This is a genomic window from Runella limosa DSM 17973 (assembly GCF_000482465.1).
GTDB classification, from domain to species: Bacteria; Bacteroidota; Bacteroidia; order Cytophagales; family Spirosomataceae; genus Runella; species Runella limosa.
Map to the genome: position 1 here is coordinate 115,343 of NZ_KI519422.1, position 57,262 is coordinate 172,604.

At 45.0% G+C, this 57,262-nt stretch carries 54 protein-coding genes (2 of these 54 cut by a window edge); 22 read left to right on the forward strand and 32 right to left on the reverse strand.

Going from position 1 to position 57,262, the window contains the following annotated elements; all coding sequences use genetic code 11:
• A protein-coding gene (locus K339_RS34100) for a phosphatase PAP2 family protein (protein ID WP_037301067.1) crosses the window boundary here: on the reverse strand, positions 1–194 show its start. The gene continues 403 nt to the left of window position 1, outside the view; only the first 194 of its 597 coding nucleotides appear in the window; its start codon is at positions 192–194; its stop codon lies off the left edge, out of view.
• 166 nt (positions 195–360) lie between these two features.
• Positions 361–1,230: a DUF58 domain-containing protein gene (locus K339_RS0118415; RefSeq protein ID WP_211243816.1), complete on the reverse strand. Its 870-nt coding sequence runs from the start codon at positions 1,228–1,230 to the stop codon at positions 361–363.
• Between the two features lie 45 nt (positions 1,231–1,275).
• Here K339_RS0118415 and K339_RS34105 point away from each other — a divergent pair, with 45 nt between their 5' ends.
• Positions 1,276–1,635, forward strand: coding sequence for a DUF4296 domain-containing protein (locus tag K339_RS34105; protein ID WP_037301070.1), 360 nt, complete (start codon positions 1,276–1,278; stop codon positions 1,633–1,635).
• Positions 1,636–1,723: 88 nt separating this feature from the next.
• Entirely contained in the window at positions 1,724–2,272 is a 549-nt protein-coding gene (locus K339_RS0118425; RefSeq protein WP_028524918.1) for a hypothetical protein, read from the forward strand.
• Between the two features lie 18 nt (positions 2,273–2,290).
• On the opposite strand, the gene K339_RS0118430 is transcribed toward K339_RS0118425, so the two are convergent.
• The gene (locus tag K339_RS0118430) at positions 2,291–2,683 is read right to left on the reverse strand and encodes an ExbD/TolR family protein (protein ID WP_028524919.1); all 393 of its coding nucleotides are present in this window, start codon (positions 2,681–2,683) and stop codon (positions 2,291–2,293) included.
• A gap of 22 nt (positions 2,684–2,705) precedes the next feature.
• Positions 2,706–3,386 (reverse strand): MotA/TolQ/ExbB proton channel family protein, encoded by a 681-nt coding sequence (locus K339_RS0118435; RefSeq protein WP_028524920.1) that lies wholly within the window; start codon positions 3,384–3,386, stop codon positions 2,706–2,708.
• 211 nt (positions 3,387–3,597) lie between these two features.
• On the opposite strand from K339_RS0118435, the gene K339_RS0118440 reads away from it, so the two are divergent.
• Positions 3,598–4,359 (forward strand): NUDIX hydrolase, encoded by a 762-nt coding sequence (locus tag K339_RS0118440; RefSeq protein WP_051398099.1) that lies wholly within the window; start codon positions 3,598–3,600, stop codon positions 4,357–4,359.
• 47 nt (positions 4,360–4,406) lie between these two features.
• On the opposite strand, the gene K339_RS0118445 is transcribed toward K339_RS0118440, so the two are convergent.
• Complete coding sequence (locus tag K339_RS0118445; RefSeq protein ID WP_051398100.1) at positions 4,407–4,889, reverse strand: hypothetical protein; 483 nt, start codon at positions 4,887–4,889, stop codon at positions 4,407–4,409.
• 217 nt (positions 4,890–5,106) lie between these two features.
• Between K339_RS0118445 and ggt the strand changes: the two genes are divergently transcribed.
• Together ggt and K339_RS0118455 are read left to right on the forward strand one after the other, a co-directional pair.
• Positions 5,107–6,864 (forward strand): gamma-glutamyltransferase, encoded by a 1,758-nt coding sequence (gene ggt / locus K339_RS0118450; protein ID WP_028524923.1) that lies wholly within the window; start codon positions 5,107–5,109, stop codon positions 6,862–6,864.
• Between the two features lie 64 nt (positions 6,865–6,928).
• Complete coding sequence (locus K339_RS0118455; RefSeq protein ID WP_051398101.1) at positions 6,929–7,651, forward strand: alpha/beta fold hydrolase; 723 nt, start codon at positions 6,929–6,931, stop codon at positions 7,649–7,651.
• Between the two features lie 34 nt (positions 7,652–7,685).
• Here K339_RS0118455 and K339_RS0118460 read toward each other — a convergent pair whose 3' ends face one another.
• From K339_RS0118460 to K339_RS0118480, 5 genes are read right to left on the reverse strand one after another with little or no spacing between them, the layout of a single operon-like run.
• Complete coding sequence (locus K339_RS0118460) at positions 7,686–8,258, reverse strand: hypothetical protein (protein WP_028524925.1); 573 nt, start codon at positions 8,256–8,258, stop codon at positions 7,686–7,688.
• Between the two features lie 48 nt (positions 8,259–8,306).
• Positions 8,307–8,975 (reverse strand): TVP38/TMEM64 family protein, encoded by a 669-nt coding sequence (locus tag K339_RS0118465; RefSeq protein ID WP_028524926.1) that lies wholly within the window; start codon positions 8,973–8,975, stop codon positions 8,307–8,309.
• Positions 8,976–8,978: 3 nt separating this feature from the next.
• A complete protein-coding gene (gene dnaN, locus K339_RS0118470; RefSeq protein WP_028524927.1) occupies positions 8,979–10,103 on the reverse strand; it encodes a DNA polymerase III subunit beta in 1,125 nt (374 codons plus the stop codon).
• 51 nt (positions 10,104–10,154) lie between these two features.
• Positions 10,155–11,240, reverse strand: coding sequence for a chorismate synthase (gene aroC, locus K339_RS0118475; RefSeq protein WP_028524928.1), 1,086 nt, complete (start codon positions 11,238–11,240; stop codon positions 10,155–10,157).
• On the reverse strand, positions 11,240–12,472 hold the full coding sequence (locus K339_RS0118480) for a BatD family protein (protein ID WP_510186792.1): 1,233 nt from the start codon (positions 12,470–12,472) through the stop codon (positions 11,240–11,242). Before K339_RS0118480 ends, aroC begins: the two co-directional genes overlap by 1 nt.
• Before the next feature lie 297 nt (positions 12,473–12,769).
• On the opposite strand from K339_RS0118480, the gene K339_RS0118485 reads away from it, so the two are divergent.
• Positions 12,770–12,979: a hypothetical protein gene (locus K339_RS0118485; protein WP_028524930.1), complete on the forward strand. Its 210-nt coding sequence runs from the start codon at positions 12,770–12,772 to the stop codon at positions 12,977–12,979.
• A 37-nt stretch (positions 12,980–13,016) separates the two neighbouring features.
• Here the strand turns inward: K339_RS0118485 and K339_RS0118490 are convergent, their stop codons facing one another.
• The 3 genes from K339_RS0118490 to K339_RS0118500 form a co-directional block, all read right to left on the reverse strand.
• Positions 13,017–15,125: a M3 family metallopeptidase gene (locus K339_RS0118490; RefSeq protein WP_028524931.1), complete on the reverse strand. Its 2,109-nt coding sequence runs from the start codon at positions 15,123–15,125 to the stop codon at positions 13,017–13,019.
• 94 nt (positions 15,126–15,219) lie between these two features.
• Entirely contained in the window at positions 15,220–15,921 is a 702-nt protein-coding gene (locus K339_RS0118495) for a response regulator transcription factor (RefSeq protein WP_028524932.1), read from the reverse strand.
• 53 nt (positions 15,922–15,974) lie between these two features.
• On the reverse strand, positions 15,975–16,583 hold the full coding sequence (locus K339_RS0118500; protein ID WP_028524933.1) for a Uma2 family endonuclease: 609 nt from the start codon (positions 16,581–16,583) through the stop codon (positions 15,975–15,977).
• A 112-nt stretch (positions 16,584–16,695) separates the two neighbouring features.
• Between K339_RS0118500 and K339_RS0118505 the strand changes: the two genes are divergently transcribed.
• Positions 16,696–17,541 carry an MBL fold metallo-hydrolase gene (locus tag K339_RS0118505; protein WP_037301074.1) on the forward strand — a complete coding sequence of 282 codons (846 nt, stop codon included), beginning with the start codon at positions 16,696–16,698 and terminating at the stop codon, positions 17,539–17,541.
• Positions 17,542–17,695: 154 nt separating this feature from the next.
• Here the strand turns inward: K339_RS0118505 and K339_RS0118510 are convergent, their stop codons facing one another.
• Complete coding sequence (locus tag K339_RS0118510) at positions 17,696–18,265, reverse strand: YceI family protein (protein ID WP_028524935.1); 570 nt, start codon at positions 18,263–18,265, stop codon at positions 17,696–17,698.
• A 332-nt stretch (positions 18,266–18,597) separates the two neighbouring features.
• Here K339_RS0118510 and K339_RS0118515 point away from each other — a divergent pair, with 332 nt between their 5' ends.
• Together K339_RS0118515 and K339_RS0118520 are read left to right on the forward strand one after the other, a co-directional pair.
• The gene (locus tag K339_RS0118515) at positions 18,598–19,641 is read left to right on the forward strand and encodes a sensor histidine kinase (protein ID WP_028524936.1); all 1,044 of its coding nucleotides are present in this window, start codon (positions 18,598–18,600) and stop codon (positions 19,639–19,641) included.
• Entirely contained in the window at positions 19,638–20,378 is a 741-nt protein-coding gene (locus tag K339_RS0118520; protein WP_028524937.1) for a LytR/AlgR family response regulator transcription factor, read from the forward strand. The genes K339_RS0118515 and K339_RS0118520 overlap by 4 nt, the downstream gene beginning before the upstream one ends.
• Here the strand turns inward: K339_RS0118520 and hisF are convergent.
• The 3 genes from hisF to K339_RS0118535 all read right to left on the reverse strand — a co-directional run bounded on the left by hisF (position 20,375) and on the right by K339_RS0118535 (position 22,423).
• Positions 20,375–21,196 (reverse strand): imidazole glycerol phosphate synthase subunit HisF, encoded by an 822-nt coding sequence (gene hisF, locus K339_RS0118525; RefSeq protein ID WP_028524938.1) that lies wholly within the window; start codon positions 21,194–21,196, stop codon positions 20,375–20,377. The two genes, K339_RS0118520 and hisF, sit on opposite strands and share 4 nt — an antisense overlap.
• 15 nt (positions 21,197–21,211) lie before the next feature.
• Positions 21,212–21,670: a GNAT family N-acetyltransferase gene (locus K339_RS0118530; RefSeq protein WP_051398102.1), complete on the reverse strand. Its 459-nt coding sequence runs from the start codon at positions 21,668–21,670 to the stop codon at positions 21,212–21,214.
• A 78-nt stretch (positions 21,671–21,748) separates the two neighbouring features.
• Positions 21,749–22,423 (reverse strand): CAP domain-containing protein, encoded by a 675-nt coding sequence (locus K339_RS0118535; RefSeq protein ID WP_028524940.1) that lies wholly within the window; start codon positions 22,421–22,423, stop codon positions 21,749–21,751.
• 185 nt (positions 22,424–22,608) lie between these two features.
• Between K339_RS0118535 and gltX the strand changes: the two genes are divergently transcribed.
• From gltX to K339_RS0118550, 3 genes are read left to right on the forward strand one after another with little or no spacing between them, the layout of a single operon-like run.
• Positions 22,609–24,117, forward strand: coding sequence for a glutamate--tRNA ligase (gene gltX, locus K339_RS0118540; RefSeq protein WP_028524941.1), 1,509 nt, complete (start codon positions 22,609–22,611; stop codon positions 24,115–24,117).
• Position 24,118: 1 nt separating this feature from the next.
• Complete coding sequence (locus K339_RS0118545) at positions 24,119–24,946, forward strand: histidinol-phosphatase (protein WP_028524942.1); 828 nt, start codon at positions 24,119–24,121, stop codon at positions 24,944–24,946.
• Between the two features lie 60 nt (positions 24,947–25,006).
• Complete coding sequence (locus K339_RS0118550; protein WP_028524943.1) at positions 25,007–25,984, forward strand: NAD(P)H-dependent flavin oxidoreductase; 978 nt, start codon at positions 25,007–25,009, stop codon at positions 25,982–25,984.
• 76 nt (positions 25,985–26,060) lie between these two features.
• On the opposite strand, the gene K339_RS0118555 is transcribed toward K339_RS0118550, so the two are convergent.
• Both K339_RS0118555 and K339_RS0118560 read right to left on the reverse strand, forming a co-directional pair.
• Positions 26,061–27,983, reverse strand: coding sequence for a histidinol-phosphatase (locus K339_RS0118555; protein WP_051398103.1), 1,923 nt, complete (start codon positions 27,981–27,983; stop codon positions 26,061–26,063).
• 61 nt (positions 27,984–28,044) lie between these two features.
• The gene (locus K339_RS0118560) at positions 28,045–28,527 is read right to left on the reverse strand and encodes a RidA family protein (protein WP_037301077.1); all 483 of its coding nucleotides are present in this window, start codon (positions 28,525–28,527) and stop codon (positions 28,045–28,047) included.
• A gap of 168 nt (positions 28,528–28,695) precedes the next feature.
• Between K339_RS0118560 and K339_RS0118565 the strand changes: the two genes are divergently transcribed.
• Positions 28,696–29,826 (forward strand): FAD-dependent oxidoreductase, encoded by a 1,131-nt coding sequence (locus K339_RS0118565; protein ID WP_229598770.1) that lies wholly within the window; start codon positions 28,696–28,698, stop codon positions 29,824–29,826.
• Here K339_RS0118565 and K339_RS0118570 read toward each other — a convergent pair.
• The 3 genes from K339_RS0118570 to K339_RS0118580 all read right to left on the reverse strand — a co-directional run bounded on the left by K339_RS0118570 (position 29,823) and on the right by K339_RS0118580 (position 32,490).
• Positions 29,823–30,227, reverse strand: a complete 405-nt coding sequence (locus K339_RS0118570; RefSeq protein ID WP_051398133.1) for a GNAT family N-acetyltransferase — start codon at positions 30,225–30,227, stop codon at positions 29,823–29,825. The genes K339_RS0118565 and K339_RS0118570 overlap by 4 nt on opposite strands.
• 46 nt (positions 30,228–30,273) lie before the next feature.
• Positions 30,274–31,050 carry a tetratricopeptide repeat protein gene (locus K339_RS0118575; protein WP_028524948.1) on the reverse strand — a complete coding sequence of 259 codons (777 nt, stop codon included), beginning with the start codon at positions 31,048–31,050 and terminating at the stop codon, positions 30,274–30,276.
• Positions 31,051–31,113: 63 nt separating this feature from the next.
• Entirely contained in the window at positions 31,114–32,490 is a 1,377-nt protein-coding gene (locus tag K339_RS0118580; protein WP_051398105.1) for a DEAD/DEAH box helicase, read from the reverse strand.
• Between the two features lie 99 nt (positions 32,491–32,589).
• Here K339_RS0118580 and purQ point away from each other — a divergent pair, with 99 nt between their 5' ends.
• Positions 32,590–33,276, forward strand: a complete 687-nt coding sequence (gene purQ / locus K339_RS0118585) for a phosphoribosylformylglycinamidine synthase subunit PurQ (protein WP_028524950.1) — start codon at positions 32,590–32,592, stop codon at positions 33,274–33,276.
• Between the two features lie 56 nt (positions 33,277–33,332).
• Here purQ and K339_RS0118590 read toward each other — a convergent pair whose 3' ends face one another.
• The 5 genes from K339_RS0118590 to K339_RS0118610 form a co-directional block, all read right to left on the reverse strand.
• Positions 33,333–34,238, reverse strand: a complete 906-nt coding sequence (locus K339_RS0118590) for an SdiA-regulated domain-containing protein (protein WP_051398106.1) — start codon at positions 34,236–34,238, stop codon at positions 33,333–33,335.
• A 105-nt stretch (positions 34,239–34,343) separates the two neighbouring features.
• Positions 34,344–35,336 carry a c-type cytochrome gene (locus tag K339_RS0118595; protein WP_028524952.1) on the reverse strand — a complete coding sequence of 331 codons (993 nt, stop codon included), beginning with the start codon at positions 35,334–35,336 and terminating at the stop codon, positions 34,344–34,346.
• Between the two features lie 147 nt (positions 35,337–35,483).
• A complete protein-coding gene (fcl, locus tag K339_RS0118600; RefSeq protein ID WP_028524953.1) occupies positions 35,484–36,425 on the reverse strand; it encodes a GDP-L-fucose synthase in 942 nt (313 codons plus the stop codon).
• Positions 36,426–36,493: 68 nt separating this feature from the next.
• Positions 36,494–37,264: a LytR/AlgR family response regulator transcription factor gene (locus K339_RS0118605; RefSeq protein ID WP_028524954.1), complete on the reverse strand. Its 771-nt coding sequence runs from the start codon at positions 37,262–37,264 to the stop codon at positions 36,494–36,496.
• Between the two features lie 72 nt (positions 37,265–37,336).
• The gene (locus K339_RS0118610) at positions 37,337–38,368 is read right to left on the reverse strand and encodes a sensor histidine kinase (protein WP_028524955.1); all 1,032 of its coding nucleotides are present in this window, start codon (positions 38,366–38,368) and stop codon (positions 37,337–37,339) included.
• Positions 38,369–38,548: 180 nt separating this feature from the next.
• On the opposite strand from K339_RS0118610, the gene K339_RS0118615 reads away from it, so the two are divergent.
• Entirely contained in the window at positions 38,549–39,076 is a 528-nt protein-coding gene (locus K339_RS0118615) for a gamma carbonic anhydrase family protein (protein ID WP_028524956.1), read from the forward strand.
• A 76-nt stretch (positions 39,077–39,152) separates the two neighbouring features.
• Positions 39,153–43,793, forward strand: a complete 4,641-nt coding sequence (locus tag K339_RS34110) for a WD40/YVTN/BNR-like repeat-containing protein (protein WP_037301083.1) — start codon at positions 39,153–39,155, stop codon at positions 43,791–43,793.
• Positions 43,794–43,797: 4 nt separating this feature from the next.
• On the opposite strand, the gene K339_RS0118625 is transcribed toward K339_RS34110, so the two are convergent.
• Positions 43,798–44,379 (reverse strand): Uma2 family endonuclease, encoded by a 582-nt coding sequence (locus K339_RS0118625; protein WP_028524957.1) that lies wholly within the window; start codon positions 44,377–44,379, stop codon positions 43,798–43,800.
• A gap of 86 nt (positions 44,380–44,465) precedes the next feature.
• Between K339_RS0118625 and K339_RS34115 the strand changes: the two genes are divergently transcribed.
• Positions 44,466–46,532 (forward strand): S9 family peptidase, encoded by a 2,067-nt coding sequence (locus K339_RS34115; protein WP_037301086.1) that lies wholly within the window; start codon positions 44,466–44,468, stop codon positions 46,530–46,532.
• A gap of 120 nt (positions 46,533–46,652) precedes the next feature.
• Here K339_RS34115 and recQ read toward each other — a convergent pair whose 3' ends face one another.
• Positions 46,653–48,809, reverse strand: a complete 2,157-nt coding sequence (gene recQ / locus K339_RS0118640; RefSeq protein WP_028524958.1) for a DNA helicase RecQ — start codon at positions 48,807–48,809, stop codon at positions 46,653–46,655.
• Between the two features lie 135 nt (positions 48,810–48,944).
• Between recQ and K339_RS0118645 the strand changes: the two genes are divergently transcribed.
• The 3 genes from K339_RS0118645 to K339_RS0118655 all read left to right on the forward strand — a co-directional run bounded on the left by K339_RS0118645 (position 48,945) and on the right by K339_RS0118655 (position 52,563).
• Positions 48,945–49,379 (forward strand): DUF5990 family protein, encoded by a 435-nt coding sequence (locus K339_RS0118645; RefSeq protein ID WP_028524959.1) that lies wholly within the window; start codon positions 48,945–48,947, stop codon positions 49,377–49,379.
• A 134-nt stretch (positions 49,380–49,513) separates the two neighbouring features.
• Positions 49,514–49,852 carry a PadR family transcriptional regulator gene (locus K339_RS0118650; protein WP_028524960.1) on the forward strand — a complete coding sequence of 113 codons (339 nt, stop codon included), beginning with the start codon at positions 49,514–49,516 and terminating at the stop codon, positions 49,850–49,852.
• 35 nt (positions 49,853–49,887) lie between these two features.
• Positions 49,888–52,563 (forward strand): ABC transporter permease, encoded by a 2,676-nt coding sequence (locus K339_RS0118655; RefSeq protein ID WP_084332256.1) that lies wholly within the window; start codon positions 49,888–49,890, stop codon positions 52,561–52,563.
• Positions 52,564–52,597: 34 nt separating this feature from the next.
• Here K339_RS0118655 and K339_RS0118660 read toward each other — a convergent pair whose 3' ends face one another.
• The 3 genes from K339_RS0118660 to K339_RS0118670 form a co-directional block, all read right to left on the reverse strand.
• Positions 52,598–52,852: a hypothetical protein gene (locus K339_RS0118660; protein ID WP_028524962.1), complete on the reverse strand. Its 255-nt coding sequence runs from the start codon at positions 52,850–52,852 to the stop codon at positions 52,598–52,600.
• Entirely contained in the window at positions 52,849–53,385 is a 537-nt protein-coding gene (locus K339_RS0118665; RefSeq protein WP_028524963.1) for a hypothetical protein, read from the reverse strand. The genes K339_RS0118660 and K339_RS0118665 overlap by 4 nt, the downstream gene beginning before the upstream one ends.
• A gap of 258 nt (positions 53,386–53,643) precedes the next feature.
• The gene (locus K339_RS0118670) at positions 53,644–56,181 is read right to left on the reverse strand and encodes a glycosyl hydrolase (protein WP_028524964.1); all 2,538 of its coding nucleotides are present in this window, start codon (positions 56,179–56,181) and stop codon (positions 53,644–53,646) included.
• A 229-nt stretch (positions 56,182–56,410) separates the two neighbouring features.
• Here K339_RS0118670 and K339_RS0118675 point away from each other — a divergent pair, with 229 nt between their 5' ends.
• Both K339_RS0118675 and K339_RS0118680 read left to right on the forward strand, forming a co-directional pair.
• Positions 56,411–56,956, forward strand: a complete 546-nt coding sequence (locus tag K339_RS0118675) for a ferritin (RefSeq protein ID WP_028524965.1) — start codon at positions 56,411–56,413, stop codon at positions 56,954–56,956.
• Between the two features lie 179 nt (positions 56,957–57,135).
• A protein-coding gene (locus tag K339_RS0118680; RefSeq protein ID WP_028524966.1) for a hypothetical protein crosses the window boundary here: on the forward strand, positions 57,136–57,262 show its 5' portion. The gene runs 374 nt beyond the window's last position; 127 of the gene's 501 nt are visible here — the first part of the coding sequence; it begins with the start codon at positions 57,136–57,138; its stop codon lies off the right edge, out of view.

A 57,262-nucleotide genomic window follows, 5' to 3' on the forward strand; every position in this document is an offset into this window, starting at 1 on the left:
GTGGCAAAACCAGAGGCTAAATAAACCACAGGAAGGCCGAGCCCGATGGGCGTAGTGGTAGAAGAAATAAATTTTTCAAACCGAACGTCGGTAGGTTGTGGCGAACCGTAAACTTGTTCCAAAAGGCGAGAATCAAGCGTTTGGGCGTTGAGCTGGGAGGCAATTAGCCAACAAAATAAAAAGAGCTTTTTCAACTAATGTGGTGTTTAGAGAGACTTTCCAAGTTTAGATTATCGTTGAATTAGAAACTTGGAAAGTCTTGTTTTGTGATTAGGATAGACTTTCCAAGTTTGGATTATCGTTGAATTAGAAACTTGGAAAGTCTTGTTTTGCGATTAGGAGAGACTTTCCAAGTTTAGATTATCGTTGTCGTCGAACTTTAAAGAGCTTTACCAGCGGCCCAACGTAGTCTGCTTTGGAGTCGATACCGACGTAATTAATGTCGTTTTGCCGAGAAAACTGTTCCATTTTTTGCCCCAATTGCGAAAATTCATGGCGTATCCGTTTCCGAAACCAAGGCGAAGAGGTGTTTACCCAAGTGGTTTTATTGGTTTCGGGGTCACGCATCGGGATAATACCCAAAGGGGGCAAATTAGTTTCGCGTTGGTCGCGGAGGTGAATCATCACCAAATCGTGTTTACGAGCAAGGGCACGCAAGTTGTGTTCGTAGTTGGTGTCAATAAAGTCGGAGATAAAGATGACAACACTTCGGCGTTTGAGCACGTTGAGCGTAAATAAAATGCCGTCGGCAAGGTTAGTTTTGGTCGATTGGGGCTTCAGTTTGTAAAGTTCTGTGATGAACTGATAACCATGTTTCATGCCGTTGGAGGGTCGAATATATTTTTCTTTTTGATCAGAAAAACACAACAATCCCACATGACTGGCTTCCTGAATCGCCGATAAGGCCAATACACCGCAAATCTCTTTGGCCGTATTGAGTTTTGACTGGGAGGCGTCGCCTACTTGCTGAGAGCCACTGACGTCGAGCAGGAAAAACACTGTTTGTTCTTTCTCTTCGCGAAAGATTTTTACAAACGTTCCGTGGCCTTTGGCCGACACGTTCCAGTCAATCGTCCGAACGTCGTCACCGTATTGGTATTCGCGAAGGTCAGTAAATTCCAGACCAGACCCCTTAAAAACCGAACGGAAACTGCCTCGCATATCGGCATTGACCGCTTTGCGAATCCGAATTTCGTACTGGCGAATCTTCGTTATAAATTGCTCAATCATTCGTAATTTTGTCGCTGTAACTGTTCAAAAATACAAAAATCGGCCATGATACCTCGCCTTTTATTTTCTTTTTTGCTGCTTGGAGCTTTGCTTTCTGGGTGCAAAGACGAACCTCAAGTTCCCGAAGGGACGCTTTCGGAAGAGAAAATGTCACAAATCTTGACCGATATTCACTTGTTGGAAGCAAGAATTGGGCGGCTTAATATGCCTTCGCTCGATTCCTCGACGGTAATTACTGAGTATTTGAAAGGCAAAATTTTTAAGAAATACGGAACAGATTCCGTGGCGTATAACCGCAGTTATAAATTCTATTCTACCAATCCAGCCTTTATGGAGCGTATCTACGGCGATATTGTCAAAGAATTAGAAAAACGTCAGAAGAAGAAAGATTACAAAGGAATATAGCTTCAGAAATGAACTTCCCGAAAGTTGGAAACTTTCGGGAAATTTTCATTCTATAAAACGAATAATAACAGTTCAAGAGAGTTAGCAGATGGCGCTGGAAGACGAATTGAAGAGGGCTATTGTAGCCATGCCCCAAAAAGAAAAAGACAAACTCTTGTTGCGCTTAGTGGCAAAAGACGATATGCTGGTCAAACGTTTGGAGTTTGAATTGATAGAACAAGGAGATACCGTTCAGGAGCGTCGGGATGACATCAAACGACGGATTCTAAAAGTAGCCAAAATGACCCACGATAGTCCAGGCTGGATGATGATGGACATGCGGACTTTTAGCGGGGATATAAGTCAGCATATTAAGATTACGAAAGACAAATACGGGGAAATTGAACTGACGATTTATTTGTTGCTCACGTTCTTTGAGTATCAGTCCGAGATGTTACGCGTTCACAACAGTAAAAGCGATTCGTGTGCGGAGTACATTGCGAAGAAAGCCGACGGTTTGATGAAAAAACTGGCGAAATTTGACACGGATTATTACGTGGACTTTGAAAGAGATGTGCAGCAGCTACTTGATTATATACACAGCCACTGCCCCAGAAACTACGCGCGAACGCTAGATATTCCGAAGCAGTGGCCGTAAAATTTAATAATCCTGTACTTATTTTTTAACCGCCATCACCATTTTGATGTCGAGCTTGGCACCTATAGCCAATACATCTACGAGGTCTTGTACCGAGACCGTTTGATCTACTTGTAGAATCACCGTTTTATCTTCTACACCGTTAAAAATAGCGGCGAGTTGTGTCTCTAGTTGGTCTTTAGCAACGGGCTCACGGTCGATAAAATAGTTTTTCTCAGAATCGACCGCCACGGTGGTTTGTTTTTTCTGCATTTGTTGGGCCGCCGACGCCTTGGGCAACATGAGCTTAATGACGTTGGGGTTGACCATGGTCGAAATAATGAGGAAGAACAACATCAAGAAAAACATGATGTCGTTCAAAGAATGGGTAAATACCTCGGGGGCAAATTTACTTTTACGGCGTATTTTCATGATAACAATGCGTTTGACAAAATTAGCGAGTGATTGGCTTTTGCAACACATCCAAGAAATCGAACGCGCCTGATTGCAATTTAAGGGCAATACGGTCGATTTTCATGCTCAACAAGTGGTAGCCCATGTAGGCAATCAAACCCACAATCAAACCTGCTCCCGACGTTACCATTTTTTCGTACATACCGCTTGCTACGGTGCTGATATTGAAGTCGTTTGATTGAGAAATGCTGTAGAAAATATTGATGATCCCCGAAATCGTTCCGACGAAGCCTAACATGGGAGCAATACCTGCCACAACCCCCAAATACGAAAGGTTTCCTTCAAGGCGAGACAATTCGATTTGGCTGGCGTTTTCGATGGTGCTTTCGATGTCTTTGATCGTATAACCGATGCGGCCAATGGCTCTTTCAAAGATACGACCCGCTGCCGAACGTTGATTACGACAAAGCGATTCGGCCGATTTGATGTTTCCCTGTTGAATAAAATCCTTTAAATTATCAATAAAGCTTTCGTCGAGCTTGCCGTTGGCGTTGATGGCGAGCCAGCGTTCAATGATCAAAAACAACGTCAGGAAAAACATGATGAGGAGGGGAATCATTACCCAACCACCTTTCATTACTAAATCAAATAGAGAAATTCCTTGTGCGGAGGCTGCGGTAGCTACGGAGTCAACGGCGGTTTGCGCTTGAAGTAGGATCATTACTGTTGGTTTTTTGCTGTGTCAAAAACGGAATGGAATAGGAGAATATTGTTTAGTGGCATCAAATATACGAATTTCTAGCAGATGTGGCTTTTCCTGTACCGAAAGCCAATAAATAGCAGCCGTTAGGCGCAGTGATTACTATGAAAAATACGGTATTTTTAAATTCATTGTAGCTTTTTAGGTCATCAACCTATTTGTACTCGGTTCCATGCTCGATTCGTTCCCCGCTCGTTCTGCCTCTTCGGCTATTGCACAATTCCGTGATGCCTCTGCTAGTCCTCATTACCACCAAGGGGAGGTTGGTTTACTCAATTCGGTCGATTGCGTTATTTTTGGGTTTTACGGCACTGAGCTGCACGTGCTGTTGCACCGCTTTCTTTATGACCCTTTTAAGGGCTATTGGGCGTTATTGGGTGGGTTTGTGCATCCTGAAGAAAACATTGATGACGCCGCGCGCAATACCGTAGAGCGTCTTACGGGGCTTGATAATGTATATATGGAGCAGGTATATACGTTTGGGGCGGTGTACCGTGTGCCTACCGAGCGCGTAATAACGACCTGCTACTATGCCCTCATCGAAGTAGAACCGACCTTGTCGAAGTTGTCTCACGAGTATGGCGCTACTTGGCATCCTATTTCCCAAATATCGCAACTTGACTTGGTCTATGACCACCTCCAGATGTTTCAAAAAGCCCTCGAACAGCTCCGCCGCAAGGTGCGTTACCAGCCGATTGGCTTTGAGCTTTTGCCCGATAAATTTACCATGCTTGAGCTGCGAAATCTCTACGAGTCGATTTTGGGGCGCGCGTTAGATAAACGAAACTTTAGTAAGAAAATTCTGAATATGAACCTGTTACAGAAACTAAAAGAGAAGCAAAAGGGGACGTCGCGGAGAGGAGCCTATTATTTTCGTTTTGATGAAAAGCGTTATCAAGAATTAGCCGCTAAAGGTTTTTTATTTGAGATTTAGCCGCTAATTTTTGATAACACATTGTGCTTGTATCGGGCTGTTTGTTTTTAGCAAAACAGTTGGCCCCAGTTGTCTTGAATGTCGTTGGCCTTGTCAAACGAGGCAACCCATTGAATAAAAAGCAATCGAAAATCTTCGATGGCTTCGCGCAATACTTCAAGGTAATGTACTTCCTTGAAATCCATCATTTCAAGGCCATAGGTGTGAGCTTCTAAGCTCCGTGCGTGAATCTTTACAAGAACGGCATTTTCCATGCGTAGGCTATACAAATCAGCCCCTTCCGCTGCTGCAATTTTTGCGCGAATGAGGGCTGCATCCTGAAAAATAGTCTCGCGGTAGTGATCCATAAAACAGCCGTCGTCTTCAATAAGAGACATAAGCGAATCTACAATTTTGTAGATTTCACGGGCTTGTTTCATAATGGGAAGGCTTTCTACGCGACTTCTTTCTTGTTCATAGTTGTGTTTAGCTTCTTCAGGATCGAAATTCTCTTCAAAACTGAAGTTTTCATCATCGTTAAAATTAGACATGCTTATGTTCTTTGAGTAGGGTTTTAAACTTGCAAATTGTAAAACTTTTCGTTTTGAAACAAAATAGATATAGATTAAGACAGATTAAAATTCACTGCTAGAAGGGTAAATTTACTAAAAGCTATTGAGGGGATATTTTTCGGAACGGGAAAGCCTACTATCAGTAATAAAATACTTTTTGTAACTTGAAACCCGAAATATTCACCTTAACACTTCTATGAACAAACTTTCTTACTTTTTGTTAGCTACATTTTTTAGTTCACTTTCTTTGGCACAAGATGTGAAAGAAAGTAAAGGGTTTTACCAGTTCCTGACCGAAGACCCAACTCAAAAGCCTTTTTATTCTGATCGTCAAGGAGTTATTGCCTCCAATGGCATGGTGGCATCGGCGCATCCAGAAGCCTCTAGGGTAGGGGTTGAAATTTTGAAAATGGGAGGAAATGCTGCCGATGCAGCCGTTGCGGTTCAGTTTGCCTTGGCAGTGGTTCATCCTTCGGCTGGAAACATCGGCGGTGGTGGCTTTTTTGTGTATCGTACCAAAAAAGGCAAAAACTATACCCTCGATTTTCGGGAAAAAGCCCCGCTCAAAGGCCATAAAGACATGTACCTCGATGCCGAAGGGAATGTTATCCAAGGACTAAGTTTGTCGGGACACTTGGCAAGTGGCGTACCTGGGTCGGTAGATGGAATGGTGGAAGTCCACAAAAAGTTTGGGAAACTTGCGTGGGCTACGTTGCTCCAACCTGCCATTGATTTGGCCGAAAAGGGTGTTGTGCTGACCGTAAAAGAGGCTACGGGACTTAACCGCATCAAAAATGACCTTAAAAAACTAAATACCGACACGACTTATTTCCGTCGTCCCGATGGTAAAGATTGGGTAGAAGGAGATTTGTTAGTGCAAAAAGACCTTGGACAAACCCTGCGCCGTATTCAACAAAAAGGGCGTGCAGGATTTTACGAAGGCGAAACGGCGGCTTTACTCGTGGCCGAAATGGAGCGAGGCAAAGGTATTATTTCGTCCGAAGACCTTCTTCAATACCACGCTACGTGGCGTGAACCTTTGGTGGGGAAATTCAAAGAGTATAAGTTGATTACGATGCCACCCGTATCGAGTGGGGGAGTGGCGTTGTTGCAATTGATGAAGTTTGTGCAGCCCTATCCACTCAAGCGTTGGGGCTGGCATTCTGATTCTACGATTCAGGTAATGATTGAAGCCGAACGTCGCGTCTATGCCGACCGAGCCAAGTTTTTGGGCGACCCTGATTTTGTGAAAGTTCCTATCAAAGAACTTACCTCGGACGAATACCTGAAAAATCGCTGGAAGGATTTTACGTTTAATAAAGCCACCAACAGCAAAGAAATTGACGGTGGGCTTATTCCAGGTTATGAAAGCTTAGAAACAACGCACTTTTCGATTGTGGACAAGGAAGGAAATGCGGTCTCCATCACGACAACCCTCAACGGAGGTTATGGAAGTCGGGTTATAGTGAAAGGAGGCGGCTTTTTGATGAACAACGAAATGGATGACTTTAGCATCAAACCTGGTGTTCCAAATATGTTTGGTCTGATTGGCAACGAAGCCAATGCCATTGCGCCCAGCAAACGAATGCTTTCATCAATGACGCCGACGATTTTGGAGAAAAATAAAAAGCTTTACATGGTGGTAGGAACCCCAGGTGGTTCAACGATTATTACCTCGGTGTTTCAGACGATTTTGAATGTCATTGAACACGGTATGACGATGCAACAGGCCGTCAACGCCTACAAGTTTCACCACCAATGGCTGCCCGATAAAACCACCTTTGAGAATGGCGCGTTTACGGAGTCGGTCGTCAAACGTTTGCAAGGGAAAGGATATATACTTGAAATGCAACGAAATACAATTGGTCGGATGGACTGTATTTTAATCCGTCCCGACGGGACATTGGAAGGTGGTTCTGACCCGCGTGGCGATGATACAAGCATCGGATACTAATCATTCTAAACCTTATAGGTTTCAAAAACCTATAAGGTTTGTCTACGGACACGGCCCCAAACTCATGCTGGCTTTCCACGGCATTGGCCAAGACCACCGCTGCTTTTTGCCCTTGGTCGAAGTCTTAAAAGAACAATACACTTTTTACCTATTTGACTTACCTTTTCACGGTCAAAGCCCCGCACTGACGGACGAAAAACTGTCGATGGAAGCGTGGAAAGCGTACATCGAGGACGTATTGTCGGAACAAGGTATTGAGCGATTTTCGGTGATGGGCTTTAGCATGGGTGGAAAGTTTGCTTTGGCGACACTTCAATTATTAGCTCCTCAGATAGAATCTTGTTGGTTACTAGCTCCCGACGGCATCACCGAAAGCCCGTGGTACCGTTTGGCCACGCGTTTTTGGTTGACAAAAAAGCTGTTCTCTTTTTTTGTTCATAACCTCTCTTCCTTCAAAAAGTTGGCAGATGCCTTGATAAAAGTGGGCTTAGTAAACAAAAGTGCGGTTAAGTTTGCTGAATCGACACTCGCAACTCCCGCCCAACGTGAGCGAGTATATCGTTCGTGGATTGGTTTTAGTACCATTCGTCCCAATTGTGCGCTGATTGCTGAATTGGTGAAAAAATATGAAGTAGAAGTACGGATTTTCTTGGGAAAATACGATGCACTTTTGCCACAAAAATACATTTTGCCACTCACCAAACGCCTCCCTTCTGTCCCCGTGGTCATATTATCCACAGGCCACCACCGACTTGTGGATAAAGTAGCGGAATGGTGGAAAAGTTAGACTTTCCAAGTTGTCAACACTTGGGAAGTCTCGTCTAGTTGACCTTTTTGAAGTTATTTTTTACCTTCCAGTGATAATTAATCCCCAATTTAAGATAAGGAGTCTGGTTGATAGGAAGGGTTTCAATTCGGCCTTTGAGAAGGGGACGAACATAACAAAAATCAAGGGAAACCGATGAGCCTACAAAATGCGTGAGCCCAAGGGTAAATGAGCTTCCTAGATTCCACTGGCCACTTTTATCTTTTAAAGCAACTGCTGTTGACGTGAACCGATACATATCGAATGCGCCTTGCAAGAAAAATTGCCATTTGGCATCGTCAAATAGATAGCGCCTAACAAAGGGGGAAACGATTCCTTTGTTTTGAACAAATTCATCGGGAGATAGAAACGTATTGAGAAGTGTTTGACTTTTGTAGGAAGGTGGAAGAGAAGCGCCTATCAGCCATTTTTGACGTAAAAAATATCCCACTTGGGGGCTAAGACGGAATGAAATCCCGTTTTTAGAGGCATGAATACTTTCGTGATAGCCCAGTAAAATTCCTTTTTTACTTTGGGCAAAGAGATAGCTATTGATTAGAAAAAGGGTACAAATAATCATTGTTTTCATTGGCAAAGAGGTTTGCTCTTTAACGCTCAATGGGTTGCTAGTAGTATCTTATTGATTTTTAGGAGCAACGACTCGAAGCAATCCAACGACGGAAAGAATGACCAAGCCAATGATGATAACCCTACTTTCAAGCCCTTGGTTGGGATTTTGGAGAAGCTGTTTGATTTGTTGGGCTTCCATGCCAACCCACACCGCAAGCGCCGTGCGGGGAATCATGCCTAAAAATCCTCCCCAAATGATGTTCCGAAAGCGTAGCCCCATTAAGGCAAACATGAGGTTAGTCAGGGCAAAAGGCAGAACTGGGGATAGTTTCGTGAAAAAGACAAACCGAATTTCATCCCCGTGGATGCGTTGGAGAAAACGAGCTACCTTGGGAAACTGAGACAGATAACGCAACAAACTGTCGCGGTTGAGGCGTTGTACGAAGGCGTACACCAGCGCGATAGCGGCGAGGTTTAGCAAGATCAATGGTAACAACGCAATCCAACCTAGAAAATACCCAAAAACAAAGGCCAGAAGGGTAGGAGGCGTGAGGGCCAAGGCACAAGCTAACGCGCATACCAACGACGCAATAAACCACTCGGTCGCGCTAAAACTCCGAATGTAACCCTCGTTCTGAACGAGCCACCAACCTACCGCCGAACTGGTAATAAAAGGCAGTACGGTCAAAAAAAATGCCGAGAGACTCGGCATTAGTAATTCTTTTGATGATTTCATGCCCTAAGCGTAGGTATTGAGCATCACTGGCATCACAAGCATCAAAATCTCTTCGTCGTCTTCTTTTTCGAGTGGAACAACGATACCTGCACGGTTAGGCGCTGATAATTCAAACGACAAGGAGTTTGAGTTAACGTTGTTGAGCATCTCAATCAAAAACTTCGCGTTGAATCCAATTTCCATTTCGTCGCCATTGTACTCACAAAGCAAACGTTCGTTGGCTTCGTTTGAGTAGTCCAAGTCTTCGGCCGAAATGACCAATTCGTTAGGAGGAGTCAATTTAAGGCGGATTTGGTGCGTCGTGCGGTTTGAATAAATCGAAATACGACGGAGCGAGTTTAAGATTTCGCCACGACTGATGGTCAGCACGTTCGGGTTATTGGTTGGGATAGCGTTTTCGTAATCAGGGAAACGCTCGTCAATCAACCGACAAATCATTTTGATATTGGCAAAGCTAAAAAACGCGTTCGATTGGCTAAACTCTGCTTTGACAGGAACGTTGTCAGGCAACGACGACTTGAGCAAGTTGAGCGCTTTGCGCGGAATAATCATGGTTGTATCCACGGCCGATTTGACATCGAAGCGGCGGTAGCGAATCAAACGGTGGCCGTCGGTTGCGACAAACGTTGCGTGGTTGGCGCCTAGTTGCAAAAATACCCCCGTCATCGCAGGACGAAGCTCGTCGGTGCTAGTAGCAAAAATGGTATTTACAATGGCACTCATGAGAGATGTGGAAGACAGCTCTACCGAAAATGCGCGGTTGACCGATGGAATCTTAGGGAAATCAATCGGATTTTCGCCTGAGAGTTTATAGCGACCGTTTTCAGACACGATTTCAATCCCAAACGTATCACTATCTACTTTGATGGCGATGGGCTGTTCTGGAAGACCGCGTAAAGTATCTAAAAGTAATTTAGCAGGTATGGCAATCGCTCCTTTGTCCGATGACTCTACTTGGATTTCGGTAATCATTACGGTCTGTAAATCAGAGGCCGTAACGGTAAGCGAACCACCGTCGAGTTGGAATAAAAAATTCTCAAGAATCGGTACGATAGGGTTGGTTGAAACGACGCCGTTGATTGCGGCAAGTTGCTTTAGCAATACTGACGACGATACGGTAAATTTCATAGCAAAATGTACGTTTAATAAACAACAAATTTACGATAAAGTAGCATACTATCAAAAATTATGCCTAACGCTTTTATCGCGCAGATAGAAGTCCACCAGCACCAGTGCGGCCATAGCTTCGACAATCGGTACGGCGCGCGGTAAAACGCACGGATCGTGCCGACCTTTGCCCTGAACCGTGATGGATTCGCCGTTTTGGTCCACACTTTCTTGGTCTTGCATAATGGTAGCCACGGGCTTAAACGCCACGCGGAAGAAAATGTCTTCGCCGTTTGAAATACCGCCTTGGATTCCCCCTGAATGATTGGTACGGGTACGAACACGGCCCGTTTCGTCAGTATAAAAAGCATCGTTGTGGGCCGAGCCTTGAAGCTCAACTCCTTCAAAACCACTGCCGTACTCAAAGCCTTTGACGGCGTTGATGCTCAACATCGCTTTGCCCAATTCTGCATGAAGTTTATCAAAAACAGGTTCTCCCCAACCCACGGGCGTGCCTGTTACTACGCAACTTACTACGCCACCAATCGAATCACCTTGTTTGCGAATGTCGTCGATGTAATCAAACATTGTTTGCGCCATTTCGGGGTCGGGGCAGCGAACAGCGTTGGTATCGGTAAGCGATAGGTCGAGTTCGTGGTATTCTTTGTCGAGTTTGAGTTTCCCTACTTGCGACACGTACGCTTGTACGTCCACGCCGAGGTCTTTCAGTACCAATTTGGCCAAAGCACCTGCGGCTACACGGGCAGCGGTTTCGCGGGCCGAACTGCGCCCACCACCGCGATAATCGCGAACGCCATATTTGGTTTGGTAGGTAAAATCGGCGTGAGAAGGACGAAACTGCTGTGCAATGTGCGAGTAGTCCTTGCTACGTTGGTCTTCGTTCCAAATCATCATGGCAATCGGCGTGCCTGTTGTTTTGTCTTCAAAAACGCCCGACAATACCTGTACGGTATCGGCTTCGCGGCGCTGGGTAGTGATGCGCGACTGGCCTGGTTTGCGGCGGTCGAGTTCTTGCTGAATAAAAGCCAAGTCGAAAGGAACACCCGCTGGGCAGCCTTCAACAACTACGCCGATGGCGGCGCCGTGTGATTCGCCAAAAGTGGCTATTTTGAAAAGTTTTCCGTAGGTACTACTCATTATTTCCGAAAGATAAGAAACATACTTATTAACATGAGGACGACCAAAACGTTGGCAACGTTGCGAATGATTTTTTGGTAGTCAAACACAAACTTGGTGGTGTCCCAGTGTTCAATGCCGTTATAAATCGACTCCACTGTTTCACCTGCTAGTTGGGTATTTTGAATATTTTTTCCCGTAATGACCAGCTTTAAGGTCGAATGCAACGTGTCGTATTTTTGCTTTTGAGGATTAAAAAATACCCAAAAAACGCTGTTGCTCAGGTCAAACTGGCCGTTTTGTTTGGGGATGATTTGGTAACGAAATGTTTTTTCGCCCGCAATTTGCCCCTTTTTTCGCAAAATATTATCCTCTACATCGGGCGGATAAACATCAAACAGGGCTTTGTTGGTAAACGTAGGCTCTTGAATCGACTTGATATTACCGTCGCCAATGATTTTAAAATCGTAGCGGTAGCTTTTGCCCGTTTCGAGTTGAGTCGTGCTTATTTTTTCTTCAAGGCGAAAATTTCCTACCAACACCTGATTGCGAAGGGGGTGAGTAGGCAGGGTTTGAACTTGGATTGACACGGGGCGAGACGAGAAACTCAGAAAGGAAGACGTTTTTTCTTCCGACGGATTTTTAGCCATTACGCGCATTGTCAGCGTCACGGCTGGAATCCGAATGGCTTGGTTATTAAGGGGGAAAAACGATGCTTGATAAATGCGGTATTCGGTAAAGGCTTTGCCGCCAATCAGGATTGGAATGGCGGGAATCTCTTGGATGCCAAAATTTTCTTCCCAACAGTTGGCGGGTTTGAGGGCTTTAAGAATTTTTTCGAGTTGTTTTTCTACCTCAAAAAAATCCATTTCAGTAGCGTTACTTTCCGAAACAAGCAGCGAAAGCCGCAGGTTGAACCCTTCTTCGACATATACTTTGCGTTTATCTACCCGTACCGACAAGAACGCGCCCGTCGTCGCTTCTTGGGCAAGTTCGGAATCTATGGCCTCTATTTCGTCGGCTGATTCTTCCAAATTGGCGGTTTTTCCTACTACCACCGATGTCCCTTCCGAACGTAATACTTGTTTGTTGACCAAAATTTCGAGTGGCCCCGTGAAGAATGTTCCCGTTTTGATGGGGTAGTAGTTTTGGGAAATGGTGTAGGTGACAACGGTTTTCCCTCCGACTTTACTCGTGAAGCTCGACCGTGAACTTTCTCGCTTTTGAAAGTTTTTGATATTATCAGGAAACAAAATAAGCGGGATTGGGTCAATATCCGTGATTTTTACTGAGATGACAAAAGGTTCGTTAATACCTATCTCAGTCCCGCTAAATTCAACGGAAAAGGGGTTTTCGCCATTTTGCGCCCACGATGAAGATATAGTGCAAAAAAAAATTAAAAAAAGTATATATAAATTCCCCTGTTTCATCGTTATCTTTAATGCAAAATTAACATACTGGGCGTATAAAACCCCTAACCTTTGACGTTAATTTTGTGAAAGTACTTATTCCATCATTCTCTTAGCGTTCGTTAAAATCCTGTTATGATTATGGCAACTATGTTAGAGTTCATCAAAACCGTGCTTGTGAAAGTGAGTTTTGACAAGAAACTGTTTGAAAAAGAGTTACGTAAGGCATTAAAGGTGCTTTTGCCGGAAGATGTTAAGCAATTACGTGCTTGGTGCTATGAACGTTTTAGTGACAAGTACACCTTCATCCTTAATCAGTATTTTAGGAGGCGACGTTTGTCGCTTAACTAGCAAAAGAGCCGCTCTCGATCAGAGCGGCTCTTTTGTTTTATAAAGCTAATCCATCTCGCTTCAGCATCGCGTTGGGTTTAGGCTCACGCCCTCTGAAACGCTTGTACAATACCATTGGCTTTTCGGTGCCTCCTTTTGAAAGTATATTGTCACGGAATGACTTCGCTACCTCTTGGTTGAAAACGCCTTTTTCTTTGAAAGCTTCAAACGCATCAGCATCCAATACCGACGACCACATGTACGAGTAATAACCCGCTGAGTAGCCCCCCGCAAAAATGTGCGAGAACGATGGACTCACCGCTGTACCAGGAACAATCGGGTAAAGGTCGGTTTGCTCGGCTACTTTTTTCTCTACTTCAGCTACTGACGCGCCCGTAGGTTCGCCGTTGTGCCACGCCATATCGGTCAAACCAAGGTTGATTTGGCGCGCCATGCCTAGGCCCGAAAGGAAGTTAGACGAAGCTTTGATTTTCTCAATCAACTCGTTTGGAATCACTTCGCCCGTTTGGTAGTGTTTGGCAAAAAGTTTCAACACTTCAGGTTCAGTGCAGAAGTTTTCCATAAACTGGCTTGGAAGCTCCACAAAATCCCACGATACGCTGGTACCGCTTACGGTTTCGTATTTCACGTGCGACATCATGCTGTGAAGCGCGTGACCAAACTCATGGAAAAGCGTTTGAACCTCGCGGAAAGTCAACAACGACGGTTGAGAATCAGTTGGGCGCGTAAAATTACAAACGTTTACCACGTGCGGACGAACATCTTTGGTGCCTTCAAAATGCTGCGAAAGCGTGGTGTTGTTCCAAGCACCTGCGCGTTTTCCTGCGCGTGGGAAGTAGTCGCCGTACCATACCGAAAGTAGTTGGCCTTTTTCGTCAAAAATTTCGTAGGCTTTTACTTCGGGATGCCATACTGGAATGTTTTTGTTTTCCTTGAAAGTAAGTCCGTACAGTTTGTTGGTCAGTGTAAATAAGCCATCAAGTACGTTTTCGAGTTTGAAGTAAGGCTTCAACAACTCGTCGTTGATGCTGTATTTTTCTTTTTTGAGTTTTTCGGCATAATAACTCGCATCCCAACGCTGCAACACATCTTCCGAGAAGCCGTTTTTCTTGGCGTAGTCGGTCAATTCTTTTAGCTCACGCTGGGCGGCAGGTTTGGCGTAGCTGAGGATTTCGGTTTCAAAGGCCAATACTTTTTCGGGCGTTTCGGCCATGCGCTCTTCCAAAATGTAATTTGCCCAAGTTTTGTACCCTAGCAACTTCGCTTTTTCGTGGCGGAGTTTTACTACTTTTTGAATAATGGCTTGGTTGTCGTTTTTGTCGCCGTTGAAGCCGCGTTTGTTGTAAGCCAACCAAAGTTTTTTACGAAGCTCGCGGTTGTCGGCATATTGCATAAACGGCCCGTAGCTAGGCGCTTGAAGTGTAAAGACCCAACCTTCTTTGTTGAGGCGTTTAGCGGTGGCTTTGGCGCCGTCTTTTACAAACGCGGAGAGGCCAGCCAATTCTTTTTCGTCGGTAATTTGGAGCGCGTATTCGTTGGTTTCGGTCAAGTTATGCTCACTAAACTCAATCGAAAGTTGCGAAAGTTCTTTGTTCATACCACGAAGCTTTTCTTTGTCAGCGGCGTTTAGGTTGGCTCCGTTACGCGAGAACGACTTGTAGCTTTTTTCGAGCAGCATGGCTTCCTCAGTACCAAGCTTGAGTTTGTCGCGTTGGTCCCAAACGGCTTTTACCCGAGCAAAAAGCTTCTCATTGAGCGAAATATCGTTGCCGTATTCAGTGAGAAGGGGGCTGGCTTCGCGAATGGCTTTTTGAAGGTCGGGCGTAGTTTCGGCGCCATTCAAATGGAACATAATGGGCGTAACGCGGCTCAATAGGTCCCCTGCGCGCTCAAGCGCCACGATGGTGTTGTCGAAAGTAGGCTTGGCAGGATTGTTGACGATGACATCGATTTCCTTGCGGCCTTCTACCATGGCTTCTTTGATGGCGGGCAAAAAGTGGTCAACTTTGATTTTGTCGTAAGGTGGTGTCTGGTGCAGCGTCGGAAACGGCTGCAAAAGTGGGTTATCACTCATGGTTGGCGGATTAGTTTGCGCAACGGCCATACTACTGACGAGCAGACCCGCGAGTAAACAGTTTGTTTTCATGGAACAAATAAAGTGGTTAGTTGAAAAAGTGCAGCAATTTAGGGCAGATTCTGTACAAATTTATCACCCAAAGTGAGGGATTAGTCCTTGAAAACTAGGCATCTTCTTTCAAGACATAGCCCATTCCTGACTTGGTATGAATAAGTTTGGTTTCAAAATCACGGTCAATTTTCTTGCGGAGAAAATTAATATATACCTCAACGACGTTGGTACCGCTGTCGAAATTCATGTCCCATACCTTTTCGGCGATATCGGCTTTTGACACAATACGGCCTTTGTTGCGCACCAAGTATTCGAGCAGAGCCAGTTCTTTGGGGGTGAGGTCAACGGTCTGGCCTGAGCGAGTAACGGCTTTGGTATCGACATTGATTTCGAGGTCGGCAACGCGGAGGGTGTTGCCGCCTGCGGGTTCGGTATCCGAATGCGAGCGTTTGAGAAATACGTTGACCCGCGCCAGTAATTCCCGAAAGTCGAATGGTTTGACAATGTAGTCATCCGCCCCGACGTTGAATCCCTCGATTTTGTCATCGGCTTCACCCAGCGCCGTCAGCATCAGTACAGGGACGTTAGGGTTGCGTTGACGGATGTGTTTACAAACTTCGTAGCCGTTCATCGACGGGAGGTTGATGTCGAGGATAATTAAATCAAAATGATTAGCCGACGCGATTTTGCTACCAATCAGCCCGTCGTAGGCGACTTCGGTATCAAAACCCTTTTCGCGTAGCCCTTTGCTGATGTTTTGGGCAATGCGAGAGTCGTCTTCGACGATGAGTATTTTCTTTAAATCTGTATTCATTCAGTTAATTGAAGTAGGCTAGGCAAAATGCAAATGGGCAATGTAATCAACTCTTAACGCAAAAGACGTAGCGGAAATTCAAAATCGGGAAGTACCTCTTCGCCTGACAGGCTTTGGTCAAAAGTAGTTACTTTGCTAATGGTACCATCAGCCCGATAAATAAAAACGGTTTCGGAGCTGGGTTGAATCAACCAACCTAGTCGAACGCCATTTTCGATGTATTCGAGCATTTTTTCTTGCGCCTTTTTGAGTTGGTCACTGGCCGACATGAGTTCAACAACGAAATCGGGAGCAATCGGAGGAAAACGTTCTTGTTCCTCATCATTCAATTGATTCCAACGCTCATCGCTTACCCAAGCGGCATCAGGCGACCGAGTGGCGAAGTTGGGGAGTTTAAAGGCCGTTGACGAATCAAATACTTTTCCATCGTGGGATTCAGACCACATGTCTAGGCGAGAAACAATCTTTGTGTTTCTAATTCCCGTTTTTCCCCCAGTGTTTGGCATAATTAAGATGGTTCCGTCTGGATTGCGTTCAAAGCGAAGGTGGTCGTTGCGGCGGCAAAACCGATAGAACGCCACATCGTCCATGTCGTCTTCTAACTCCAAGGTAAAAGCCTCAGTTTGTCCAGTCGCAAAGTCATTTACAAGTACCGCTGTCATCAGGAAGTAATTTTTATACGGTAAATATAACGAGTTTTGGGAGAATTTAGTTGTTTTGGGCTAATTACACCTTCACAAACTCATCCATCACTCTTATCCTTATTTTACACCCATGAATTTACACGTGATTGACGCAGGACATTTTAAACTCGACGGCGGGGCTATGTTTGGCGTAGTGCCCAAAACCATTTGGAATCGGTTGGTTCCTGCCGACGAAAATAACCTTTGCAGTTGGGACATGCGCTGCTTACTGGTCGAAGATGGCAACCGACTCATGCTCATAGATACGGGAATGGGCGATAAACAAGATCCCAAATGGCAAGCCTTTTATTATCGCCACGGGGAAGGAGAACTGGTGAAATCTATCGAAAAAGCGGGTTTTGGCGCACACGAGGTGACGGACGTGATTTTCTCGCATTTGCACTTCGACCACTGTGGTGGGGGTGTGAAATGGAATCGCGACCGAACAGGTTATGAACTTACTTTTCCCAAGGCCAAGTATTGGACGCATTCGGATCATTGGCAAACGGCGACTCAGCCAAACGCCCGCGAGAAAGCGACGTTTTTTAAGGAAAACATTTTGCCAATTCAGGAAGCGGGACAATTGTTTTTTTCGGATAAAATTGAAAATCCGTTTGGCCCCAACGTGCAGCCTGTCTATGTAGATGGGCATACCGAAAAAATGACGATGTTGAAAATTGAGTACAGAGACCAAACGGTGGTGTTTATGGCCGATACGATTCCGTCGCACGCGCACATTCCGCTGCCGTACGTGATGGGCTACGATGTGCGCCCGCTCGAAACGATGCAAGAAAAAGAAACCTTGCTGAAAGAAGCCTTGGATAAAAAGTATATTTTATTTTTTGACCACGATCCACTGCACGATTGCTGTACTGTAGAAATGACTGAAAAAGGCATTCGAGTCCAGAACAAAGGAGGGCTTGGGGAGTTTTTGTAAAAACTTGTGTTGAGGGTTGCTCACAACCCGATGGGGTAGCGAACAGGTATGAGGGTTGCTCTCAACCCGACTGTTAGGGAATAAAACGCAAAAAAGCGTCGGACAGCTAGGCCATCCGACGCTTTGAGTCAAGACTTTGGTAAGTGAAAATGGGTTATTGTTGGTTAAATTCGCCCAGGGCTCTTAGTTCAACTTCTTCACTAACAACTGCCGATGGCATACCGCCTACGCCAAAATCGGTGCGCTTGATAGTACCTACTGCTTTAAAACCTACTTTGGGTTTTTGAGTACGGCCATCTTTGCCAACTCCTGTCAATGTAAGGTCAAGCGAGACAGGTTTTGTTACGCCTTTGATAGTAAGATTTCCGTTCAATTTGTATTTTTTGTCAGCTACTTTTGAGATAGACGTGCTTTTGAAAGTCAATGTTGGGTGGTTAGCAACATCAAACATATCCGCTCTTTTTAAGTGCGCATCGCGGCCTTCGTTGTCGGTATTGGCAGTGGCTAAATCGGCCGTCAATTCGAAAGACGCATCGCTAAAATCTTCTTTAGATGAAGTGATTGTGGCATCAAATGTTTTGAAGTTTCCGTCCACTTCCGACATTAAAAGGTGGGTTACTGTAAACCCTAACTTTGCGTGAGCTTTGTCAACTTTCCAAGTGTTTTGGGCAAAAGTGGCAAACGATACCAACAAGGCTGAGGCTACTAAAGTGATTCTTTTCATTGTGATTGAAATTGATTTGTGAGTCGAAACGAATTTTTGGTTCGAGGCAAAACAAGAAGAAAGAATTGACATCAAAGGCTAGATTTCGACGGTTATCCGAAAATTATCGGCTGTTCGGTTAGCGGGGCGGCAAGTCGGAGATGTAGAAAATTTGGGATAAATGGTCGATTGAAAAAGAAAGAGAGTAGAAAACTTAGCACAGCGAAAAGGGTAACTAAAAATAGTCGCTTATTTTTCGGACTTTTAGCCGTAATTTTACTTTTCAATTCACACGCAATCTGTGTTCCTCCTTTTAATTAGATGATAAGTGTTACGCACTTTACCCTGCTCTGATGCAACCGTTCATTAAACGCTACCGAATCTTACTGCTACACCTTTCATTTTGGTGCGTTTATTTTTCATTTTTCTTTTACCAAATTCGTTTTCCGATTCGGGGGCAAGAAGTGACCTTTTGGGATGCCTTTAAAAACACCTCGTTTGAAGTGTTGTTTATGATGTTGGTGGTGTATCTCAATTACTTCTTTTTCTTATCCCGTTATCTCAAGCACAAAAGCCTGCTTCGGTATATCTTGGAGTTTTCGGTGCCGTTTGCGGTGCTGGTGCGGGCTTTTATTTTGTTAAAACGCCATTTAATCGACGGTAATACCCACAAAATCTGCTATTTCTACGAGGATAAGTTTACGGTAAACGTCGTACTGACAACGCTCTTTATCGTGATTTTTGTCGGAATGCTCAAATTTGCAGAAGGCTGGCTTGAACTCGAAGCCAAAAAGAAAGAAATTGAAAATGAGAAGCTTACGTCTGAGCTTCGGTTTTTGAAGGCACAGATAAACCCGCATTTTTTGTTTAATACCCTCAACAACCTCTATTATTTGGCCTTTACCAATTCTCCCAATACGACCGAAGTAATTGCGAAATTGTCGCAGATGATGCGTTACATGATTTACGACTCCAACCACGCCAAAGTGCCGTTGGTTAAAGAGATTGAGTACATGGAAAACTACATTAGTCTCGAAAAACTACGCCTCAACGAGCCGATTCCAATTCTTTTTGAGGTCAAAGGCAACATTGATGGCGTGCTGATTGCGCCGTTGATTCTGATTAGTTTTTTGGAAAATGCGTTCAAACACGGCGTGAGCAACAACTTTTCGGGGTCGTGGATTAAAGCTGATTTGGTGATAGAAGGTATGGCGTGTGTCTATACGGTGGCCAATAGCAAATTGCCTATCAATGCGACTCACTCCGACGAATCGTCGGGAATAGGGCTACAAAATGTAAAACGGCGTTTGGAATTAAGTTATCCCGATAACTTTGAATTAGAGGTCGAAGACACTACCGAGGAGTACTGTGTACGCCTAAAACTGAACTTAGTATGACCCTTACCTGCGTGGTGGTAGAAGATGAGCCTTTGGCGCGAAACCTCCTGGAACAATACATCCTAAAATTGCCTCATTTGAAGCTTGTAAAGTCATTTTCAAATCCGTTGGCAGCGTTTGATTTTTTGCGGACAAATACGGTTGATGTCTTGTTCTCAGACATTCAAATGCCTGAAATTACGGGGATTTCGTTGTTGAAAATTCTTCCCAAAAAACCACTCGTCATTCTGACAACGGCTTATTCGGAATATGCGCTTGAAGGCTACGAACTGGATGTGGTCGATTATCTTTTGAAGCCAATTACGCTAGAGCGTTTTTTGAAGGCGGTCGAAAAAGTAACGCAGCGGCTAGGTGCTTCGGTTTCACAAATGCCTGCGACGCTGCCCGAAACTACGCCAACGGCTGTTGAAACCCCTATTTTACCCTCAATTTTTGTCAAAGACGGAACCAAGCTGGTGAAGATTCGCCTGTGCGATGTGCTGTACATCGAGGGGCTCAAAGATTACGTCGCGATTTATACCAAAGAAAAGAAAATCGTTACGCTTCAAACCCTCAAATCGCTCGAAGTACAGCTCAGTGCGCATCAGTTTATTCGGGTACACCACTCGTACATTGTCTCTTTTGACGCCATCGAGGCGATTGACAAAGAGAAAATCCAGATTGGTAAAAATTGGATTCCAATCAGTGATACGTACCGTAAAAGCTTCAAAGAATTTCTGGACAAACACCAATCTTAGCGCGACATCCGCATCGGTACGCCACGCTCGTGGAGGTACTGTTTCAAGGCAGGAATTTCGATTTCTTTAAAGTGAAAAATACTCGCTGCGAGCCCAGCGTCGGCATAACCTTCCGTAAAAACATCGTAAAAATGCTCCATGGTGCCCGCTCCTCCCGACGCAATAACGGGAATATTGGCATTTTTGGAAATAGCCGCCGTCAGCTCTAAGGCAAATCCAGCTTTGGTACCATCGGTATCCATGGAGGTAAGCAAAATTTCCCCCGCTCCCCGTTCTTCCACTTCTTTGGCCCATTCGAGCGTGAGAAGCTCAGTGGGTTTGCGCCCGCCGTGGGTGTGGACTAACCCCACCCCTAGCCCCTCCCCTCTAAGGGAGGGGGAAATAGAGTCCCTCCCTACAGGGGAGGGATTTAGGGAGGGGTTTCTTGTATCAATCGCCACCACAATACACTGACTCCCAAACTCCAACGCAAGTTCATTGATTAAGCCAGGGTTGCGGACGGCGGCGGAGTTGATAGAAACTTTGTCGGCACCCGCATTGAGTAAGGCCGATACGTCGGCTTTGGACGAAATTCCGCCCCCTACTGTAAATGGAATATTGATGGTATGTGCCACGCGGCGAACCAGCTCAATGAGCGTTCCGCGTCCTTCTACCGTGGCCGTAATATCGAGGAAAACCAATTCGTCGGCGCCTTGTTCGGCATAAACGGCGGCCAATTCAACGGCGTCACCTGCGTCACGAAGATTAACAAAGTTGACTCCCTTTACGGTACGTCCATCTTTGACGTCGAGGCAGGGAATGATGCGTTTGGTAAGCATATTTGCTTTTTTGAATTAATATTTCGTAAAGTTAACTTTTTCCATCATGCGCTCAGGGCGGGCGAGGCTCGTAAAGCCGTATTGCTCGTACAAACCGTGGGCATCGGCTGTTGCCAACGTCCAGCGTCGGAAGCCTTGTAGTTCAGGAATTTGATTAAAAATGCAATCCATCAGCCACTTAGAAAGCCCTTGGCCGCGATAGTCTGCCAAAATGAATACATCGCCCAAATACCCATACGTAGCAAAATCGGTAATGACGCGGGCAAAACCGATTTGGGTTTGGTGGTGATAGACCCCAAAAGTAAATGAGTTCTGAATGGAGCGCTCGATGATGTCGAGTGGAATGTTTTCAGCCCAGTACGACTGGGTGGACAAAAAAGGAAGAATCACCGAAGTATCAAGCTTTGATTTGTCCGTTGAAATCAAAAAATCTTCTTTTTGAAATTCATAAACGAGGGTGTCGAGCAGCGCCATGGCGTATGGAGGGTCATTGAGGCTGCAAATAACCGAAAAAATGACGGTTTTTGTGCGGTTTTGCTGGAGTAAGGTACCTTAATTCGCTTTTATTTGGCCAAAATTTTGAACAAACCGTCCAAAAGGAGCGCGACATTCCTGGTAGGGATTTTTAGAAAGTCGGGCGGCACATCCCAAATGGGTGTACGTAGAGTCGAGCACATTATGACGGTGCGAAGGCGAATTCATCCATTCATCGACGGCATACTGGGCAAAATCGAGGTAGTTAAATACGTTCAGCAAATGCTTATTGTCACAGTTGAAATACTCAAAACTTCCGTCGCGCTTTCGGCGGCAACAATACTCGGGCGGGCTATCAATCAATTGGTACTGACCAATGTTTTCGGCCATTCGGCGATAATCACGTGTGAAGGTTTCAACCCGCTGAGAGAGCTTGGCAAAAGAAGGACTGTAGAGGTGGACATGGTTGTAAAATCCCATTTGAATCATGTCGGAGGCAAATTGCTGAGCCGCTTGCTGCAATCCTGTGGCGTGCTGAAGCGGAGGGAGACCGTGCTTACGACGGGCGATGTTGGTAGTATGAAATATAGCGGCATCGAGCAAGGCGTAGTTGGGATGCTTGGCATTAACAACCTGATTGGCTTCGGGGAGTTTTAAAAAATCATCGGAAGACAACGCATAGTAATTGACCGACCCTGTCTGGAAGCTAACCAACAAACCAAAAAGAAATAAAAAGTAAATGGCTCGATTCATGGTAGCTGTCAGAAGTAGTTCGATACTGAAAATAACAACTTCTTTACGAAGTTGTCAAGTAGTGCCCGCAAGAAATGGGGTTTTTGTGGTAACTTTGCGGCCTCAAAAGAGTTAGCTGTTGTTTGTAATGGATACATATCATTGTCAGAACAGCAACGATTAACGGATAACCATTAACGACTAACATGTCAGTAAGAGTTCGCTTTGCACCTAGTCCTACGGGGCCGCTTCACATTGGAGGGGTTCGTACGGCATTGTATAATTATTTGTTTGCCCGTAAAAATGGAGGAAAAATGCTCCTTCGTATTGAGGATACCGACCAAAATCGGTACGTACCTGGGGCGGAAGACTATATTTTGGAGGCGTTGAAATGGGTAGGGATTGAGATTGACGAAGGACAAGGTGTCGGTGGGCCACACGCGCCTTATCGCCAATCGGAACGTAAAGAAATGTACCGCCAGTACGCCGAACAGTTGATTAACTCGGGAAAAGCGTACTATGCGTTTGATACGGCCGAAGAAATTGAGGCCATGCGGAAGCGTTTGGAAGAAGCAGGGGCCGATGCCGCTCAGTACAACGCCATCACGCGTTTGCAAATGACCAACTCGCTGACGTTGTCGGCCGAAGAAGTGGCCAGTCGGATAGCCAATGGCGACCCGTACGTGGTGCGTATTAAAATTGACCCCAAACAAGACATTCGTTTCAAAGACATCATTCGCGAGTGGGTGGTTGTTCACGCATCTACGCTTGATGATAAAGTATTGTTGAAGTCGGACGGAATGCCAACCTATCACTTGGCCAACATTGTGGACGACCATTTGATGGGCATTACGCACGTGATTCGCGGAGAAGAATGGTTGCCGTCGGCACCGTTGCACGTGTTGTTGTACCAATATTTTGGCTGGACAGCCCCGCAGTTTGCGCACTTGCCGTTGTTGCTAAAACCCGAAGGAAACGGTAAACTTTCAAAACGTGACGCTGATTTGGGTGGCTTCCCGATTTTCCCATTGCAGTGGACAGACCCTAGCACGGGTACGGTGGCACGCGGTTTCCGTGAAGATGGGTATTTGAAAGATGCGGTGGTGAACTTTTTGGCGTTTTTGGGCTGGAACCCAGGCACTGAGCAAGAAATGTTTACCATGGACGAATTGATTCAAGCGTTTTCGTTGGAGCGTATTCATAAAGCAGGAGCGCGTTTCGATATTACCAAAGCAAAATGGTTTAATCAGCAATATATCAAGCAACTGAGTGACGAAGAGTTGGCAAAGAGCTTGCAGTTAGGAGACACTACAAAGTCGCTCGACCTGTTGAAAATCGTCCATTTGATGAAAGACCGCGTGACGTTCCCCCAAGAAATTTTGAGTGAAGCGTCTTTCTTATTTGAAATGCCTACGGAATACGAAGAAGCCGTAGTAGCCAGCAAATGGAATGCCGATGCGATTAAGGCGATTGCGGCTTATGTAGAAGATTTGAACGTGTATGAAGGGGAGTTTTTGGCAGATACAGCCAAGGCAATCTGGGCTGCTGCGGCAGAACGAGTAGGTGTGAAAATGGGGAAAGTGATGCAGGCACTTCGCTTGGCTGCTACTGGCGCAGGTCACGGCCCTGATTTGATGCTTGCCATGGAGATTTTAGGCAAAGAAGAAGTCATTGCTCGTTTGGAGAAGGCATTGGCGATATTACCAAAACCTTAATATGCTCACAAATTACCACAGCCACAGCCACTATTGTGATGGCAAAGGCTCGTTAGAAGAACAAGTACAAGGCGCGATAGCTCAAGGGCTTCGCGCCTTTGGATTTTCATCCCATTGTCCCGTTTCGTTTGCAAACCAATGGAGCATGAAAGCCGAGCGTCTTGCGGATTACCTTAGGGAAACCGCGACTCTCAAAGAAAAATACAAAGGTCAAATTGAGTTGTACATTGGCTTAGAAGTAGATTTTCTGCCCAATCAACTCGGGCCGAGCGACTTTCTGATGCTCGATTACTGCGTTGGTTCGGTGCATTATGTAGAACTCAATCAGTTTGGCCAGCCGTGGGAAATCGACGGTAGTTCGGTAGAGTTTTTGGCGTGTTTGGATACCCTTTATGATGGGAATATTCAGGTTGCTTTAGAAAAATACTACGGAATCATTCGGAAAATGGTCGAAACCGATGCACCACCCATTGTGGGGCATTTGGACAAAATTAAAATGCACAACGAAGCGCGTCCACTTTTTGAGGAGTCGGAAGAATGGTACGTGGCGCTGGTAGAAGATACGCTCCAAACCATAAAAAAAGCGGGTTGCATTGTCGAAATCAATACCCGAGGCAATTACAAACGGGGGCTTGAGCTGTATCCTTCTCCGTGGATTATTGCCCGAATGAATGAGTTACACATCCCCATTTGTATCAATTCCGATAGCCATCGTCCCGAAGAAATTACGGCTTCATTCCCGCTGGCTTTTGAGGCGGCGCGGGCGGCAGGATATACGCACCAACGGGTTTTGTTAGAAGGAAAATGGCAAGATGTGGAGTTGAATTAAAATAATTGACGAGATTAGCGTCAGTATTATTTTCCTAAACTTCATTCATTCCAAAAACCGATGGCAAAAGCACCTTTTATTGATTCGCTCTCGCTACCAGCAGTGGCAGCACCTATGTTTCTTATCTCTGGCCCTCAGCTAGTTATCGAATGCTGTAAAAATGGTATTGTGGGTACGTTTCCTGCCCTTAACCAACGTACTACCGAGGGTTTTGAAGAATGGGTGGTTCAAATTAAGGAAGAATTGGCTCGTTTTGAACAAGAAACGGGCAAAAAAGCGGCTCCTTTTGGGGTAAACCTGATTGTACACCATTCGAATCCGCGCGTACAAGCCGACTTGATGGTGTGTATCAAACACAAAGTACCGTTGATTATCACGTCGTTGGGCGCGGTGTCGATGCTCGTGGACGCTGTGCATAGTTACGGAGGATTGGTGTTTCACGATGTTATCAAAAAACGCCACGCCGAAAAAGCGGCCGAAGCAGGAGTAGATGGCTTGATTTTGGTAGCGGCAGGAGCGGGTGGCCACGCGGGAACGATTAACCCGATGTCGTTGGTGGCAGAAGTGCGTAGCTTTTTTGACAAAACTATTTTGCTTTCAGGTTGCATCAGTACGGGGCGCGACATTGCGTCGGCCTTGCAAATGGGGGCAGATTTGGCTTACATGGGTACTCGTTTTATCAACACTACCGAAAGCATGGCCGACGAAGCGTACCGCCAGATGATTATCGACAGCGGTGCCAGTGACATTGTTTATACGGCGGCGGTATCAGGCGTTAATGCCAATTTTTTACGACCAAGTCTCGAAGCCATGGGTATTACCGAAGAGCTTTGGGGGAAATCGAAAAAAATAGATTTTGGCGAAGAACTCGACGCCGCCAAGGCTGAAGCCAAAGCGTGGAAAACGATTTGGTCGGCAGGGCAAGGCGTGACGACCATCAAAGATAATTTGCCAACAGCTGAATTGATAGCCCGTCTAAAAGCTGAATTTATAGCGGCTCTTCAGCAGCAAGCCAAGGTGCTGGCCAAATACAGTTAAGCACTTACACAAAACCCCACAAGATATTCTAAGCCTTCTTATACATCTTGTGGGGTAATCGTTATGTTCCCAAAAATTATTTCTTCAAAAACTCTTTCACCAACTCCAACTGATCGGTGCTTATGAAATCAGCACCTGCTTCACGGAGTTTAGCCCATACGGCAGGGTCTTCGGGACAAGCCCACAAGCGGAGTTTTTTGCCTTCTTTGTGTACCCGCTGCACCAACGCCTGTAACTTCTGGAACTGCTCGGCGGGCATCTCGTCTTTCCCGCGCCACGTCAAATGATTGTTATAATTGTCACTGACGACGGGCATGAGTTCTGGACTCAGTTTTTTGCCCAAATCAGCAGGACGACCGTCGAAGGAAGCTAACCGCGTTTTTGATTTTTGAAGCGTTTCGATGGGGCGATTTCCCGAAATAAAGACAGTGACGGCTCCTTTGGTAGGTGTGTTTCCTTTGTACGATGTAAGGATACCACGGTACGACTGCAACAGTTTGTCCAAAGCTTTGTAGGTACTTTCTGCTTCGGTTTTGAAATCAATCATCAAATACACAGGGCCTTTGTAGTTGGGATAGACAAGGCCATTGTTTTTTCTAATGTGCTCAGTAAGCGGTTTTAAATACAAATTTTCGAGTGTAGTAGCAGCGTTGTTGAAGCTTGGGCGTTCGTGTGAGACAAACAACGTATCGTTGATGAGATACACATCGGCTTCGATGCTTGTAAAACCTTGCTCAAGGGCATCCCACAATGGCCGCGACTGTTCGTAGTCGTTGTGTGCGTGAGCATTAGGCAACGGTACTACGTTAGGGTTGGTTTCTGGAACTTGCAAATGAGCAATCGGTTGAATCCAAGCGGTTTCGAGCTCGCCCGCGCTGTACGGATTGTATTTGGCTTTGGAAGAAATAATCTTGGCGCGTACCCATAAATCATCATCAGCTAGGGTGTAGCTTGCTTCCGTGCCATTGAACTCACGCAAGATTTCTGCTTTGTCTTTTCCTTTTTTTAGGCCAATCAATTGGATGGTGTATGAAATGTCAGGTTCGGTTTTAATCCGAAACGAAAATGACGTGGGGGTTTGGTGCAAAGAAGCAAGTTCAACGCCCGAAGTAGCATAAAAACGCCCTGCTTCCATGGCTTCGATGAGGGCGCGCGGCGAAAGAGAAGGTGCATTGACCATCACCCAGCCACGTCCTGTGTTGCTGTATTCTAGTCCAAAAAACTGATAATTGTGGCTGTCGTCGGTGGCAAGACCGTACATAAGGGGGCGGCCTTGATGCACAAAATGCGTATTGATTTTATCCCACATCGACTCGGTACCTTCGCGTTTGGCATCGCCGTAATTATTGACCAGTGGGTGGCCATTGTGTACCTCAAAAAAACGTTCATGCCGCAGTTGCATCAAGTCTTCGGCCGTGATGGCGTAGTAGAAGTTGGGGTGATTGATGTGCGGGAACATTGGTTGCCCCGTTTGGCGACGTTGGGCAACGAGTAGGTCGATGTTGTTTTGCATTACTTCGGCCACGCTATTGCCGCGTTGGGGACGAATGAGGTTCTGCACATTCGTCATGTTGATGTGAATCGGCTTACTGTCGTAGCTTGTCGATACTTCTTCACTCTTCAAAATGAGGAATTTACCTGCTTCATCGAAATACGAACGGTATTCGCTCAGGTTTTTGAGCCGAACTTTTAGGGAATCATTCGGCCCTTTTTTATACTGCACCCAATCGGGGCCAAAGGTGCGTAGGTAGCGCTCAAACGTGCGTCGGCGCTCAGGAACGCGGGGAACATTGACCCATTTTTCGCCTTCTTGAAACGTATTATGGTCGGATAAACCAACGAAATGATAGCCATTGTTTTTGTACCAATCCATGATCATTTCGGGATAGTCGTCGCCGTCACTCCAAAGCGAGTGCGTATGCAAATTGCCTTTGTACCAGTTTTGGGCGTAGCCAAAATGGCAACAACAGATAGCGAAAGAAAAAAGAAACAGACGCATGAGCAGAGAAAATAAGAGGTTTAGTACCATAAGAAACGAACCTCAATTTTCTAACACTACGCTATGGAAACACTGCTACCAGTTCGATTTCGATGAACTTGTCGGGGTGGGTAAGTGCCATGATGCCCAACGTGGAGCGGGTTGGTTTGGTAGGGTTTTCTTTGGTACCAAAATACTGAGCATAAGCGTCGAACCAACCTTGATAATCGTGTTTGTTGCCCTTAAAATGGTCGGGAGTAACATAAATACGAAGCATCAGGACGTCTTTAAACGTAAGCCCTTTTGCTTTTACAGCTTTCTCAAGGTTTTTTAAAATATTGATAGCCTGCGTTTTAGTATCTCCAAAACGGGCGTAAGAGCCCTCAGCCGCAGTGCTGTCGGCTACTCCTGCGGTGACGCCACTTGTCCAGAGGAGCTGTTTCCCCGCAGGCACCACTGCCCCCGACGAAATAGGGGAGCTAGGGCTTCCATAGAATGAAACGGTTTGAGCAATGACTGAAGACGTAAACAGGCTGAGAAAAAGTAGAAGTAGAGAAGGTTTCATTGGGGCTAAAATTGGAGTGAATGGATAAAAAATTGTACGTTTTTTATTTATAAACAAAATAAAATTTTTTGTTTATCGAAAATAACAATAAAATCATTTGAGATGCTTGGGTAAGATGTTATTTTTGTTTGGCCGCAACCACTGTCTAACTTTTCACACACTTCGACTATGATGAATCGTCGTCATTTTATCAGTGCGGCTGCCCTAACGGGGATGGGAGCTGCGTCAGCGATGGCCAGCTGTGCAACAAAACCCAGTACAAATACTACCTATCACTCGATTCCAAAACTGAAACTTTCACTTGACCGCATTGTCAAAGAGACTGTGGGGTTACGTCCTTTTCGGGCATCAGGGCCTCGAATAGGCAAAGAAGAGCTGGGTTCAAAAACCATTGTACACAACTACGGACACGGCGGGAGTGGCTGGTCGTTGTCGTGGGGAACGGGGAACATGGCCCGTCAGTTGGCATTAGCAACGGGCGAGAAAAAGATAGCGGTCATTGGTTGTGGGACAGTAGGATTAGCTACCGCTCGACTGCTCCAAGAAAAAGGGTGTGAAGTAACGATTTATACCAAAGATTTACCTCCAAATGTCACGAGCAGCGTAGCAACTGGAACGTGGTCGTCCGCTTCGCGAGTGTGCGATCCCAAAGTGGCCAAGCCAGAATTTAAACAGCTATGGGAGGAGGCTACTCGTTTTTCGTTTCGTACGTTTCAGTTTTTATTGGGAATCAATGACATAGCGATGTGGGTGGACGAATACAATGTATTTCCCGAGCGCCAACTAGGTTCTACCGATTTGGCGCAGGGCGGAGAGGCGTTTCATTTATCAGGTTTGATTCCCGAACGCCAAGAGCTTTCATCCAAACAGCACCCATTTAAGGATAAATACGTTAGTTGGCGTTCCAACATGATGTTTAACATTCCAAGTTATTTGCACCACCAAATGAGCACGTTTGTGATGTTGGGAGGGAAAATTAAGGTGCATGAAATCAAGAAGTTGGAAGATTTGGATGCTCTGCCTGAAAAATGTATTGTCAACTGCATGGGATTAGGGGCTAAACCCATTTTCAACGACGAAGAGTTGACCCCGATTTCGGGGCAATTGGCGTGCCTGATTCCGCAACCCGAAATTAATTATAAGCTTACCACCAAAGGCGCGAGCATTATTGCCCGCAAAGACGGTATTTATTTGGGAGGCAACGGTCTTGTGGGCAATTGGGATACCACGCCCAAACGCGAATACACCGAGAAGTTTGTGGACGTACTTCAGCAGTTAATGAAAGAAATGAAGAGCTAGAGCGTAGTGCTCATTTTGACGTACGGAATGGCTCCTTTGTGAAAAATTTCACCTTCGGGTTTCATGCCAAAGCGTTCGTAAAAAGGTTGGGCATCGAGGCGAGCGTCGCACCAAAGTGTAGAAGCTCCTGCGGATTGTGCTCGTTCAAAAGTGGCTTTCAGTAATTGGCTGCCAATGCCCTTGCGTTGAAAGTCGGGATGGGTGGCAAATTTTCGGAATCGCGCGATTTTGTGTTCATCCACAAACAACGAAATGACCGAAACCAGCTTTTCATCCAAAAAATAACCCAAATGAATGCCTTGTTCATCGTCGGGTACTTTTACAAACTCAACGGGCTTGTCAGGCCATAATACTTGGTGGCGAAGTGGGTAGGTTTGAGTGGGCGAAATTTCCTGAATCATAGGTAATAAAAACAATTGAGGCACCATTGTTAGTGGTGCCTCAGTGTTAATTTTGTGTGCTAAATATTCCCTGCGGGTCACATTTTTTGGCCAGCAGTTCTCTCATAAACTCGTAGTCGAGCAATTCAATATCGAGTAGCCTTGTCTTATGAAGATTAGCCCATGCAGCGTCATAGTTGCCTTTATGAAATTCCAAGACCGATAGTTTAAGATAAACATTGGCCGAAGCGGAATCTAATTTTGAAGCCCGTTTTAAGATTTGTTCGGCTTCGATAAGTTCCCAATTTTCTTTGGTTTCTTTGAAGTGAATCAAATCAACGGTGGCTAAATCCACCAACAATCCCACGTTGTTCGAATCAATATCAGCTCCTTTGCGAAGCATTCTTTCGGCATCGGTGAGGTGTCCTTTTTGGAAACAAACGACGCCTAGTCCCCAAAAACAATCGCTGTTTTTGTTGTCGAGCAAATAAGCCAAATTAAAACGATAACAAGCCGTATCCAAATCGCCTTCTTGCAGGTATTCCCACCCTCTTGCCGAGAAAAATTGGCTTGCTTCGGCGCGGTTGGTAAAGTTTTGATCACACTCGCTCAGAAAATTAATCTCAAACTCGATGTGTTCAATGCTCTTGCTGGTTTCCCCAAAAAGTGGCATTAAGTGAAGATTCTTCACCACGGTAGTGGCCTCGGTTGAGCTTTTTGTGCTTGTGTCGGCAGGTCGGTTGCTACTTACAAATTGCATCGTCTGCGCCTCGGCCCAAAATGGAACCAACATCACCACTAATGACCCAATAACTAATTGACTAAATGACAGTATCTCTTTCATCGCTACCTTCTCGTCGGAACGTCATTGAAAACGCTCATTGTTAATCTGTTATTGTATGGACTGTTACTTTTTTCGTCGGTCGTACTTTTTATGCTTCTTTGTGGGTGTGGATGTCTTCTTTGTGGGCTTCGAATTTACAACTTTTTTGTTTTTCTTTTCATGAAAAGCACCCTTAAATGTGGGGTCTTCTTTTTTACGTTGCGCGTCGATTTCGCGTAAATATTCCTGTTGTTCTTCAAAAGGCGTTTCGGGAACGTCAATTTCGGCAGGAAGTGGCGCGCGCGGAATCTTCATCCGAATAATTGTTTCGATTTTGGCAATGTGATATTCGTCCGCAATCGTCATAAACGTAATCGCATTTCCTTCCTGATTGGCTCGGCCTGTGCGTCCAATGCGGTGGACATAATCTTCGTAAATCAGCGGCACGTCGAAATTAATTACGTGGCTTACCTGAGAAACGTCGATTCCTCGAGCCGCTACGTCGGTGGCAATCAGGAGGCGAACGTTGCCATCTTTAAAAGCCTCCATCGAGTTGATGCGCGTATTTTGGCCTTTGTTGGCGTGAATAACGCGTACCTCTTCTTCATTAACGACTTTACGCTTCAAAAACTTATAAATATTCTCCGCAGTTTCGCGAGAGCGGGCAAAAATGATGACGCGCTGAAACTCCTCGGCATGTTGGGCAAAATGTTCTACGAGGTTGATTTTAGTCCTAAAATTAGGCACCTCGTACATGACCTGCTCCACCCGCGAGGCAGTGGTAGCCTGAGGCGTTACTTCAACGCGTACTGGGGCTTCGAGGAAGTTTTCGGAAAGCCGTTCTACTTTGGGAGGAAAGGTCGCCGAGAACAATAAATTCTGGCGTTTGCGCGGAATCACCTCCAAAATACGGTTGATTTGGGGCATAAAACCCATGTCCATCATCTTATCGGCTTCGTCGAGGACGAGTACTGAAAGTTGCTTAACCCCAATTTCACCTCTCAGGTACAAATCCAAGAAGCGCCCTGGGGTCGCGACGATGATGTCTATCCCTTTTTGAAGTGTTTCAATTTGGGTTTTGGGGCCGAGGCCGCCGTATAATGCCAAATGGCGCAAGTCGGTATATTTGCCTAACTCCGCAACGGCAGCATTGATCTGCATCACTAGCTCGCGCGTAGGAGCCAAAATAAGCGCACGAGGTGTTTCTCCTTGCGCGTATTTGATTTTCATTAGGATAGGCAACAAATAAGCCGCTGTTTTTCCCGTGCCCGTTTGGGCAATTCCTAGCACGTCATGGCCTTGCAATACCAGCGGAATCGCTTTCTCTTGGATGGGCGAAGGCGTCTCGTAACCTGCATCGGCGATGGCGTTGAGAAGTTGGCGGTTGAGGTTAAATTCTTCGAAAGTCACTATAAAACGATTGTTTGTATTGTCTTTTAACGTACTCCTTTTGAAATACATTCAAAGTTACGTGAAGTTTTGTTATCAATCACCCACTGAAAACCGTAACTTTGCAGCAGCAAGTTAATCACTCATCTGCTCAATCTATTCGATTATTCTATGAAATTCGGCGTAGTAGTTTTCCCTGGTTCCAATTGCGACGATGATACCGTGTACACGCTGCGGGTCAATTTAGGACAAGAAGTTATCAAACTCTGGCACAAAGACCACGACCTTCAAGGTTGCGATTTTATCATCTTGCCAGGTGGATTTTCGTACGGCGACTACCTTCGTACGGGCGCTATTGCGCGTTTTTCGCCCATTATGAATGAGGTTATTGCCCATGCCAATCGCGGAGGTTACGTGATGGGTATCTGCAATGGTTTTCAGATTTTGGCTGAAGCAGGGCTTGTACCGGGCGTATTGCTCCGCAACAGTTCTCAAAAATATATTTGCCGTAATGTGTATTTGCAACCTCAAAGCCAATCGGCATTGCTGACAGCTGGCTTGGAGCCTAAAGCCTATAAAATTCCGATTGCGCACGGTGAAGGACGTTATTTTGCAGATGCCGATACGCTCAAAAGCCTCAACGACAACGACCAAGTGTTGTTCCGTTACTGCGACGAAAATGGCCTTATCACAGATCTCGCCAACCCGAACGGTAGTTTGGAGAATATTGCGGGCGTCACCAACGCGGGTAAAAATGTATTCGGAATGATGCCTCACCCTGAGCGTGCTTCAGACGAAGCGCTGGGTAATATCGACGGGCGTTTTATTTTGGAACAACTCGTAGCAGTAACTGCTTAATATATAGACCTATGAGGTTTTCAAAACCTCATAGGTCTTGGCTTTCGGGCGTTTTTTTATGACTTCTTTGGCGAAAATTTGAGCAGATAACCATCCTTGCCATCGCCTTCGCTCGAAATATAAAGCGTACCATCGGGTGAAAAACAAATGCCTTCGGGTTGGCGATACAGCGTAGGGTCGAGCGGGATGTTTTGAAGTAAGCCACCTTCACGTGTCATGACAATAAGCCGATGCCCCGCCGAACTTAGCAAATATACTTCGCCCGTTTTAGGGTGAAACGCAATCCCTGAGGGTTTAAAATCACGTACTTCTTTGCCTTTTAACCCAAATCCTTCGAGATTTTTTTCTGTTATTTCTTGCTGCTGATAAACGGCGCGGCGTTTTAAGTCAAACGAATAAATGACCTTTCCCTCTTCTTTTTTGTCCTTTTTGAGGTTTTCTTTCACCGCCAACCATAACCTTTTGGTAACAGGGTCGTAGGTCAGACCTTCAACATCCAGTTTTTTAGGCAGATTGGTTTCAATGTCGCGGGTTTCTTTGCTCCCCATCGTAAAATTGAGCAGTTTTCCATCGCTGCGTAAGACGTAGATTTCTCCTTCGGCCACTTCTACCCCTTCGTAGTCGCCAGGTTTGTCAAAAAGATGCTTTTCAACAATGTCTTGTTTAGTCAAGTCATAGACAAATACTTCGCCTTTCTCGTCTTGGACGCACAGCAGTTGGTTGTCTTTGTAAAATGACAATCCAGAAATCTCGCGTAAAACTTTCGGAAGGTCGTAGCGCTGAGTAGGTGTGGCAAAGTCGTAGGTAAAAGTTTCGACTTCTGTGGTGGTGGTTGCGTCGTTTTTTTCTTCTTTGGGAGTACAACCCACGAAAGCGCTGAGGAGGACTGCTAGGCCGAAGAAATAGCTGGTTTTTTTGGTCATGGCGGTGTTTTTGAGCCAATATACAAAAAACTTCGGCATTCAAACTAGGTTTTAAGAAATATAGGAGTGGGGTTTCTCAAAACCCCACTCACAACACTGTTAGGTTTTGGGGTATGAGTACCCCAAACCACTTATTAAGTAGGGCTAGCGCATTGAGATTGTATTGGCTTTAAATTTGGCAGGAATGGCATTTTTGACGGGCTTCAACGACATGAAGTAGGCGTACATGGCCTCCAAATCTTTCGGTTCCATACCACCGTACATCGTCCAAGGCATCATGGTTTGAAATTCTCCCGCAGCTACTTTATGAGGTTTGTAAGAACTGTCAGCATAGGCCCTAAAACGTGCTACAAACGACTCTTTGGTCCAGCTACCAATCCCCGTTTCTTTGTCAGGGGTAATATTAGGCGTAATGACCGTACCCGTAGGCATTGGAAACTCACGACCTCCAGAAAACATCTTTTCCGCAATAATTTGACCATTTTCTGCGGGAGTATGGCATTCGGCACAACCTGCCATATGCACCAAGTATTTTCCAGTGGCTACCAAGTCAGTTTCAGCGGGGCGCTTGCCTGGTTGGGCGTTTTTGGGAATGGTGTTTAGAATAAAATTAAACGGAAAATCGGCTTTTGAATCAGCAGGTTTGTTGTCGATGGCAGGAAGCGTGCGCAAATACGCTACAATACTTTTGGCATCTTCGTCGTCCATGCTGCTATAATAAGGATAGGGCATGACAGGGAAGAACGCGTGGCCGTCGCGACTTACTCCCGTGGTGATGGCGCGGTAAATTTCGCCGTCGGTCCAATTGCCGATACCAGCAGGCGTGATGTTTTTGGAAGTAAAAACACCTGGGAAGCCCATTGTTTGGTCAAAACGTTCGCCTCCTTTGCCAAGCGTACCAGCTATTACAGGCCCAGAAAACAAGCTAAAGTCGCGCGTGCTGTGGCAGTCCATACATACAGTTACGTGGTTGGCGAGGTATTCTCCGCGTTTGACGCGTGCAGGCGTGGGTTCGATTTTCATGTCACTGGCAGCGTCCACATTGGGAAGAGCAAATTTTACGTAGGCCATTACGCAAAGCAAACCAACAACGGCAACGCCCACGACGATGCCGAGAACTTTGAAGAGTTTTTTCATACTACGAGAAAATGAGTTAGAGGTTTAATAAAGTTGGGTAAAAAAATAACGTACCAAAAATACACTTTTCTCTCTCAAATAGGCTACTGAAATTTAGCAAGCGGTCATAAAAAATAAGACCCGCAACTTGCGGGCCTTAAAAAGCTGTTAAACAGCGTATTCTTCTAGTTTTTGGAGAAAATCTTGGTAGGTGATTCGGACACCTTCTTCGAGGTTATAGCGGTGTTTCCAACCCATGCTGTGTAGCTTCGAAACATCCATTAATTTGCGAGGAGTTCCGTCGGGTTTATCGGTATTCCAACGCAATTCGCCCTCGTAGCCAACGGTGCTTTTGATTAACTCTGCCAAGTTTTTAATGGTAATATCTTCACCTACTCCGATGTTGACAAATTGTTCACCGTCGTAGTTTTTCATTAAGTAAACGCAAGCATCGGCCAAGTCGTCGGCGTGGAGAAATTCGCGCAAAGGAGAACCTGTTCCCCAAAGCTCTACGAAGGGCTTATTGTCAACTTTTGCCTCGTGAAACTTGCGAATCATTGCAGGGAGTACGTGCGAATTGTTCAAATCGTAGTTGTCGTTGGGGCCATACAAGTTGGTCGGCATCACCGAAATGTAATTGCGACCGTATTGTTTACGGTACGACTCGCACATTTTGATACCCGCAATTTTGGCGATGGCATACGGTTCGTTGGTGTATTCGAGTGGCCCCGTAAGGAGCGAATCTTCTTGGAGCGGTTGGGGGGCCAATTTAGGATAAATGCAAGACGAGCCCAAAAACATCAACTTTTCCACACCTTCCACGTGAGCACTGTGGATAACGTTGTTTTGAATTTGTAAGTTTTCGTACAAAAAATCAGCGCGGTAAATATTATTTGCCATGATACCACCTACTTTGGCTGCGGCCAAAAACACATAGTCAGGTTTTTCGGCGGCAAAAAAGTCAGCCACGGCTTGTTGGTTGCGTAAGTCTAACTCGCGCGATGTGCGCACGATGATGTTTTGATAGCCTTCTGATTCCAAACGGCGTACCAAAGCCGAGCCTACCATTCCTCGGTGGCCTGCTACGTAGATTTTTGCATTTTTTTCCATACCACAAAAATAACTAAACCTAATGAGGTTTCACAACAGAGCTATAAGGTTTCTAAAACCTTATAGCTCTATTCTTCAAACCACACCCGAAAACTTGCGGCACGGTCTTTACTGATGACTATTTCATCTTTGGCAGGAATAGCTAAGAGAAGCTCGATTTTACCCGAGTAATGCGTACGATAGCTTTCGATAGCGTCTTTTCGGACGATGTACTGACGGTTGGCGCGTACAAACTGAACGGGGTCAAGGAGTTCTTCAATTTCGTCGAGTGATTGGTAATCAGTAATGAGGCGTTGGTGGTCGGTGGTCACTAGCCAAATGACTTCATCACGGACAAAATAGGCAATGCGGACATCAGCCACCGCGACTACCGAGCGTTGGTGGTGCGCCGTAAAACGGTGTTTGTATTTCTTTTGAGAATGAGGTTTTAAGTCATTTAGTAAGTCTTGAAGTTGTGAAGGGAAATAGTCGGAGGGGGTTGTTTTTTGCCAACGCTGAAATTTATCAAAAGAGATTGTAAGTTCTTGTTTATCAATGGGTTTTAATAAATAGTCGATGCTGTTGAGCTTAAATGCCCGAATGGCGTATTCGTCGTAGGCGGTTGTAAAAATGATGGGGCAATTGAGTGCTCGTTCCTGAAAAATGTCGAAACTAACGCCATCAGCCAACTGAATATCAGCCAAAATTAAATCGGGTTCAGGATGCTCGTCAAACCACTTTAACGCATTTTCGACACTAGCCAAAGGCCCATGCAGCAGGGCGTTGGGCTGTAGCTCCCTCACGAGTTTTTCGATATTTTTGGCTACCAAAGGCTCATCTTCAATGATTAGAATGGTCATGGAGAATAAGGTGATAATTTGAAAATTGAGTAATTTGAAAATGAGAAAAATGGGGTGGTTCTTCAAACTTCGTTATTCAATCAGCGGGACGTAGGCGACAAATTTTCCGTTAAGCTCAATGGTCTCAAATGAGCTATCGGTAAGAAAACCATACAGCGTTCGGAGGTTTTGTAAGCCAAGTTTGTTGGAGGTTTCGACTCTCTTTTTGAGTTGGAGGTTGTTTTCTACTTTCAGGTAAGCCCCATCCGTACTGATGCGAATCGTCAGGGGGCGTTCTTGGCTGATGACGTTATGTTTGAGCGCATTTTCAATTAAAATTTGTAGGGTAACGGGAACAATTTTTTTGTCATAACTATCAGATTGAATCTGAAAATCAATGAATAACGTGCTTTCAAAGCGTGTTTTGAGTAAAAAAACGTAATTTTTGATAAACTCTAACTCCGTTTGGAGCGACACCAACCCTTTGTCTTTGTGCTGCAAAACATATCGGAAGACCTTGGACAATTGCTGTAAAAATTGTCGTGCAAGCTCGGGACTATCTTGGATAAGGCTATCGAGAGAAGTGAGGCTATTGAACAGAAAATGAGGGTTTAACTGATTTTTGAGGTTGTCGAATTGCACTTGGGCTTTTTCTTTTTCGAGTTCGGCCGCTCGCAGCGCATTTTCGCGCCATTTACGAAACAAATACTCCGCCAAGTGCAGTACATTCAATAAAACTACCACTACAAATTGGGCAAAATAACCCGCTACTTGTGCCAAAGTCGTGTATTGTTTGTTGATAATATCTTCAAAATTAAACAAGTTTATTACCCGCCACATGACAAACCAAGAGAGCATATAAACCACGCCAAAGGTGATTAATACTTGAGGAATAATGCGTAAAAAAATGCCACGTTCATACGGGAAAACTTTGTCTAAGTAACGGTGAAATTGACTAAAAAATCCCCATGAAACAGTCATCATACTCCCCGAAATCAGCATCAAAATAAAGTTGATGTGCCATTGGATGCCAAACACATACCATCGCATGATAAAAGACAAAAAAAGCAAAACGGCGATTACCGTGGCTATAATGCGGGTTTGGGGAGAAAGTTTAGAGAACATTCGGGCTATTTTTTACCAAAGGAAAAAAGTTGAGAGCTAACCCGCAATAGTTGGTTTATGAAGGCGCCAAAAAACGACTGGAAACGGTATATTTGCAGTATAAGTAGTTAACAAATAGCTGTCACTGAAAAGGCAGGCCTGCTAACTCGACACGCTAAATTCTTAAATTCGACATTCATTATGGCACTTATTAAATCTGTTCGCGGACTTTCTCCCAAATATCCTTCAACGTGTTGGTTTGCTGATAATGCAACAGTAGTGGGAGAGGTGATTATGGGTGAGCATTGTACCGTTTGGTTCAATGCCGTTGTTCGCGGTGACGTCAATACCATTCAAATGGGTGATTACGTCAATATCCAAGACGGGGCAGTCATTCATTGTACGTACCAAAAAACAAAGACGATTATCGGAAACCACGTTTCTATCGCCCACAATGCTATCGTCCACGGCTGTACGATTGAAGACAAAGTGCTGATTGGAATGGGAGCCATTGTGATGGACAATGTACACATCGGAACGGGCTCTATCATTGCCGCAGGCGCAGTAGTGACGCAAGGTAAAGTCATTCCTCCAGGAACGATTTGGGCAGGAAACCCCGCCAAGTACCTCAAAGATGTTACCCCTGATTTAGGAGAAGTATTTATGCGCACCGCCAATAACTACGTGATGTACGCGGGGTGGTTTAGGGAAGGGGAGGAAACAGTTTAGATAAAAAAGCCTCTTTCATAACTAATTACTGATTGATAGAATTCCATGTTTTATTATACCATCTTAAAAAATAGATATGAGAATTCACTTGCTATTTTTCTTGTTTTCTGTGGTTTGGAGCGCTGCTGTGTATGCCCAAAGTACGTTTGAACTGACAGGTCCTGAAAGCACTTGTGCTGGGGCTCCTATCACCCTCACGGCCACTAACTGCACAGGAAGCCTGCTCTGGAATACAGGTGCAACAGGTACTACTATTACCGTCGCACCTACGGTAACAACCACCTACCACGCTACCTGTACGGCCAATGAAGTGACGACTCTATCGAGTATTTCGCCAATTGTGCAGCCTGTTATCACAGTAAGTTCTAACACTGGACAGTGCTTTACACCAGGTAACACCACTCTTACCGCCAGCGGAGCGCCGAATGGTTCCTCTTTGGTGTGGCGAAAGGATGGAAACATTATTGATGGGGTATCAGGTACTACGTACACCCCCACCCAAGTAGGTAGTTATACTGCTGAACTCCCTCATCAAGGAGAGTGGGTATTTCAAAGCCCTCTCCCTCATGGGCATAATTTTAACGATATACACATGGCTGATGCCAATGTAGGAGTCGCCGTGGGCGATTTAGGCATAATAGAGCGTACTACCGATGGCGGTATTACTTGGAATCCAGCTAGTTCTCCTACTACTAATAATCTTTTAAGTGTTCATTTTATTAATGCTTCAGTCGGTTGGATTGCTGGGGAATACATTCTTTTAAGAACTACCGATGGCGGATTAAGCTGGAATAGTGTGAATAATGTGGGCATAAGTTATGGCGGATATTATGAAGAGATTACGTTTATAGATGCCAATAATGGTTGGATAGTAGCCAATTCTCCTTTCGGTACTCTTTTGAGAACCACCAATGGGGGGGCTACATGGACTATCCAAAATACGGGTATGTACCACCAAAGAGATATTCACTTTGTCTCTTCCTTGGAAGGGTGGGTAGTGGGATTCGACACGCCTAAAAAGACTACCGACGGCGGGAGAACGTGGAAGACTATGAATCTGGGAGAGGCAGGTAAGCTGAATGATGTATTTTTTGTTTCATCTACTCATGGTTGGATTATTTCTGATGATAAAGTATATCGAACTACCGATGGAGGAAATACGTGGAGTTCAAGTTCCAATGGAGGCTCTTCAGTCTTCTTTACAAGTACAATGGAGGGGTGGTTAACGTCTGGAAACGCTATTTACAAGACCATCAATGGGGGGATAACTTGGGAAATCTCTAATCAAGACTCCTCGCCATTGCAAGCTATTTATGCCAGTAGTACAACTAATGTTGTTGCAACGGGCATTGCTGGGACAATCCTTCAATCAACAAACTCAGGCACTAGTTGGGTGAATACATTCAGCCAAACAGTTACCTCAGCTATTTCAAGCATAGAGGCAATAAATGCTACACAAGTCTATTTAGGGGCAAGAAATGGCACAGTTTATAAGACCACCAATGGAGGAAAAACTTGGTTAGCTTTAAATAGTGGTACAAGCAATTATCTAAGAAGTATTGATTTTGTGGATGCCAATACGGGCTGGGTAGTAGGAGATAGTGGGACTATTAGAAAAACAATCAATGGAGGCGCTACGTGGACGTCTCAAAATGTAGGCTCAGGTTGGAATTTTAAAAAAGTACAATTTCTCGATGCGGCGACGGGATGGATTTCGAATTATGGGACTAATATCTTTAGAACGGTGGATGGCGGAAGTACGTGGAACATTTTGAACGTAGGCTACTCCATCAACGACTTTCATTTTATAGATGCCAACACAGGTTGGGTAGTGTCGAATAATGGGGTGCAGCTTAAGACGACAGATGGTGGTCAAAACTGGGCAACTGTGCCCTCTGGTACATCCAATTATTTATCGTTAGTTTATTTTAAAGACAGCAACAATGGTTGGGTGGGTGGTGATATTCCTATGAAACACACTACTAATGGTGGTAATACTTGGGTTTCTCAGAACAGCAATGGGGATGGAGTAGCCAGTTTAAGTATGTCTTTCCCCAATGCTAACGAAGGATGGGTAACTACTTCTGCTAAAAATAGAGTCTTGAAAACCACTGACGGGGGAAATACATGGGTATGGCAACCTATTGGGCTTTATGATACATTCGCTCAAATTAGCTTTGCGGATACGCAAAGCGGCTGGGGACTAAGCCATAATGGTGTTATTATGAAATACACTAAAGTTACGACTCTTTGTGTATCCAATGCTGTAATACTTAATATGTTATCACCTGCAGCTCCGTTTATCACCAGCAATAATTCGCAAAATGTGCTTTGCAGTGGTAATAGCATTACACTTACAGCTACAGGCTGTAATGGAACGTTGCACTGGAATACAGGAGCAACGACAAGTAGTATTACCGTAAGCCCCGCTTCAACTACATCTTACAATGCCTATTGTGCGGATAGTAACGGGTGCAACGCTCAGACGTTTATGGGAGTTGGTGTTATACCGAAAGTAAGAATAGATAGTACTCTTGCTGGGACGTGCCAAATCGTCATGTTAAAGGCAGAAAATGTACCGAGTTCAACAACGATTCTCTGGAAAAAGAATGGGATACCCGTTAGTTCTGTCAATGGGCGTACCTACACGGACGCAAATGCAGGTAGCTATACTGCAGAACCAGTGGTGGCAGGAGCGTGGGTGAGTCAAACGGGTGAAATAACCCCAACTGATTTAAACAGTGTCGTTTTTCCTACTTTTTCTTTGGGGATAGCTGTGGGTAACGATGGAGTTATTTTAAAATCAACAGACGGAGGTGCTACTTGGCAAACACGTCCTAGTGGTACCAAAGAGCATCTTTCAAGTATTAAAATGGTATCATCATCAATAGGTTGGGCTGTGGGATACAGTGGTACTATTGTAAAAACCATGGATGGAGGAGAGAGTTGGGTAACCCAAAACTTGAATTCTGAAGGCAGTATAAATGCTGCTTCGTTTGCTGATGAATATAGAGGGTGGGTGATTGCAAGTGGAAGAAATATTTATACTACAGCCGATGGGGGTAATACTTGGATAATGAAACTGAGTATATTGGGCAATGTGTTGTATGATGTAAAAGCAATATCTGGCACTACTGCCTGGGTGGCTGCTAGTCAGGGACTACTTCTCAAAACCACTGATTCGGGTAATACTTGGATGCCTGGACACTTAAATATAACAAGTGCACTAAAGGGTATTACTTTTATAGATGCTTTCAATGGCTGGATTGTAGGTGACAATAGTACTATTCTTAAAACTGTCGATGGAGGAAATACTTGGGTTCATCAAATCGCTAGCACAGTCAATAACTTGGACAAAATACAATTTATTGATTCAACTACTGGCTGGATTCGAGGTGATAGTAAAATATATAAAACAACTGACGGGGGAGTGACTTGGAGAGAAGCAAGTGATAACTCTCCTTTTGGGTTGAGAAATTTTTTTATGAAAAATGCCAATGAAGGGTTATTGGTAGGAGCAAACGGAGCCATTGCTCAAACAAGTGATGGAGCTATTACTTGGAAATCTGTAGGCGAGATTCCCCAACGTTTTTACAGGGATACTCATTTTATCAATGATACTATAGGGTTTGCTGTTGGAAATGGGGTTTTAGCCAAAACCATCAATGGAGGTAAAAAATGGACATCTCAAGCCCTTGATAATAATTACTATGATTTGTTTTTTGTAAATGATACACATGGCTGGATGGTAGGTGATAAAAACCCTGGTTTTGTCAATGGTATTTTGGCCACAACTGATGGTGGTCAAACGTGGGTACAGCAGCCAGTGGGTGATATTAATAGTTTTATTCATTTTAATAGCGTGTATTTTTTAAATACTTACATAGGATGGACTGTAAGCGATTTTGGAGGAATTTATAAAACTAATAATGGTGGATTAACATGGATAAAGCAAAATAGTCCTACCCCTCAAAACCTTAAAAGTGTATATTTCATTGATACGAACCAAGGGTGGGCTGTAGGTGAAGGTGGAGTTATCATTACTACGAATAACGGTGGCGAGACTTGGAAACATCAAATCAGTAATACTACTAGCAAGTTTACCTCTGTGCAATTTACCAGTAAGTCTAATGGCTGGGCGGTAGCTTCCGAACAAGAGGGGGTCTATAAAACTATCAATGGGGGTACGACTTGGGTCAAGCAGGATATTGACCCAAATACGTATAGTTATATTGCTGCTAATCTCTACAGTTATGATTATAATTCTCGGGTACAGTTTTTAGATCAGAATAATGGTTGGATATTGGGAGTTGATAATGCCTTTTCGACGACGGATGGTGGTATTACGTGGAAGAAATCGTATCATTTTAATACGAATACGGGTATGTATTTTACTAATCCTTCCACAGGGTGGATAGTAGGAAACAACAGAATCATGAAATTCGCATCTGCCAATACTTGTGCTTCTGACCCTCTTACAGTGACTTCGGCAGGGGTGGGAGCCCTCCAAACGGTAAGGTCGGGCAACTGGAATGAGTCCTCGGTTTGGAGCTGTGGGCAAGTGCCTGCGATTACTCAAAATGTAATTATAAAATCACCTCATGTGATTAACGTACCAGTTAGCCAATCAGCGAAGTGCAAAGATATTTTGATTGAACAAGGAGCGGTGTTCAAAGTCCCCATGGGAGCGAGCTTTGAAGCGAGTAGCTGGCGATAAAAGGCTACCGAAACACTTTCTCCAATAGTGCCTCAAATCCCTCAAAAATAACGGATTGGGCGGGGGATTGGTCGTAAATGCCACCGAGTTGGTACTGTCCATGTTCAAGGTAATAAACGTGGATTGCTTTGTCGCTGGGAATGGCAATCCAATATTCGCGAACTCCCGCTTTTTCGTACCAATTGAACTTCTCGTTGAAATCTTTTTTGTAGGTTGAGGTTGAGGTAATTTCTACAATCAAATCAGGCGCCCCTAAACAACCGTCTTCATCCAGCTTGGCATCGTCACAAATCACGCAAATATCGGGCTGGACTACCGTATAGATTTTTTCGGGGAAACGGTCATTGCCAATGGGGAGCCGCACATCGAACGGGGCTTCGAAGATAGTACATACTTTACCCTCAAAGTGCCTTCGTAACAGATAGGAAAGTTGGCCAGATACCCATTGATGCGCCATTTTGGGGGCGGGTGACATTCGGTAGAGTTTGCCTTTAATCAGCTCTACTTGCTCCTCAAATCGCCACTTCAAGTAATCGGCGTAGGTATAAGTACCGTTGGGGTCGAGGGAGTTAATGTCAGTGATCATCGCAGTTTTTTAGCAAAAATAAATTATTTCTCAAAAGTTGCCTTACTTTACGGTTTAAATCAAAAGCCGACAAATCTATTTTTTCCATGACGATACAGCCACCTAAAGCCAGCCGTAAACCCCATTCTTTAGAAATTCATAACGATGTTCGAGTTGATAATTATTATTGGTTGCGCGATCGCGAAAACCAAGAAGTAATCGACTACCTCACAGCTGAAAATGCCTACACAGACGAAATATTGGCCCCAGTGAAGGAGCTTCGAGAGGCATTGTTTGTAGAGATGAAGTCAAGAATTAAGGAGCAAGACGAATCGGTGCCGTACAAAGATGGGAATTATTGGTACTACTACCGCTACGAACAGGGCGGCGAGTACCCGATTTACGCCCGAAAGCACCAAACGCTAGACGCTGAGGAGGAAATCATGCTCAATCTCAACGAATTGGCTGAAGGGCAATCTTATTACAATGCGACCTTCCCCGAAATCTCTGACAACGAAGAAATCGCCGCTTTTGGGGAAGATACGGTGAGTCGGCGGTTATATACATTGCGTTTTAAAAACCTCAAAACAGGGGAACTGTATCTCGAGGCAATTCCAGATACTGAAGGTGGAAACTACGCGTGGGCGGCGGATAATCAGACCGTTTTTTACATCCGCAAAGACCCTGAAACTTTGCTTGGCTATCAAGTGTGGCGACACGTGTTGGGTACGTCTCCGACCGAAGATGTACTGGTTTTTGAAGAAGAAGATGACCAGTTTTATTTGGGGCTTCACCGAATGAAATCTAAAAAATACATCGCGATTTCGTCAGACCAAAATGGTATTATGACCGAGTATTTGCTACTCCGTGCCGATGCGCCAACGTCCGAATTTGTGTCGTTTTTGCCACGAAAGCGCGGTCATGAGTATTCGGTGGATCATTTTGAAGACCGTTTTTATATCCGAACCAACCTAAACGGGGCGTTTAATTTTTGTTTGATGCAAGTCGCCGAAGATGCCCACGCTGATACGACGCAGTGGAAAGTGGTGATTCCGCACCGTGAAGAAGTATATTTTGAGGGATTGGAAGTGTTTCGGAATCATTTGGTGGTGCAGGAGCGTTCGGAAGGGTTACTGCACATTCGGGTAATGGACCAGCGTAGTCACACGGAGCATTACCTCAATTTTGGCGAAGCGGCCTACTCCGCCTACGTAGGTACCAATCCCGATTTTGATACCGTGACGCTTCGGTACGGCTATACTTCGTTGACGACGCCAAGCAGTACGTTTGACTACAACATGGAGACGCGTGAGCGGGTGTTGCTCAAACAACAAGAGGTATTGGGAGAATTTAACAAAGACGATTACCAAACCGAACGTCTGTTTGCCCCTGCCCGCGATGGCGCTTTGGTGCCGATTTCGATTGTGTATAAAAAAGGATTTGTCAAAGATGGTAACGCGCCTTTGCTCCAGTATGCCTATGGCTCGTACGGTTATTCCATTGACCCGTCGTTTAGTGCAGCACGGTTGAGTTTGTTAAATCGTGGGTTTGCGTTTGCCATTTGCCACATTCGTGGAGGACAAGAAATGGGGCGGAATTGGTACGAAAATGGTAAAATGCTGCACAAGAAAAATACCTTCAACGATTTTATTGATTGTGCCCAATTTCTGATTCACGAAAATTGGACTTCGTCAAACGGCCTCTTTGCCATGGGTGGCAGTGCTGGCGGGTTGTTGATGGGAGCTGTAGCCAACATGGCGCCAGAGCTGTACCGTGGCATGGTGGCGCAAGTAGCGTTTGTGGACGTGGTTACGACCATGCTCGACGAAACCATTCCGCTAACCACGGGCGAGTACGAAGAATGGGGAAATCCAAACGAAAAGCTGTATTACGACTACATGAAGTCGTATAGTCCCTACGATAACGTAACGGCGCAAGTCTATCCTAACATGCTCGTAACTACGGGTTTGCACGACTCGCAAGTTCAGTACTGGGAACCTGCCAAATGGGTGGCCAAACTACGCGAATTAAAAACGGATACTAATTTGCTGCTCTTTCATTGCGACATGGAAGCGGGCCACGGCGGTGCTTCGGGACGCTTCAAACGCCTGAAAGACATTGCCTTGGAATATGCATTTATGCTGAGTTTGGTGAAGCTAGGAAGCGGGAATTAAAAAGGGATATTGAGACCTTTGCTTAAACGTTGAATCATCGCCACTGTTAGCTCTTGGCGATGATTCAATTGTACTCAATTGTTGTAGCGTCAATTCTACGGTTTTCCTTTGCGATTATCTCTAATCTTTGTTGTTATTTTTCCCCCACAAAGCCAGTGCAATTCGCAACTTATAATACTCATAATGCCCCTCTAAATGCTCAAAAAGCGGTTTGAGTGCGGCGTTGGGGGCGATATTGAGCGCCTCCGCTGCTTCCGTAATGGTGCGGTAGTCGTTTTTGGTGAGGTATTGCCAAAGGTCAATCTCTTGGCCATCTTCGTAAAGTTTGGCCAAATGCGAGTAAATCGTCAGTTCGTTCAAATTTCGTCGTTGGGCGATTTGCTGAGGCGAAAGTCCTTGCTTGTATAAATCGTGGGTTTCGATGTAAGTCATTCCGCTGACGATACGGGTGCCTGGGGCGGTTTTTTCGCGGGCATATTCCAAAATTTCATTGATAAACGCTTCGCCATAATGTGCCACTTTGGCTTCCCCCACTCCCGATACCTGAAGCATCTGAATGCGGTTGACGGGGCGTTTTTCAGACATATCAGATAGCGTAGCGTCGGAAAAGACCACAAAAGGCGGAACGTTTTCTTCTTCGGCTAGGCGTTTGCGTACCTTGCGTAGGCGTTCAAAGAGTTCGTCGCGGATGATTTCTTTTTTGGTTTTTACGGGTTCGGCTTGTTCTTCTTGACGTTTGCGTTTTTCTTCGTACGACTCAAAACGCACCAATTCTACCTTTCGCTCATTGCGCAGTACTCGCCACGAAATCTCGTTGAGTTTCAGCGCGTGTGCTTCGTCGTAGGCTACGTCCATGACGCCCGAGTTGAGCATTTGGGTCAAGTATTCGGCCCATTCTTCAGCGCGCAAATCGCGACCTACGCCAAACGTCTTGATTCTATCGTACCCACGTTCGGTGACGTTTCGGTTGTGCGAGCCCCGCAAAACATCAATGAGCATTCCCATCGCAATTTTTTGGTCGGTACGGGCAATGGCCGACAGGGCTTTTTGGGCCGATACGGTGGCATCAAACTTTGAGCGAGGATTGCGGCATACGTCGCAGTTGCCACAATCGCGTTCGACGGTTTCGTTGAAATAACTCAGCAAAATTCGACGGCGGCAGTGGTCGGCCTCGGCGTATTGTTTCATGCGGTCGAGTTTGGCAAACTGAATGTCTTTCATGTGCTGCGGCAATTCCGAATTTTCAATCATGTCGCGGCGCATCATCCAATCGGCAAAACTGTAAAACAGCATCGTCGTCGATTTGAGGCCATCGCGGCCTGCTCGTCCAATTTCTTGGTAAAAACTTTCGACGTTGCCAGGCATGTTGTAGTGAATAATCCAACGGACGTTCGATTTGTCAATGCCCATCCCAAACGCAATCGTAGCAACCATGACCTGAACGTCGTCGCGGAGAAAATTATCTTGGGCCGCAGAACGATCTTCGGCGGGCATTTTGGCGTGGTAAAAACGAGCATTGATGCCTTTCGCACGAAGTTTTAAGGCAATGTCTTCGGTAGTTTTTCGGGCTAAACAATAAATAATGCCAGGCTGATTGGGGTGGTCGTGAATAAATTGTTCGATGACCTTGATGCGATTTCGTCCAGGCAAGACATTGAGTGAAAGGTTGGGGCGGTCAAACGACGCTTCAAAAACCCGCGCTTCTGGAATGCCCAATTGTTTTAATACATCGCGACGAGTAACGCGGTCGGCCGTGGCCGTGAGAGCAATCATCGGGACATCGGGAAAGGCCGTTTTGAGAACGTGGAGTTGGGTGTATTCGGGGCGAAAATCATGTCCCCACACCGACACGCAGTGCGATTCGTCCACGGCAATGAGGTTGACTTTGAGTGCTCTAACAAAGTCTAAGCAGCTCGGAGTTAGGAGTTTTTCGGGGGCAATGTACAACAACTTGATTTCGCCCGCGTAGCATTGTCGTTCGATGGCGTATTGTTCGCTGCTGCTCAGTGTGCTATTGAAGTACGCGGCTTCGACACCATTGCCGCGCAATGCCTGCACTTGGTCTTTCATCAGGGCAATCAGCGGCGATACCACAATCGTGATTCCCTCGGTCATGAGGGCTGGCACTTGGTAGCAGACCGACTTCCCGCCACCCGTAGGCATTAGCACCATACAATCGTTTCCTGCCGATACCCAGTCAATAATCTCGGCTTGCAACGGCCGAAAGGTATCGTACCCAAAATACTGTTTTAAGATTTGTTCTTTAGTTGAAGACATTATTTTACTCGTTAGTCAATCCATAAATCAAGCTCTTCCCCAAGCCACCACAAAGATGGCTGTTTTTAAGACGTGGTAGGTAAGATAAAAGTTACTAAACCTTTATTGTGTATTTTTACGCAATAAACCTAAGCCATGGAAAAAGAGATTAACCTTCGCATTATTTTAGAAAAACCAACGGCAGACACCGATTTTGGGATTCAACAGGGGAGTGGGCATACGTACGTTACCCTGCAAAAACAAAAATCGACGGGGGAAGACCTTACGTTTGAAGCAACGGTACGCGTGAAGCCTTCTGCCGACGAATCTCCCGTTTTTCTGGGAGCAGTGACGCAAGGTCCTCCCAAAGAGCGTTTTATTTATATTGACATTGGCCGGGCGGCGGGGCAGCTAGATACGCTGTGGAGCCGTCGGCTCAAAATTCCTCTGAAGAGTATTACGTGGGAGCTGATTCAACAGCTGGATACAGCGCAACAAGCAGTATTGGAAGTCCGCGTTCCAGGGGTTGGCAAAGACGGTGGGCCTAACTGCGGCGGGGTCAAAAACGCCCTCTTCTCGTGTCCACAATAGTACATTCATTGTCCGTTTTTGGACATTACTTCTCCACTCAATAGGCTTAAAAAGGCCCAATTAAGCCATTTTGATAACTGGCATAAGATTTGATTTGCATTACTATAACTAATCATCCTGAATCAATAAGTAAGATGAAAAGAACCTTTCTGGGGGAGTTTGAAGAAATTGTTTTGCTCGTGGTAGCGGGTTGTTCGGAAGACGCCTACGGTGTCATCATTTGGGAACAGCTACAGCAGCAAACGGGGCGAAGCATTACCATCAGTGCGGTACACGCTACGCTGTATAGGTTGGAGGAAAAAGGATTTTTAAGCTCTCAGATGGGAGGCGCAACGGCTGAACGCGGTGGACGCCGCAAACGATTTTTTACCGTAACGGCTTTAGGTAGCCGAGCTTTGCAGGAAATCCAAGCCCTGCGTGATCAGCTTTGGAAATCAATCCCACAAGGAAAGTTGCAGTTGATTGGTCAATAGTTTTACAGTTTGGAGTTTACCGTTTACAGTTCGTTATGGCAATCCCAAAGAAACAATTAAAAACCCGAAGCCGCTCTAATGACGCTGTCGAGCCGCCTCATTGGCCAGCTCGTTTGTTGGACTGGTTTGTAGCGCCGCACTTACGCGAAGATTTGCAAGGTGACTTGTACGAAATTTTTCAGAAGCGAGTGCCGCAGGTGGGCATTGCCCGCGCCAAATGTGAATATACGTGGGCAGTGCTGCATTACCTGACGCCCTTTTTTTTTAAAAGACAACCAGAACAATATCCTCAACCCTTTTTTCTCACTCCAGCCATGATACGTAACTATTTTAAAATCGCCTTCCGAAACCTCGCTAAAAGTAAGGGGTATTCTTTTATCAATATCGCTGGTTTAGCGGTGGGTATGGCATGCAGCATTGTGTTGTTTTTGGTCATCAAACACGAAACAAGTTACGACCAAAGCCACACCAACGGCAACCGCATTTATCGGGTTGAAACGGAAAATGTAGAAGAAAAACATATTTATCCAGGTACATATACAGGCATGGTAAATGCCCTGCGCAATGACGTTCCCGAGGTAGAGTTGGTAGTGCCGCTGTTTAAAGTTTGGGGAAAGACCTTTTCTGTTCCTACTTCTGATAAACAATTCAAAGAATCGTTTGTGTTCGCTAACAATGATTTGTTTCATTTGCTTGATTATCAGTGGGTAGCAGGCAGTGGACGCACCGCGCTGTCGCAACCCAATACCGTAGTACTAACTCGTGCTTATGCCGAAAAATATTTTGGTACAACCGATATTATTGGCAAAACCCTGCAATTAGACGGCAAGCAAGACCTACAAGTGGCGGGCGTGTTGGAAAATCCTCCCACGACCAGCAGTTTTCCATTCAATATGTTGGTTTCGTTTGCAACCATCAAAAATACTGACCCAGACTTTGACCTTAATAAATGGAATGGCTGGGGGGATAATTTTCAGGTGTATGCGCTGTTGAAAAACGGCCTACGCTCCGAGCAATTAACCCAACGATTTTCAAGTATCGTCTTGAAATACATGGGAAAAGAAGCGCTGTCTGACAAGCGATTTGTGCTCAATCCTTTATCTGAGCTGCATTATGGCAGCAATATGAGTGGTAGAACGGCTAATATAGAACTCCTCAAAACACTATCGTTCATTGGTTTGTTTGTATTGCTTATCGCTTGTTTCAACTTTATCAACCTTACTACGGCTCAGGCATTTAAAAGAGTAAAAGAGGTAGGAGTTCGTAAAGCGGTGGGGAGCAGTCGTTTGTCGTTGGTGTATCAATTTTTGGCTGAGGCGGGGCTAATTACTTTTTGTGCGGCCCTGCTCGCCGTTTTGATTGTTCAACTTTCTTTGCCATTAGTGAATGATACGCTGTCGATTCCTCTTACTATTTCCGATTTGTTTAATTTGCCAATGGCATTGTTTCTCATAGGGTTGGTGTTTATAACCGCTCTATTGTCGGGTATTTACCCCGCTCTTCGGCTGTCGGGTATGGCTCCTATTTGGGCATTAAAAAATAACCCTTTTAGGCAAGGAAAACCACTTTTTACCCTACGCCAAGGCTTGGTGGTGGTTCAGTTTACTATCTCATTAATGCTGATTAGCAGCGCGTTACTCATCAATCGCCAATTGGCGTTTTTCCAAAATGCTGATTTGGGTTTTAATAAAACAGCCATTGTGACGGCAGGATTGCCAGACAACAGCCCAGCCAAACTACAACTATTACGAAATCGTCTTGTGGAGTTGCCCACGATAAAAGAGGTTAGTTTTTCATTCAATAGCGCTTCGGCAGAAACCAACTGGATGCAGAATATGGAATACCGACAAAGTGACAAAGCCATTCCTATCAAAACACAAATGAAAATGGCAGATGCAAATTTTCTACCTACCTATGGTATTCAGCTATTGGCAGGAGAAAACCTGCGCGACAGCGATACGTCTTCTGCCAATTTTAAAATTATGGCCAATGAGGTGTTTATTCAACGGATGGGAATCAGGCAACCGTTGGAGGCTGTGGGGCAAAAAGTGTATTATGGCGACGGGAAAGAGTTTGCTACGATTGTTGGCGTGATGAAAAACTTCCATGTCAATTCGTTACACCAAAAAATTGATCCGACGGTGTACCAGGTTGTTCCCAATAATTTTTACCAAGCAGGTATCAAATTGCCGAACGAAAAGCTCGAAACCATGCAAGCCGCTTTGATTCACATAGAAAAAGCCTGGAAGGCTACTTATCCAAACCATGTTTTTGAGTATAGTTTCCTAGATGAAACACTGGCGCAAGCGTATAAATCTGAAACTCGCACGGCAAAACTCATTGAAGTTTCTACTTTTTTAGCTGTTTTGATTGCTTGCTTTGGACTGTTTGGTTTGGCTACTTTTACCGCCGAACAACGCACAAAAGAAATTGGTGTACGCAAGGTTTTGGGCGCTTCGGTGCTTAGTGTTTGGGGGTTGTTGTCGAAAGAGTTTGTGTATTTGGTGCTTATTGCTTTTGTCATCGCTACGCCCATCGCCTATTATTTTCTTCAAGATTGGCTTACCAAATACGAGTTTCGCACGGAGTTGTCAGGGTGGATTTTTGTCTTGGCGGGCATAGGGGCTTTGGCCGTTACATTGCTTACGGTTAGTTTTCAGGCCATCAAAGCAGCGCTGGTGAACCCCGTGAAATCGTTACGAGCCGAATAGAGATTGGAGGAAGTAACAAATTGTTTAAAGTGTGTTACTTCCTCAATAATCTCATTTTTATTTCTGATAATTGCTTTTCTGAAAGCTCCGAACCATAGTACTCTTTAATAAGTTCGTACTTAAGTTCGGCTTCACTGATATCTGCCCCTAACCTTTTTTTTATACGTTTAATGGTCATTTGGCGTACGAAGGTCATCATTCCATCAAAGATTGTGAAACGTTCTTGGACGGTCTTAGATCTAATAATTTCAAATTGTTTGCGAGCAATAAAATCAGGTGTATCAGTCATAAATTAATTGTATATGTGTTGATATTCAATTCTTTAATCCAGAAACGTAAGTAGTCTCTATCTACATTGTCGTCAGTTAATAGTTGCTGTATATCATTGGCTTGGCGGTCACTGTAGATTTGTTGAATCCAAAGCAATTTTGCTAACAGAAGATCTTCCAGAGCAATTACCCAAATAGGAGTACCAAAATCTTCACTTAACCAACGACGTGAAAAAGCAGTTTTTGCATAGGCAGAATTTTTACGAAGGATAAAATCAATCTTATACCCTGTGTTAAAATCAATAAGGTTAAACATACCCTTTCGTTTGATTTCAGTCACAATCGTTGGTTCATGAAAATAATGTTCGGGAAATGAATCTAAAAAATTTTCGAGCTCTTCCTCCTTCAACTCTAATACGATATCAAGGTCTTGCGTCGTACGAATTACGGAATAGTAATTCATTGCGGCACTCCCTGTTAGCATATATGGTAAATTTAAGTCATCTAGTTTTTTGCAAACGGATAAAAAAAACTGAATGATGGAATCGTTCATGGTTTTGGGATTGAATAATTGCCTATTTTTTGAGAAACAATGTATTTATAATCTCTGATATTTTTTGTAAAAATACAATATGTGAGAAAGAAAACTGAGGAAGTAACAAAAACAAAAAATCGCCGTCGGTAGGACCAACGGCGATTTTCTCTCTCTAACAGCCATAAAAACGAATACGATTATCTATCTAATCATCTTCTTGCTTACCTGTACGTTGGTTAGAGAGGTAGCGTTGCAGAAAAAGTAAAAAAAAGTAAATTATTTTTTCTCCCAATACTCCATTTTTACTTCACCCAGCAATCCTGACGGCATAGGCTGCCACTTCGAAGCGTTGAAAGGCTTGTACTGAATGTCCACCATGTTGATTTCCTGAAATTTTTTCCAATCGGGCTGCTGCGTGTCGCGGAGGCGCATGTAGTTGGCCGAAAGGTTGGTTACTTCAATTTCAAGGGTATTTTGATTGGCTTTCAAACTCCCAGCGGGCAGTTCGAGACGGAAAGGCAAACTCCAGGCCGTACCGATTTTTTGCCCATTGAGCGTCACCTCGGCCACTTCGCGGACATCCCCCAAATCCAATACCACTTTACTCGCTTTTTCGAGGCCAGCAGGAACATCGAAAGTCAACGAATACCGCGCTGTCCCCGAAAAATAGCTGGCCGAATCCGATAAACTTGTCCATGAAACCAACTGAGTTAGCACCTTAGGTGCGGGTAAGTACGGCTTTCCTTCGACAAATGTTAGTTTCCAGTTGCCTTTTAGAGGGAAGGTTTGAGTATTGGAAAGGTTTTGAACTTTTCCAACGTTTGAGGCAACATCCAACATTAAAAAGCACGATTCTCCCGAAAGGAGAGACAGATAAATCTGTGTTTTACCTTGTTCCGTTCTAACGGACAATTCCATCGTTTTGTCGGTCAGCGGCTGGTACATATATACCTTTTGAGCAGTCGTCGCGAGCGTAATCCATCCTTCGCTGAAAAGCTGATTTTGGTTAGCGACAAAGTAAACCACTTTGCCATTTTGTACTTTGCGAATGTACCGCAAGCCGTTTTTAGCCCACGTTTCTTGGCGAATTTTTTGGGTGGCTAGGACACTTTCCAAGTCTTCAAGACTTGGAAAGTGGGTCTGTTGCCCTGCCCACGTTTGAAGGAGTTTTTGGAAAGACGCCGCCCGTTCAGCTTGTCGGACAAAACCCGTTGGGGTGCTGGGTAAATGTTCCATAAAGATTACCTTAACGCCTGCTTTTGATAATGCTGCGAGCCGCGAAAGAGTCGCTTCGGGTATATAAGTAGTGGCAGGAACCAAAATCATTTTGTACTTTTTGGTGGCCAACGACGCAAAGCGTTGCAACTGATCGTCGGAAATAAAATCAAACGAAAAACCGTTGTCCCAAAGCCAATTGCTAAGTTGCCCAAAAGGGAGTTTTAACAACCACTTGTCCACGTGGTGAACTTCTAACAAATGGATTCCTCCGTTGGCACGGGCTTTGGTCGCCCATAAGTCGTGGGCTGGAAAATAAACGAGTAAGTCGTTATCGGCTTGGCTGTTTTGCAAAATCGTTTGAGAACGTTCTACGTATTTGTTCAACAACGGATAGTGTTTCCAAAAGTGGGAATGAACGCCGTAGTTGGTAGAGGCATAAAACAACCAACCTGGGAAAGCTTCATGTTGGGGCGTGTAGGTTGTTCCGTGGTAAAACAAATGGTTGATTCCCGACACAAACAATTCATCCAACTGCGGCTTGATTTGTGAAAGTGAGACTTTAAAATGATTGGCCAACCACGTGGTACTTTCTGAGCTTACCCATTTTTTGGAGGCAAGGTGCGCGGCCGAACTCGCGAATTTCATGGCTAGGGCGTTAGGTGTTCCAAAACGGTCCACTTCGTACTGGTCGTCGATGCGTAATCCCTTAATCGGGAAACGACTTGTGCCAAACGATTCGGTTTCGGGAATGTCGGAGGCTTCGTACAAATCGAGCAAGTTGCCTGGCGAACCGTGGGCTTGGTAGCGCGTGACGAAACCTTGCTTGTGCGACCAATCAGTCCATTTTTTGGCATAATTTTCCAATAATAACTCCGAAAGCGTCTGGTGATAGTCGATTTTGACCAATGCCGTGGTGGTATCGGTAAAGGCCGCCCATTGGCTTTTGAGGTCGTAGCCGCGCCGTTTTTGAAATTCATTCAGAAAATCATCGGTCCAGTTGGCGCCGTAAACTTCGTATGAATCGTTGTACATGGCGCGAGGACGGTCTTTGAAATTGGCAAATGCCGAGTCAAAACGTTGAACATAATGCGGCATGGCTTTGGCCGAAAACGGGTCAAGTACCAGTCCTTCGCCTCCAGGAGCTGCTCGCTTGACGGCCTGTTTGGTGAGCGCGCTTTGAATTTCGCCGTTGACAAACTGCCATTTTTTGGCCGCAAATTCGGGCGATACGTTTGACCCGCCAAAAGGCCAGCCAGTACCTGTGGTCATATCGACACCCAGTCCGAGGCGTTTCCCTTCGCGAACCGTATGCGCAAGCACCTCCATCCAACGCGGGCTTAGGTACGAAATCGCTTGTTTTTCAAGTCCTTTGACGCCATAAATAGGAATAATGTGGACGCCTCCCAACCCCGCTTTGGCAAAGTTTTCGAGTTGCCACGTAATGTCGCTTTCGGTGACGGTGCTTCCCATCCACCACCAGTACGTCCAAGGTTTGGCGGTGTTAAAACTCGCTGAAGAGGCGGCCTTACTGGTCTGAGCTTGTGCTTTGATAGACAACGCCAAAAGTAATGCTGCTATCCATGTATTGAATCTCACTTGTATCGTTGTTTAAAATGATAAATGACTGGATTTGAAGATTGTTACGCAATTAAAAAGACAAATCTTGCTTTACTTACCTTCACTCTCCTGTAAATCGTAGGTTTCTCAAATTCAGACTCATTCCAAATTTTAGGTAAGCACGGTTGAAATAGAACAATTTTGCGTCAAAGGGTGTAGTATTGTTGATAAAAATGATGGAAACTTCCCATTTCAAACTAATATAACTATGAAAGATACCGTTCGTATGCGAACTTCGTTGAAAGAAGATTTAGAAATTGCTTTAAATGCACAAGTGAAAATGGAAGCCGAATCTTCGGCAAAATATTTGGCCATGGCCGCTTGGTGCGACCGCAATGGTTATTCTCACAGTGGCGATTTCTTTTTTGCGCAAGCCGACGAAGAACGTGGTCACATGCTCAAAATCTTTAAATTTATCTGCGACATGGGCGGAACGGCCATTACGCCCGATGTAGTAGGCATCCCCCAAGAATATCCATCGTTTCGCTCGGTATTTGAAACGGCGTTGGAACAAGAAATTATGGTTTCGCAGGCTATCAACCGCTTGGTAGGCATCAGCCGCCGCCTCGACGATTATGCGACCGAAAACTTCTTGCAGTGGTTTGTAAAAGAGCAAATTGAAGAAGAATACATTGCCCGTCGCCAAGTCGAATTGTTTGATGTGATTGGCGAAGAAGGCATTGGCCGTTTTACGATTGACATGGAAATCGCCAAAGTAACTTACCCAGGAGCCGCTGGCGAAGCAGAAGCGTAATTTTATCCACCTTCCCGAAAGTTTCAGAACTTTCGGGAAGGTCAAAAATAAAAGCGTACCGTAATTATTGCGGTACGCTTTTATTTTTGACTTTATGTAAAAAATATTTGCTTAAATGTAAAGTTTGCTTTACATTTGAATCGAAAATCAATTTTTCAAACAAAAACCTATTAACAGCTATGGATACCAAATTACTTTTGCCCAATCGCTTTAAGAGAATCGGTTGGTTGTTGTTTGTACCTTGTTTAGTGCTTACGGTGTTGGCGTTGTTGGAAGTAGCTCCCAGCGTCAGTTTTTTTGGAGGAG

Bases quoted from the DNA above. Each gene is read 5' to 3' on its own strand.
- K339_RS0118535 (WP_028524940.1), bottom strand. From the start codon at position 22,423: ATGAATCGAGCCATTTACTTTTTATTTCTTTTTGGTTTGTTGGTTAGC.
- K339_RS0118625 (WP_028524957.1), bottom strand. From the start codon at position 44,379: ATGATCACTGACATTAACTCCCTCGACCCCAACGGTACTTATACCTAC.
- K339_RS0118485 (WP_028524930.1), top strand. From the start codon at position 12,770: ATGGCAACTATGTTAGAGTTCATCAAAACCGTGCTTGTGAAAGTGAGT.
- K339_RS0118605 (WP_028524954.1), bottom strand. From the start codon at position 37,264: ATGACCATTCTAATCATTGAAGATGAGCCTTTGGTAGCCAAAAATATC.
- K339_RS0118530 (WP_051398102.1), bottom strand. From the start codon at position 21,670: ATGGCGCTGCTCGACACCCTCGTTTATGAATTTCAAAAAGAAGATTTT.
- K339_RS0118550 (WP_028524943.1), top strand. From the start codon at position 25,007: ATGGCAAAAGCACCTTTTATTGATTCGCTCTCGCTACCAGCAGTGGCA.
- K339_RS0118650 (WP_028524960.1), top strand. From the start codon at position 49,514: ATGAAAAGAACCTTTCTGGGGGAGTTTGAAGAAATTGTTTTGCTCGTG.
- K339_RS0118580 (WP_051398105.1), bottom strand. From the start codon at position 32,490: ATGTATTTCAAAAGGAGTACGTTAAAAGACAATACAAACAATCGTTTT.
- K339_RS0118545 (WP_028524942.1), top strand. From the start codon at position 24,119: ATGCTCACAAATTACCACAGCCACAGCCACTATTGTGATGGCAAAGGC.
- K339_RS0118615 (WP_028524956.1), top strand. From the start codon at position 38,549: ATGGCACTTATTAAATCTGTTCGCGGACTTTCTCCCAAATATCCTTCA.
- K339_RS0118510 (WP_028524935.1), bottom strand. From the start codon at position 18,265: ATGAAAAGAATCACTTTAGTAGCCTCAGCCTTGTTGGTATCGTTTGCC.
- K339_RS0118440 (WP_051398099.1), top strand. From the start codon at position 3,598: ATGCTCGATTCGTTCCCCGCTCGTTCTGCCTCTTCGGCTATTGCACAA.
- K339_RS0118500 (WP_028524933.1), bottom strand. From the start codon at position 16,583: ATGACAGCGGTACTTGTAAATGACTTTGCGACTGGACAAACTGAGGCT.
- K339_RS0118495 (WP_028524932.1), bottom strand. From the start codon at position 15,921: ATGAATACAGATTTAAAGAAAATACTCATCGTCGAAGACGACTCTCGC.
- K339_RS0118435 (WP_028524920.1), bottom strand. From the start codon at position 3,386: ATGATCCTACTTCAAGCGCAAACCGCCGTTGACTCCGTAGCTACCGCA.
- K339_RS34105 (WP_037301070.1), top strand. From the start codon at position 1,276: ATGATACCTCGCCTTTTATTTTCTTTTTTGCTGCTTGGAGCTTTGCTT.
- K339_RS0118455 (WP_051398101.1), top strand. From the start codon at position 6,929: ATGCTGGCTTTCCACGGCATTGGCCAAGACCACCGCTGCTTTTTGCCC.
- K339_RS0118665 (WP_028524963.1), bottom strand. From the start codon at position 53,385: ATGAACGATTCCATCATTCAGTTTTTTTTATCCGTTTGCAAAAAACTA.
- K339_RS34115 (WP_037301086.1), top strand. From the start codon at position 44,466: ATGACGATACAGCCACCTAAAGCCAGCCGTAAACCCCATTCTTTAGAA.
- K339_RS0118595 (WP_028524952.1), bottom strand. From the start codon at position 35,336: ATGAAAAAACTCTTCAAAGTTCTCGGCATCGTCGTGGGCGTTGCCGTT.
- dnaN (WP_028524927.1), bottom strand. From the start codon at position 10,103: ATGAAATTTACCGTATCGTCGTCAGTATTGCTAAAGCAACTTGCCGCA.
- K339_RS0118505 (WP_037301074.1), top strand. From the start codon at position 16,696: ATGAATTTACACGTGATTGACGCAGGACATTTTAAACTCGACGGCGGG.
- K339_RS0118515 (WP_028524936.1), top strand. From the start codon at position 18,598: ATGCAACCGTTCATTAAACGCTACCGAATCTTACTGCTACACCTTTCA.
- K339_RS0118520 (WP_028524937.1), top strand. From the start codon at position 19,638: ATGACCCTTACCTGCGTGGTGGTAGAAGATGAGCCTTTGGCGCGAAAC.
- K339_RS0118575 (WP_028524948.1), bottom strand. From the start codon at position 31,050: ATGAAAGAGATACTGTCATTTAGTCAATTAGTTATTGGGTCATTAGTG.
- K339_RS0118430 (WP_028524919.1), bottom strand. From the start codon at position 2,683: ATGAAAATACGCCGTAAAAGTAAATTTGCCCCCGAGGTATTTACCCAT.
- K339_RS0118465 (WP_028524926.1), bottom strand. From the start codon at position 8,975: ATGAAATCATCAAAAGAATTACTAATGCCGAGTCTCTCGGCATTTTTT.
- K339_RS0118590 (WP_051398106.1), bottom strand. From the start codon at position 34,238: ATGCCGAAGTTTTTTGTATATTGGCTCAAAAACACCGCCATGACCAAA.
- ggt (WP_028524923.1), top strand. From the start codon at position 5,107: ATGAACAAACTTTCTTACTTTTTGTTAGCTACATTTTTTAGTTCACTT.
- K339_RS0118675 (WP_028524965.1), top strand. From the start codon at position 56,411: ATGAAAGATACCGTTCGTATGCGAACTTCGTTGAAAGAAGATTTAGAA.
- K339_RS0118560 (WP_037301077.1), bottom strand. From the start codon at position 28,527: ATGAAACCTTCTCTACTTCTACTTTTTCTCAGCCTGTTTACGTCTTCA.
- recQ (WP_028524958.1), bottom strand. From the start codon at position 48,809: ATGTCTTCAACTAAAGAACAAATCTTAAAACAGTATTTTGGGTACGAT.
- aroC (WP_028524928.1), bottom strand. From the start codon at position 11,240: ATGAGTAGTACCTACGGAAAACTTTTCAAAATAGCCACTTTTGGCGAA.
- K339_RS34110 (WP_037301083.1), top strand. From the start codon at position 39,153: ATGAGAATTCACTTGCTATTTTTCTTGTTTTCTGTGGTTTGGAGCGCT.
- K339_RS0118565 (WP_229598770.1), top strand. From the start codon at position 28,696: ATGATGAATCGTCGTCATTTTATCAGTGCGGCTGCCCTAACGGGGATG.
- K339_RS0118570 (WP_051398133.1), bottom strand. From the start codon at position 30,227: ATGATTCAGGAAATTTCGCCCACTCAAACCTACCCACTTCGCCACCAA.
- K339_RS0118425 (WP_028524918.1), top strand. From the start codon at position 1,724: ATGGCGCTGGAAGACGAATTGAAGAGGGCTATTGTAGCCATGCCCCAA.
- K339_RS0118610 (WP_028524955.1), bottom strand. From the start codon at position 38,368: ATGTTCTCTAAACTTTCTCCCCAAACCCGCATTATAGCCACGGTAATC.
- K339_RS0118660 (WP_028524962.1), bottom strand. From the start codon at position 52,852: ATGACTGATACACCTGATTTTATTGCTCGCAAACAATTTGAAATTATT.
- K339_RS0118445 (WP_051398100.1), bottom strand. From the start codon at position 4,889: ATGTCTAATTTTAACGATGATGAAAACTTCAGTTTTGAAGAGAATTTC.
- K339_RS0118655 (WP_084332256.1), top strand. From the start codon at position 49,888: ATGGCAATCCCAAAGAAACAATTAAAAACCCGAAGCCGCTCTAATGAC.
- K339_RS0118415 (WP_211243816.1), bottom strand. From the start codon at position 1,230: ATGATTGAGCAATTTATAACGAAGATTCGCCAGTACGAAATTCGGATT.
- hisF (WP_028524938.1), bottom strand. From the start codon at position 21,196: ATGCTTACCAAACGCATCATTCCCTGCCTCGACGTCAAAGATGGACGT.
- K339_RS0118460 (WP_028524925.1), bottom strand. From the start codon at position 8,258: ATGAAAACAATGATTATTTGTACCCTTTTTCTAATCAATAGCTATCTC.
- K339_RS0118645 (WP_028524959.1), top strand. From the start codon at position 48,945: ATGGAAAAAGAGATTAACCTTCGCATTATTTTAGAAAAACCAACGGCA.
- purQ (WP_028524950.1), top strand. From the start codon at position 32,590: ATGAAATTCGGCGTAGTAGTTTTCCCTGGTTCCAATTGCGACGATGAT.
- gltX (WP_028524941.1), top strand. From the start codon at position 22,609: ATGTCAGTAAGAGTTCGCTTTGCACCTAGTCCTACGGGGCCGCTTCAC.
- K339_RS0118490 (WP_028524931.1), bottom strand. From the start codon at position 15,125: ATGAAAACAAACTGTTTACTCGCGGGTCTGCTCGTCAGTAGTATGGCC.
- fcl (WP_028524953.1), bottom strand. From the start codon at position 36,425: ATGGAAAAAAATGCAAAAATCTACGTAGCAGGCCACCGAGGAATGGTA.
- K339_RS0118555 (WP_051398103.1), bottom strand. From the start codon at position 27,983: ATGCGTCTGTTTCTTTTTTCTTTCGCTATCTGTTGTTGCCATTTTGGC.